Here is a 57,671-nt window from a genome sequence, read left to right on the forward strand (position 1 = left end):
CAATTACAAAGGTGTCGATGTAAAGAAGATCGAGACGGTCGTTTCAGAAGAAGAGGTTGACCAGGAGATCGAAAAGATCAGAGAAATGAACGCACGCCTTGTTTCTATTGAAGATCGCCCGGTTCAGGATGGCGATACTCTGACTATTGATTATGCCGGCACTATTGACGGTGTTGCCTTTGATGGCGGCACTGCTCAGGGCCAGCAGCTTGTCATTGGATCCGGTCAATTTATTCCGGGTTTCGAAGAGCAGCTCATTGGCGCTAACCTTGGTGACCATGTCGAAGTTAAAGTTACCTTCCCGGAAACTTACCACTCAGAAGAGCTTGCAGGAAAAGAAGCTGTTTTCGCAGTAGATGTTCACGGCATTCGTGTGAAAGAGCTCCCTGTGCTGGACGACGAATTCGCTAAAGATGTTTCAGAATTCGACACCCTCGAGGAATTAAGGGCAGACTATAGAGCCAAACTGTCTGAGGCTGCTGAGAAACAAAATGAAATGGCGCTTCGTGACAGTGTCATCGATGCCGTCGTCGCCAAACTTGAAGCGGATATTCCAGACGCCATGGTCGAAAATGAAATCGACTATATGATCCGTGATTTCGACAGCCAGCTTCGCTATCAAGGGCTGGATCTCGACGGATACATGAAGTTTACAGGCAGCAAGCTCGAAGATCTCAAAGAGCAGATGCGCACAGACGCCCTTGCCAGAGTCAGAACGACCCTTGCAATTGAAGAAATATCCAAGCGGGAAGCGATCTCAGTGACTGACGAGGATCTTGAGAATGAATTTGTCCGCATTGCCGAGCGTCAGGGCACAGAGGTGGAAAACGTCAAGAAAGTATTTGCTTCTGACAATTACGAGTATCTTAAGAACAATCTCGTGACTAAGAAAACGGTGGATTTCCTCGTCGAACAAGCTAACTTTGCAGAATAACGGAGGTGCGCTTATGAGCTTGGTGCCTATCGTCGTCGAACAAACCAATCGCGGTGAACGGTCCTATGACATTTATTCAAGACTTCTAAAAGATCGCATCGTCTTCATCAGCGAGGAAATTACAGATCTGACGGCCAACCTTGTCGTCGCTCAGCTGCTGTTTTTGGAAGCGGATGACCCGGACAAAGATATCCACTTGTATATCAACAGTCCTGGTGGCAGCATTACAGCCGGTATGGCCATTTATGACACCATGAACTACATCAAGCCGGATGTGTCAACGATCTGTATCGGTATGGCTGCCAGCATGGGCGCATTTTTGCTGGCATCTGGCGCCAAGAGCAAGCGTTTTGCTCTGCCAAACGCAGAAATCATGATTCACCAGCCGCTCGGCGGCTTTCGCGGTCAAGCTTCGGACATTAAGATCCACGCTGAGCGCATACTGAAAATCAGGGAGCAGATCAACAAGATCTTGTCCGAGAGGACAGGGCAGCCTTTGGAGGTTATTGAACGCGACACGGACAGGGATAATTTTATGTCTTCGGAAGAAGCGGCAAATTATGGCCTGATAGATCGCATTCTGGTCTCCAGGGTGTAAAGAAAGAGGTTTGACATGACGAAATATGAAAATAAAACTCAGCTGCAGTGTTCGTTTTGCGGTAAGACGCAGGACCAGGTCAAAAGACTGATCGCGGGACCAAATGTATACATTTGTGACGAATGCATTACGCTCTGCAATGAAATTATTTCGGATGAAATGGATGATGTCGAGGACCTTGAACTCGAAGATCTTCCAAAACCGGATGCCATTGCGAAGACACTGAATGAGTACGTTATTGGCCAGGAACGCGCTAAGCGGGTACTGTCTGTCGCTGTGTACAACCATTATAAGCGTGTCAGACGCGGGGTGACCGGCAAGCAGGACGTGGAGCTTCAAAAGAGCAATATTTTGATGCTGGGGCCAACCGGTTCCGGTAAGACGCTCCTGGCTCAGACCTTGGCAAAAATCATCAACGTGCCGTTTGCCATGGCAGACGCAACAGCATTGACAGAAGCCGGTTATGTGGGTGAAGACGTCGAAAATATCCTTTTGAAGCTGATTCAGGCAGCAGATTTTGACATTGAACGCGCTCAAAAGGGCATCATCTACATTGATGAGATCGATAAAATTTCAAGACGCTCGGATAATCCGTCCATCACGAGGGATGTCTCTGGCGAAGGCGTTCAGCAGGCGCTTTTGAAAATTATTGAGGGGACGGTTGCCAATGTACCGCCGCAAGGTGGCCGCAAGCATCCGCACCAGGAGTTCATTCAAATCGACACGACCAATATCCTCTATATTTGCGGTGGTGCTTTTGACGGTCTTGATAAGATCATTGAGCGTCGTACGGGTACAAAGACCCTGGGCTTTGGAGCTCAGATCATAAGCAAAGAAGATAAGGAAATTGGCGCGCTGTTAGAAAAGCTCGAAACAGAAGACTTGCTGAAATTCGGTTTGATTCCGGAATTCATTGGCCGTGTTCCGGTCGTAGTCTCTCTGCATGAACTGGATGAGGCAACACTTCTCAGAATTTTGAAAGAACCTAAAAACGCCTTGATTAAACAGTACCAAAAACTGTTTGAACTCGACAACGTCGAAATCAGTTTTGATGAAGAGGCGCTGAAGGCAGTGGCACACATGGCAATTGAAAGAAAAACCGGCGCCCGCGGGCTCAGAAGCATTCTCGAAAATGCCATGCTGGATATCATGTATGAAATTCCTAGCCGGGATGATATTATCTCAGTCCGGATTACGCGAGAATCCATTGTCGATAAGAAGATGCCAGTCATGCTGCTGAAGGATGGGACTTCAGAAAAGAAACCCTCCCAAGACAGACAAAGCGTCTCCTGATTAAATTTATACATTTAAGCGAGTCAGAGGATCAATTGGCTCGCTTTTATTTTTCTGAAACTTGAAGGTTGAGTTTTACCAACAGCATAAAAACTTTTTTCGATTTGTTAGCACTCTTGCTTGATGAGTGATAATTCCTTTGGTATAATTTGAATAACCCTTTAAATGGGTGGAAAGGAGAGAACACCATGGAAACTAACGACAAGATTATGTCAATGCCGTTGATTCCTCTTCGCGGATTATCGGTATTTCCCTATATGGTGCTTCATTTCGATGTTGGTCGAGAGAAGTCAATCAAGGCGCTTGAAGAAGCCATGATTTATGATCAGAAGATATTCCTGACAACGCAGCGTGACATTGATGTCGACCTGCCTTCAACGGAAGATTTCTATGAGATTGGCACCATATGCAAAATCAAACAAATGCTGAAACTCCCTGGAGACGCTATTCGCGTCCTGGTGGAAGGCGTCAGCCGTGGCAAGGTGGAAGCCATCATTTTTGAGGAGCCATACTTCAAAGCGAGGATCCTTAAAATTGAAGAGGACATCAGCCGTGACAGAGAAACAGAAGCTTTGATGCGCTCGTGCCTGACGGCCTTTGAAAAATACATTGCTGTCAGCAACCGCGTCTCACCTGAAGTGATGCTGTCCATGACCACCATAGAAGAGCCCGGCCGCTTTGCTGATGTTCTGGCCTCCAATATGGTTCTCAAAACAGAGCAAAAGCAGGAGATTCTGGAAGCTGTTGAACCAAAGAAGAGACTGACTGCGATTTATGCCATTCTTCTCAGCGAAATTGAAATTATGGAAGTTGAGAAGCAGATCAACGAAAAAGTCAGAAAGCAAATCAACAAAATGCAAAAGGAATATTATCTTCGTGAACAAATGAAAGCAATCAGGGAAGAGCTCGGCGAAGACTTTGATCCGGATGATGAAATTGAGGAACTGTACAAGAAATTGGACAAACTGAAACTCGACAAAAAAATAGCGGACAAAGTTTCCAAAGAAATCGAGCGGCTTTCAAGAATGTCACCGGCATCTGCAGAAAGTACCGTCGTCCGCAGCTATGTGAACTGGATCCTGGATTTGCCGTGGAATAAAAAGACCAAAGATACCCTGGACATTGCAAAAGCGCGTACGATACTGGATGAAGACCATTATGGCCTGAAGAGTGTCAAAGAACGTGTTCTGGAGTATTTGGCCATCCGTGAGCTTACCAAAAGCCTCAAGGGGCCAATTATTTGTCTTGTTGGTCCTCCGGGCGTCGGCAAAACCTCTATTGCGAAATCTATTGCGAGATCTCTGAACAGAAAGTTTGTCCGGATGTCACTGGGCGGCGTTCGCGACGAAGCTGAGATCAGGGGTCACAGAAGGACCTATATAGGCGCTATTCCGGGCAGAATAATCAATGGCATTAAAGAGGCAGGCACAAAGAATCCTGTTTTCCTCTTTGACGAGATTGACAAACTGACCTCGGATTTCAGAGGCGATCCTGCTTCAGCACTGCTTGAGGTGCTGGATCCTGAGCAGAACAAAGACTTTACAGATCACTATCTCGAAGTGCCTTTTGACTTGTCCAGCGTCATGTTCATTACCACTGCAAACTCCCTGGGAACTATACCTAGACCGCTTTTGGACAGAATGGAAATTATCGAGGTATCCGGCTACACCGAATTCGAAAAGCTGAATATCGCGAAAAAATATTTGGTGCCAAAGCAGCTCAAAGCCCACGGACTGACTGAGGACAATTTAAGTTTGAGCGATGATACGCTGAGTGCCATCATCAGTTATTACACCCGTGAATCCGGAGTGCGTGAACTCGAACGTCAGATCGCGACTGTCTGCCGTAAAGTTGCGACGAGAATTGTCGAAGACAAAGTCACGGCGGTCAAAGTCAATCGCAGCAATCTGGACAAATCCCTGGGGGTCAAGAAATACCACTATGATGAGATTCAAAAAGAGAATCAGGTGGGCATAGCGACGGGTCTGGCTTGGACGCCTGTGGGCGGGGACACGCTCTCCATTGAGGTTTCAATCATGAAAGGCAAGGGCAACCTCGTCCTCACCGGGCAAATGGGTGATGTCATGAAGGAATCCGCAAGAGCAGGGCTGAGCTATCTCCGGTCGATCTCTGAGAAATACGAAATCGCGGATGATTTCCATGAAAAAATGGACATTCACATTCATATACCTGAAGGCGCCATTCCTAAAGACGGTCCTTCAGCGGGCATTACCATGGCAACCGCTGTGCTGTCAGCTATAACCGGCATTCCTGTCCGGCATGATCTTGCCATGACCGGCGAAATTACGCTGCGCGGCCGGGTGCTGCCAATTGGCGGCTTGAAGGAGAAATCTCTTGCGGCAAGTCGCGCGGGGGTAAAAACAGTTCTGTTCCCTAAAGAGAATGTCAAGGATCTTGAAGAGATACCGTCCACGGTTCGAAGTAAAATGAAATTTATCCCTGTTGAATCCATGGATGAAGTTCTCGAGCACGCACTCGTAAAGGAGGCTGCAAAGTGAAAATCCAGAATTCTCGTTTCATCATAAGCGCCGTTAAACGGGATCAGTATCCTGAGGATGAACTGCCTGAAATTGCTATGGCGGGGAGATCCAACGTGGGCAAATCCTCTCTCATCAACATGATGATTAACCGTAAGGGACTGGCAAAGACGTCTTCCACACCCGGAAAGACTCAAACCATAAATTTCTATGATCTGGATGGAAAGATGCGGTTGGTCGACTTACCGGGCTATGGATATGCCAGAGTTTCCAAGGATAAGAAGAGCGGCTGGGGAAAAATTATTGAATCTTATCTGGTGAACCGGCCAAATCTGATGGAAGTATTCCTCCTGGTGGATTTACGCCATGATCCCTCTGAAGACGACCGCTTGATGTACGAGTGGATTCGAACTTTTGGCTATAAGGGCGTTGTCATAGCTACGAAAGCAGACAAAATTAAAAATAGTCAGCTTCAAGTCAGGAAAAAAGCACTCAGAGAAAAACTGGGCATGAGCGAGGATGATGTCGTGATCGTGACCTCAGCAGACTCGAGAAAAGGCAAATATGACTTATGGGACTTTATCAATGCGCTGCTGGAGCAAAAGGGCTTCGAGGTTCGTTTCGAACGCCAGCAGCCGGAACCGTCAGACAAATAGCAATGAATGATAAGCCGCTTCAGGGATAATTCCTGAGGCGGCTTTACCAATGTAAATAGGCAGAGCACGTTAGTTGTGTTAAAATGAAAAAAAGTCAGTCGTCGGGAGGTGGATTCATGCTCTTCAGCCGCAGCCGTGTGGTAATGTTTCTGATCTGTATCTTTATTTTCATGGCAGCAATTTTCGTCTACACGGATCAGCTGATAGAAGACCAGATCGACCGCCTTGAAGAGGATCTGCTGCGCCTCCAGGCCTCCATGGTGGCCTGGGTGGCGGGAGAATTCCAGAGCAGCGCGTCTGCCTTTGACGCAGAAATTCAGTCTGCCAGGGATCGCTTCATTGAACAGCAGTTTCAAGTGCTCGTATCACTGATTTCGAACGCATCTACCAATGTCGAGGCGGATGAAACCCTCATTGCGGAATTTTCTGATGGAACATTTGGAAGTCTTAGAGAAGATGGATCACTGGTTTACAAGGGGCCTCTTCCCGAATCCGTCATTTCCTTTGCTTACAGTCTCCAAAAAGACAGTTGGCAGTTCAAGAGAATTGAAAGACTGGAAGTCTCTGATCCGGATCCTATATCAAACAGCGGCGAGAGATATGTGGTCTATTTCTACAAAAGCGAAAAAACCGGAAGCGTGCTGTTTACCGGCGGGTTTATTTCGAACAGCGCTGATGAGATCCGACTCAGCACAAGTCCTTTGGAGGATTATCTCGAAAATTTACATGAGACTCGCGGCTACGAAAGCATTCTGTTGAATAACAGCGGCAGAATTGTCAATTCGTATGATCCTGCCAAGATCGGATTTACGCTGTCCCAGACGGATGCCAGGAGCGGCATCAGCTTATTTCAGAAAATAATTGACACCCCGGATCAGAAATTTGAAGTGGCTCTGGATCAAGTCTACGAAGCGTTTACGCTGCCGTTTGATGAGGGACATATACTCCTGATGAAACCGGCTGTTCCTGAGGAAAGCTTTAACCGCTTCAGCAGAGTGCTTGGCTATGTGTTGATTCTGTTCAATCTGGCCATTGTTACAGCGGTTATGATGTTTCTGAGAAAGAATCACGCATTTGTAATAGAAAAGATCAGTCTGACAGAGATGCAAGTTAAGAGGCGCAGACAGGCAGCCGGATTTATTGTGGTGGTTATTGTCCTTGGATTCACCATGATGATTCTTTTGATCAATGGATTGTTGAACATTCAGATGACGCAGCTTGACTTTGACGAAGAATTGAAGCGCTTTTCGGATGCTATGGCAGGACAGTATACAGAAGCTTACAAATCTCTTGAAGAACAAAACGATTTGTTCAATCTCGAAATGAGAAGCAATAAGACGGAACAGGTTAAAGCGCTGTATACGTCTCTGCGTGCCATTTCATCAGAATCCATAAGAAAATATCCATCCAATGCCAGCAGCAGCGATTATGTCGTAAATTGGATGCGCGTTTCGCAAACGACTCGGGAATTGATCGCCAGCCAGTACGGGATCGACCTTGGTCTGGTGGAGGACTATATCGTCACCGGCCCTAAGGAAGCGGGCTCAGGGGTGACCTTGATTGGCTATGACACCAAAAAGCTGAATGTCTGGGTCGTTCAATCCCTCGTCAGTGGATCATCTCAGGATCAGCCATTTTCATGGGTCCCCCTTGCCACTTCCGGGGCGAATATCAATGGTTTCTTTGCGCATTACACCTTAAAAGGGTTGGAAAGTATGCCGGTTCTGGAGGCTGTGGTGCCGGATTCGGGAAATACGAGAAGTCATGCCGAGGCTGTAGGAATGGCACTTTATCACGATGCGATGGATGAGACCATCGGCATAAGAAAACCAAATGGCCAGTCCTGGATTGTCTATGTCCCGACCTCAGATCCACTGAGTGGGGACTTGAGGCAGGCGGCTTATGACTTTACCAGAGCCATGAGCCTGGCGACGCTGGTCTTGGTTGTGGTGGTTATGGGCGGCTGGTGGCACTATGGCAGGAAGGAGCCTGTGTCATGAAAATGGCGGTTCTTTGTTATGTGACCCACGAAGACTCGGTGCTGATGCTGCACAGAAATAAGAGAAAAACTGATTACCATTTGGGAAAGTGGAACGGCCTGGGCGGCAAATTCCTGCCGGGCGAATCCCCTGAGCAATGCCTGCTCAGAGAAGTTTGGGAGGAATCCGGTCTTCAGCCTGAAACCTATTCGCTGCGAGGGATCATTACTTTTCCCTTGTTTGATGGGGTCGAGGACTGGTATACTTTTGTCTATACTGCCAGTTCTGCAAAGAAAGAGGTCATTGACCCTGAAGAAGGGACGCTGGCCTGGATTCCCAGAAGTGAAGTGCTGAGCCTGAACCTTTGGGAAGGGGACAGGATTTTTCTGGATTGGGTGTTCAACCGGACAGAATTTTTTTCCGCTGTATTCCGGTATCGGGCGGGTGAATTCAAGGATTATGAAGTCGTCTTTTATCCCGCGACTGTGCCAGGCACTGTAAATAATCACGCGGACTGAAAGAAATATAATTTGAAAGGGTGTATACTATTGAATCAAAATCCAGTGGTCACTATTGAACTTGAAAACGGTAAAGTCATCAAAGCAGAATTATTTCCAGAAATTGCGCCTAACACAGTAAACAATTTTATTGATCTCGCACGAAAAGGCTATTATGACGGGCTGATCTTTCACCGCGTCATCAGGGGCTTTATGATTCAGGGCGGCTGTCCTGAAGGCTCAGGTATGGGCGGCCCAGGCTATAAAATCAAAGGTGAGTTCAATCTGAATGGCTTCAGAAATTCACTTGTCCACGAGCCGGGTGTATTGTCCATGGCGCGTTCGCAGTCGCCGGATTCTGCGGGGTCACAGTTCTTCATTATGCACGAGCATTCGCCGCATCTGGATGGCCAATATGCGGCTTTCGGCAAAGTCGTCGAGGGTATGGACGTCGTCAACGACATTGCAGCGACGAAAACTGACTTTAGAGATCGTCCGGTAGAGCCTCAGAAAATCAAGAAAATGACCGTGGAAACTTTTGGCGTCGAGTATCCGGAGCCTGTTAAAATGATGTAATCCGCTGAGGCGGGTTCGAAAGTCGAAGCCGCCCTGGTGATGGCAAGTGACAGCGTGAAATGATTTGAATACAGCAGCAGGGGTTGCATAGCAAAACAGGTGTCCCGGGGATCCGGGACACCTGTTTTGCTTTAAAAAAAGGGAAAATGGCGGCGCCGCCATTTTCCTGACTGTTGCAGCTGTAATTGCTTAAGTAATGACTATGTTGTACTAGAGCTTGCCGTCTGAACCGAGGACGTTGACCAGCTTGTGATGGACCATATTGCGGATGGCATCACGACCGACGCCGAGATATTTGCGAGGGTCAAACTCAGCAGGGTTGTCGTGAAGTGATTTTCTGATGGCTGCAGTCATGGCAAGTCGAAGGTCTGTGTCGATGTTGATTTTGCAGACACCGAGCGCAGCCGCTCTGCGCAGCATATCCTCAGGGACGCCCTGTGCGCCCGGAATGTTGCCACCATAGGCATTGCACATTTCGACGAATTCAGGTATGACTGTAGACGCGCCGTGAAGGACCAGCGGATAATCCGGAAGGAGCTTGGTGATGGTTTCGAGACGCTCGAAATCCAGCTTTGGCTCACCCTTGAACTTATAGGCACCATGGCTTGTGCCAATGGCAATAGCAAGGGAGTCGCAGCCTGACCGCTTCACGAAATCCACCGCTTGGGCAGGGTCCGTATAAGTAGCGTCCTCGGCTTTGACATTGACCTCGTCCTCGACGCCTGCCAATTTTCCGAGCTCTGCTTCAACGACGACGCCCCGAGCATGTGCGTATTCCACGACCTGTTTGACCAAGGCTATGTTTTCCTCATAAGGGAGATGTGAACCGTCAATCATGACAGAGGTAAAGCCATCATCAATACATTGTTTGCAGATTTCAAAGCTGTCGCCGTGATCCAGATGAAGCGCAATATCCAGGTCGGAGTCGATAACGGCAGCTTCGACCAGTTTCTTCAGATAGGCAGGTTTAGCGTATTTTCTTGCGCCTGCGGAGACTTGAAGAATGAGTGGGGATTTGACTTCCTTGGCTGCGTCGACAATGCCCTGCACGATCTCCATGTTGTTGACGTTGAACGCACCGATAGCATAGCCACCTTCATAAGCTTTTCTGAACATTTCCTTGGTTGTCACAAGAGCCATAGAAATTCCTCCTCTATAGTTGTCGTTTTGAGATACCTTTGCCAGATTATACTAATCATAGAAGATCACTTTTCTTTTGTCAAGGCGGCTGCAGTCGGGATATAATGAGTTAACGGGCCTGATCAAGGGAGACCAACTGGGCTCGACATGGGAGTGTGAAGTAATTGAAGTTTCCGGAAAGCTTTTTGGAAGAAATCAGGGCTTTGATTGGCAGTGAAACCGAAGCCTTTTTAGAAAGTTATGATCAACCCAGGCATTTTGGCCTGCGTGTGAACCGTCTGAAAATATCCGTTGAGGAGTTTCTGAAAATCGCACCTTTTAAGCTCACGCCTATACCCTGGACAGCGGATGGTTTCTATTATGAGGAGACTGAGCGTCCTGCGAAGCACCCTTTCTATCATGCCGGGTTGTATTATCTGCAGGAACCATCGGCCATGGCACCTGTCAATGTACTCGATCCTCAGCCCGGACAGACGGTTCTCGATCTGTGTGCATGTCCCGGAGGGAAGACGCTGCAAATCGCCGCCGCGCTTGGGGGTCGCGGCACCATAGTGGCAAACGATATCAGCACCAGCCGCATTAAAGCCCTGGTCCGCAACCTGGAAATGGCAGGCGTGACCAATGCCCTGGTAATCAATGAAAGCCAGGAGAAGCTGGGTGCCCGGTTTCACTCTGTTTTCGACGGTATTCTGATTGACGCGCCTTGCTCGGGTGAAGGCATGTTCAGAAAGGATTCAAAAGCCCTTGAGGCGTGGTCCAATCAGGTTCCGGGCCACTTCAGGTCGATCCAGGACAGCCTGCTTGACCAGGCGGCAAAGATGCTGAAGCCCGGCGGGCGTCTGGCGTACTCGACCTGCACTTTTAATCGCCAGGAGAATGAATGGGCCCTCGACGCCTTCATGTCGCGGCATTCTGAGTTCTCTAAGCTGCAGCCTGATCCCAAGCTGGGGCTGGATACCCGCACAGGCTATGGCCGTCTCTGGCCGCATCTCCACGAAGGTGAGGGCCATTTTGCAGGACTTTTGGAAAGCTCTGCCGATGGTTGTGGTCACAGCAGCCCGCCGGACCATAACAGGTTCCAAAATGAACCGACAGAGGCTTACCGGCAATTCGAAGCAGAGAATCTCACGATAAAGCTGAGTGGCGCTTTTCTGCAGATTGAAGACAAGCTCTATAGACTCCCGGAGGGACTGCCTTCAACGCAAGGCATGCGTGTCATTCGCAGCGGCTGGTACCTGGGTGAAGAGAAAAATGGCAGATTTGTCCCGTCAGGCGCCTTTGCCATGGGTCTTAAATCCGGAGATGCAAAACGCGAGATCCACTTTGAGGCGGATGAGTTTGACGTCGTGCGCTATTTGAAGGGCGAAACACTGAACGTCGCCGGCGAAGACGGGCTCAATTTGATTTGTCTTGGAGATTATCCCCTTGGGTGGGGAAAGTTGAACAAAGGCAGCCTTAAGAACCAGTACCCGGCTGCATGGCGCATGCTCTAAATGAGTTCGAAGCACCGAATCCCGCAAACTGACTTTAATGCATCATACAGGAGGATCATAGAATGGCAAAGACCATGAGACTGGACAAATTACTTTCCCATATGGGCATAGGAACCAGAAGCGAAGTTAGAAAGTACATCCGGCACGGATGGGTTGAGGTGGATGGCGCCAAACCTAAATCAGGCAGCATCCATATCCATCCGGAGACGCAGACGGTCCTGTTCAAAGGGGCTCCGGTTATTTACAAGGAATACGTTTATTATATGATGAATAAACCCCAAGGCGTGGTATCTGCCACGGAGGACGCTCGTGAGTCTACTGTCATAGATCTTCTTGAGCCTGAAGATCAGGTCTTTGATCTGTTTCCGGTAGGCCGACTGGACAAAGACACCGAGGGGCTATTGATCCTGACCAATCACGGTGCCCTGGCCCATGGGCTTTTGGCGCCAAAGCGTCACGTTTTTAAGACCTATGAGGCAGTTGTGGACGGTCCGGTCAATGAGAATGACATTAGTGCCTTTAAGGCAGGGGTGACACTGGATGACGGCTATCAGACCCTGCCTGCAGAGCTTGAGATTCTTTCTGTGGGGGATCATAAGAGCGAAACCAGGCTCACCATTTATGAAGGGAAATTCCACCAGGTCAAGCGGATGTTTGAATCCCGAGGGCGATTTGTGGTCTTTTTAAAGCGCATCAGCATGGGGCCCCTTAAACTGGATGATGCTCTTAGTCCCGGTGAGTACAGAGATCTGACTGAGGATGAGGTTAACCAGCTTTTGGAACAAGCCGGCCTGTCTGAGGAATGATGGGCGGGGTTGAAGGCTGAAGACCATCGGCAGAAACTTTTTTGGGAAGTTTGAGAGAATCGCAGCTGGGAGGGTGAGAAGTTTGAGTTCACAAGCGTGTCAGGATGAGGACAAGATTCTGCTCGAGACAGCAGCAGGGGCGGGAAAACGCTATCTGCTTGCTCTGGACCAGGGGACGACGAGTTCCCGTGCAGTTCTGTTCGACCTCGAGGGGAATATTGTGGGATTGGCACAAAAGGATTTCAGTCAGTACTTTCCGCAACCGGGATGGGTGGAGCATGATCCTTCTGAAATTTGGGGGACTCAGTCAGGGGTTGCGCTGGAAGTGCTTGAGAAAACGGGCGTTTCACCGTCTGAAGTCGCGGCGCTGGGCATTACCAACCAGCGCGAAACGACGCTGGTGTGGGACCGGGAAAACGGAAAACCAGTTTATCCTGCGATTGTCTGGCAGTGCAGGCGGACGGCGGCATTGTGCGAGACCCTGAAGAAAGAGGGTCATGAAGCCTTTATCCGAAAGACGACAGGGCTTGTGGTGGACGCCTATTTTTCAGCTACCAAAATTCAGTGGATTTTAAACAATGTTCCAGGGACGCGGGAAAGGGCGGAACGCGGTGAACTCTGCTTTGGAACTGTGGACACCTGGCTGATCTTTAATTTGACCAGGGGAAAGGTACATGCCACGGATGTCTCCAACGCCAGCCGTACCATGCTGCTTAATCTCGACACCCTGGACTGGGATGAAGGGCTGCTGGAAATCTTCGGGATTCCGAGAAGCATGCTGCCGGAAATCAAGCCTTCTTCAGGCGTCATTGGGTGGACGGATCCAGCCATCTTTGGCGGCGTCCGGCTGCCTATATCAGGTGTCGCCGGCGATCAGCAGGCTGCGCTGTTCGGCCAGCGCTGCTTTGAGCCAGGCGAGGTGAAAAACACCTATGGAACGGGCTGCTTTATACTGATGAATACAGGACATAAGCGTGTGGCTTCAGAGTCCGGGCTGCTGACAACGGTGGCATGGCGCATTGGGGAGGCTGAGGCGGCTTATGCTCTTGAGGGTTCAATTTTTATTGGCGGCGCAGCGGTTCAGTGGCTCAGGGATGAGCTGCAGCTGATCCGGACAGCGCGGGAAAGTGAAGAGATTGCCAAGCGGACTTCGGATACGGGCGGCGTTTATGTCATTCCGGCATTCACCGGTCTCGGCGCGCCCTATTGGGATATGTATGCCAGAGGCGCTATAGTCGGGTTGACCAGAGGCTCAGGCAGAGACCAGATTGTCCGTGCGACGCTGGAAGCTATTGCCTACCAGACCCGGGATGTCGTAGAGGCCATGAGCGGGGACTCTGCCGTCGCCCTGAGTGCTTTGAAGGCCGATGGCGGCGCGACCGAAAACGAATTTCTCATGCAGTTTCAGGCGGACCTCCTCGGTGTGGCGCTGGACCGGCCGGTGGTCATGGAATCGACGGCACTGGGTGCGGCGCTTCTCGCGGGACTGGGTGTCGGGATCTACCCATCCCTCGCGGCGCTTAAAGCCTTGGGGTCGGCAGCGAAGCGATTTGAGCCTCAAATGGAGGAAGGGCAGCGAAGTGCGCTTTACGCCGGCTGGAAAAAGGCGGTCAGCATGGTAAGGGAAAACCACTGATGGAACGGCCGGAGCAGGGCTGACAAGCGGTTAAGTGGAAGGGGGCAATCTGCGTGAGCTGCGGGAAGAGATCTGAAATGCCAGAAACCACTGAAAACAAAGTTGACAGCCTTTACGACGTCGTGATCGTAGGTGCCGGAATTGTAGGCGCATTTCTGGCTTATGAGCTGTCCAAAACCTGCTGGAAGGTCGCGGTTGTCGAAAAGGAGCCGGATGTTGCACTGGGCGCAAGCAAGGCCAACAGCGGCATTATCCATGCCGGGTACGATCCGGAGCCCGGGACGTTAAAAGCAAGTCTGAATGTCGAAGGAAGCCGTCTGTATGAAGGGTTGTCCCGTGAACTGTCCTTTGGCTATAAGAAAACAGGCTCTTTTGTAGTGGCGCTGACAGAACAAGAGGAACATGCACTGACCGGATTGATGGAACGCGGCCGTAAAAACGGCGTTGAGGGCATTGAGCTGCTCAGCGGCTTGGAGGCGCGTTCTCTTGAGCCTAGCTTGACGAATAAGGCGTTGAGAGTCCTGATGGCGAAGTCTACTGCGGTGGTGGATCCCTGGGAAGTGGCGATAGCGGCTTTGGAGAGTGCAGTTGACAATGGGGTCCGGTTGTTGCTGGGCACTTGTGTGACAGGCGTTTCAACGCCCATGCCTGGTTCATCCGAAGCACCCTTTGAACTGGAAACCACGCAAGGGCGACTGTTTGCGAAGGTCGTCGTCAACGCTGCCGGTGTTCACGCTGGGGAAATGTCAGCGCTGCTGTCCGGCGGATCAGCGGAGTTTGAGATTATCCCGAGGCGCGGGCAATATTTTGTCCTGGACAAAGCAGCAGGACCACTTGTCAAACGAGTGATTTATCCTGCGCCGAGCGCTTTGGGAAAAGGCGTCCTGGTTATTCCGACGCTTCATGGGAATATCATGGTTGGACCGGATAATGAAACACTGAGCGCTGAAGAGGCTGAGTCAGTGCAGACTACGGCAGGAGGACTCGCCTATGTCCGGGATAGGGCAGCGCTGATCGTCCCAGGAATTCCCTTTCATCTGGGGATCGCGAATTTTTCAGGCATTAGGGCAGAAACAACGGAAAAAGACTTTATTATCAGAGCGGCAAAGTCTCATTCAAGGTGGATTCACGCCGCGGGGATCAAATCGCCGGGGCTGTCAGCGGCACCTGCCATTGCGGGCAGGCTTCTTTCTCTGATCCGGGAGTGCCTTCCGGCTTACAGTCTTAAACCGGATTTCAGACCGGGCCGTCGTCCGAGACCTGTTCTGGCCGAAATGACATCTGAGAGGCGACGTCAGCTTATAGCTGAAAATCCTATGTTTTCACATATCGTCTGCCGCTGCGAGATGGTCAGTGAGGCAGAAGTTGTGGACTGTATTCATCGCTCGGTTGGGGCAAGAACCCTGAACGGCGTCAAGCGGAGGGTCAGACCGGGTGGCGGGCGCTGCCAGGGCGGTTTCTGCGCGCCGAGAATCCTGGAGATCCTGTCCCGGGAGCTGGGTATTCCGGAAACGGAAATATGCCTGGAACATATTGGCAGCCACGTGGTCTTTGGAAAAAGGGGGACATCCTTGTGACGCCTTCAAATTGGACGACATTAAGTGATGCGCCGCCGAGTCTGCTCGTGATCGGTGCCGGACCGGCGGGGTTATCCGCTGCCATTGAAGCCAAACGCTGCGGTGTGGACCGCGTGCTCGTCGTAGATCGGGAACGGGAGCCGGGTGGCATACTCAATCAGTGCATTCACGCAGGATTTGGACTGTTTCATTATGGCGAAGAGTTGACAGGCCCTGAGTACGCAGAGCGTCTGGTAAATTCGGCTGAGGAATCCGGTGTCGAGATCATGCAGGAAACTTTTGTGGCGACATTAGATCACGATTTAAATGCGGTGCTGTTCAGCAAGTCTCAAGGCTATTTCCAGGTTAAGACCAAAGCTGTTTTATTGGCTATGGGATGCCGCGAGAGAACACGCGCTGCAGTTGCAGTGCCAGGAACCCGACCGGCAGGCGTGTTTTCTGCCGGAACAGCACAGCGGCTGATCAATATTGAGGGGTATGCCCTTGGTCAGAGAGCTGTCATTGTGGGTTCTGGAGACATAGGCCTTATCATGGCCAGGCGGCTGACGCTGGAAGGTGTGGATGTCGCTGCGGTTGTTGAGATTCGAGAGACGCCGTCCGGGCTGCCAAGAAACGTCTCCCAGTGTCTGAAAGCTTTTTCAATTCCGCTGTTGTTAAGTCATAGAGTTGCAGCAATCGAAGGGACATCCAGAGTCACCGGTGTTGTGGTGGAGTCCCTTGCCGGCGGCGCACCTGAACGGATTGCGTGCGACTTGGTTCTGTTTTCAGTTGGACTAATCCCTGAGAACGAGTTGTCCGCCATGACAGGCGCTGAGCTGCTGGGCGGCACCAATGGCCTTCAACTCACCGGGGAAATGCAGACCTCGGTGCCTGGACTGTTTGCCTGTGGCAATACGTATCGTGTTTATGATTTGGTGGATGAGGTTTCACGGGAGGCAGGCATAGCGGGGCGGGCAGCTGCGGCTTATTTGGGGTGTCGGAAGTACAGTGCTCCGGGCGGTGCAGATCATGCCAATTTTGGCAGGACAACTTCGTCAAGTTTCAGGACAAAGACAGTATTGGGACGGGACCGCGACGAAGCTTCGCAGTTTTCGCATTCTGAGAAAGCCCCGCTGCTTTTGGCTGCGGACGTGGATGAGAGTGTGACAGACGAGCCTTTGCGCTGTATTATTTGTCCAAAAGGATGCCGAATGGGGCTGGGACCCGGCGGTGAGATCACAGGCTATAAATGCAGGCGCGGTTATGAATTCGCTCTTCAGGAGCTTCGTGATCCCAGCGCGGTATTGACAGCAACGGTAGCTATAGAGGGTGGCACATGGCCAAGACTGCCTTGCAAGACCACAAAAGCAATACCTCGGGCACTGCTAAGGACAGCGGCGGCTGTGTTGTCAAAACTGTCTGTTTCCGCTCCGGTGACGCTCGGCGACATTCTGTTGCGGGATTTGGGCGGACTGGGTGTTGATGTGGTCGCGACCCGGTCGATGAAGCAGATGCAGCCCTAATGGAAAAATTGAAGAATAATAAAAGGGGAAGCGTGTGCTGTCAGCCCAATGAATGGGCGGTGCACCTGCTTCCCCTATATTTCTCGTGCTGCTTAATCGCTGAAGCTTAAGTCCGGTAATGATGGTCCCGCTCACTGGCTAACCTTTTGCGGGACAAAGTATGGTCGATCTCAAACGCTCTTCTGACAACACGGCTTTGGGAATGGATGCCCGAACCGTCTTTTTTGGATCGACAATCTGACTGATCTTGAGGTCCACATAAAGGCTGGCCAGAAGATAAGCTTCCTCGAAGGTCATATCCAAGCCGTCTTTAATGAGGCTGACCGCCTGCTCCGTGGCTTCGCGAAGGGCTTTATCCACTGTATCCCCCGAGGCGATGACCATAAAGGCATCTGGCGTCTCGAGCATAGGCCATTTCTGGATAGCGCCGGGAATGAGGTCTGTGGTCAACTCAACCAGCGCCTCGACTTCAAGTCCAGTGAAGCACAGTTCCCCGTCACCCATGGCAGCGTGGCAATCCCCAAGGGCCAAGAGCGCGCCGTCCGTGTTGACCGGCAGGTACAAAATGCTTCCGGACGTAATATCACGAGTATCCATGTTCCCGCCGTGGGTCCAGGGTGAAGCAGTGCCCCAGGTTCCGGAATCCGCGGATGGGGCGGTGCCTATGACCCCAATCATGGGATCGATTGGGAATTCGAAGGTATTGAAGCGGCAGATCTTATTCTCGATAGGAAGGACTTTGATAATCCCTTTTTCCACGAGATCACCAAGGACACCTTCGCCCGGTACGACCATAGCGATGCCGCGGTTGGCGACCTGAATGTCATGTATGGTAATTTTCAACAAGTCTCCAGGCTTGGCACCCTCGACAAAGATAGGTCCGGTTGCAGGATTCAGTCGATCATAATCGATTTCAGACAAGGTTTGTTCTTCAGAAAAAATCTGTTCGTGAAAGCAGTCGTGGGTCTTGACTGAAAAGCGTTCGCCTGGAAAAACAGACCCAATGGCCTGCATTTTGGGTGAAAAGGCGTAAAGACATGAGCCGCCGTCGAAATGCTTCACTGGAACACCTCCGAAAGGATTGTGCGTTGGACTCAAATTTAGTTTCCGGTTATGACTTTAATTAATTCATCCAGAGGCATGCCGGAAGTGACTTCAAAAGTGCCTGCCTTGAGTTTGGAACCCAGTTTTAATGCCTCTACCCGTTGAATAAAGGTTTGGGTGTCTTTAACCAGTCCTTTTTCGACGAGGAGCTTGGCAATGGCATACCCGGTTGAACCACTCTTGATCTCGATTGTCATTTTTTCTCCGCTAGGAGCAGGCGTCCCTGTTGAAGGCGGTTGAGTCCCGGAGTTGTTGGAGGTCGAACCGCCCGCCGGCAGTGTGTTTACTGAGGGCTGAACCTCAGAGGCTGAATTGTCCGGCGCGGTGCCTTCTGATGGTGCTTCTCCTTCAGGAAGGCCGTTTTCAGGCGCCTCCCCCAGTGAGATTTCGGGTGGCTGAGCCTTTGCGAGGGCGTTGGAGTATGTCATGGAGTCAGATATTTTCCAAGAGACCGTTCCGATGATTAATACAATGATCACCAGCGTAATCAACGTGTCGCTGAGATCGTAAAGGATGTCTTTAAATTTATCACCCATAGATACCCTCCTGTTTCTGTTTAACTTTGATCTGCTTATCACAAGAATAGCACAAAGTCAGCCTCAAGGAAACTGACCCTGGCTCTTCGTCAGAAGTTTGTCACCAATTTTTAACGCCCGGGTCTTCTCTGAAAGGACTGCAAGTTTGGTGACTTCCACGTTTGGGGAGTGTCATTTCGCCTTTCAGCGTGTTACAATTAAATATGAATGTGTTTTACAGCAGAAGGAGGGGATGACATGCCCGAATTTTTTAAGATGACATCCATTCATTATAAAATGACTGAGACTTTTCTTGAGAACCATGCCCAAGAAGCGGCACCGGTTTATTCCCTGCTGGAATTTCAGGGAACAAAAATCAAAAGCGTTCCTGAAAATGTTGAAGTTTTCCTGTATGGCAATCTCGACGGCATCACTGGTATGATGCTGTTTTTAACACCTGAACATCTCTTTATCCTTTCAGAGGATCGAGGATTGATGGGCAAGTATGACTTTCTGAAGCTTATTCGAAGCAATAGGCCCAAATGGGTCAAAGGCAATCACAGCGCTGTGCTTCAGGTGATTCAGATTTCCAGGCCATTTTCCACACTGATGGCTTCCAATGACATCCTGGTCATGAAGGCGCTGCAGATGCCGGAAGACGACAAAGACAGAAAAGATAACGCCTGTCACCTGCCGGAGGCTCTGGATCTCAAAGCGGCCGCTGCGCTGATGCAGCGCATTGAAAAGGAATTTTCCAGCCACCCGAGCTCAATAAACAGGTTAAAGCAGAGAATTGTCCAGCGTGTCTCGGACGGGGATCAGTTTTTTTGTGAGGCAGAAGGTGAACTGATCGCACATGGTGCCATTGAATATTATACGCCTGATGCTGCTGTGCTGGGAGGCATATACGTTGATCCGGCAATGCGGGGCCGCGGGTGTGGTACTTATGTGACCTGTGAGCTGATGAAGAGGACCTTTGAAAAAAACTTAATTCCAAAGCTATGTGTGTATTCTGACAACCTTGAGGCCTACCGTGTCTATGAGGCCCTCGGATTCAACACTGATGCAAAATTGCTCGAAATCCATTTGGAGTATGATAGGAGCTGAAAAATTGAAACAAATAACCATTGGAACCAATGAACAGGGTCAGAGATTTGACCGCTATCTGCTAAAACTGCTCGGTCGCGCGAATCGATCCACCATTTATAAACTCATGAGAAAAAACACCTTTAAGGTCAACGGAAAAAAGGTAGAGCCTGAATACTTTCTTCAATCCGGGGATCAGGTCAACATCTATCTCAGTGATGAAACGTTCGATTCGCTGGTAACGGAAACCCAGCAGGTCACTCCTGAGAAAGTCTCCCTTGAAATTGTGTACGAGGATGATGAGATTCTGATCGTCAATAAACCGAAGGGGATGCTGACACATCCGGATAAGACAGAATATAAACGCACGTTGTCCTCAAAGGTTCAAATCTATTTGAGCCATCTCTCAACGAGAACCTTCAAGCCGGCTCCTGTACACAGACTGGACAAGAATACGAGCGGCCTTGTTCTTTTTGCCAAGACTTACGATTCGCTGAAGCGCTACAACGCGTTGATGCGAGATCGAAAAATCGGGAAGTACTATCTATGTGTCACGGAGGGCATCATTAACAGGCCTGGAGAAATCAAGGGTTATCTGTTAAAAGATGAGGACCGGAATAAGGTCAGAATCGTCAAGTATGATTCAGATGACACAAAATATTTCCATACACGCTATCAGCCGCTCGAAGTCAGGGGCGGATTCACAGTACTTGAAGTGGAGCTGATGACAGGAAGAAGCCACCAGATCAGAGCATCGCTTGCCTCAATAGGACATCCTATTGTCGGAGACTTGAAATATGGGGCTTCCAGACGTCAGGACGTCATGAATCAAATGCTCCATGCCTATAAACTCGTTATTGAAGATCGTGTCTTTGAAAACCGTTCGCAGGAGCTGGATCAATTTATTGAGTCATTGCCGCCTGCAACACGTTAGGTAAATGCTGCAGCGGTCATAGATAGAATCCTTGCGTAAGGGGTGTGAGTACAAATGCACAGCTTTCAATCCATTTGTAAACTGATCGACCGGTTTGACTATGGCGGAGCGCTTGATATTCTGGAGGAAATTGGGCTCAGAGATACTGACCCCGCAATTTTACTCGATTCCTGCCGTTCAGCAGTGAACTTTGATTTTAAAACAGCTCTGGTAAAGCTGGAGCGTCTGGGCGGCGATTGTGCTAAAGACAAAAGTGTCCTCCGGCTGAAAAAAAATCTTCAGCAGCTGATTTCGGGAACGCCGGAGGCAGTCTTTTCCGAATTGCTTGAAAACACCAGATTTCAGCTGGTCAACGAGGAGTATATAGATTTTCTTGGCCGTGCCTATCGTTTTAAGGAGGCAGTTTTCAAGTATGTTTTTGTGGAGCGTCACTTGCAGCAGCAGAACTTTTCTATGCATATTGAAGCTATGCAAAAGCGAAGTATAATGAAAATTTTGAGGAAAAGATATAAAATTTACAATGCCAACGTTGTCTTTGCGATCACGACCTATATCAACCGCCATTTGGAAGATACCCGCTATGATGAGATTGCCAGAATTCTCAATTCCAAGAGAATGACAGATATGATTGAGCTTCGGAATGATTCCATTGTTGGCCATGGCTTTTCAGGGATCAGCCGCAGTGAGCTGATAAAAGTCTACGGCGATCCCTATACTGCCCTCAAGGAATTCAGAAAATGTTTGGAATTGCTTGGTATGCAGATCAACGGGTCCAAATATGAGGAGGTCAATGACCTTATTGTAGGTCAGCTTAAAGCAATAAATCAGAAGGGCGGTTCGAATCACTCGCCTGACGGGGAAAGGGGATCACGCTGTTGAACCAGGACAAGTTGATAAGGGTCGCGGTTGAAGGACAGGTCCGCTATGTGCCGGAAGGGACCATGGTGAAAACTCTGTCCGATGCGTTTCAAACAGTCGCTCGGCCGCTGATCGTCGCCGCCAAAATCGACAATGCTTTAAGGGAATTGACGACAACTATCGTCGAAAATGTTGAAATCGAATTTATTGACCTTTCACATCAGGACGGCATACGAATATATCAGAGAAGTCTCCTTCTGGTGCTTTTGAGAGCAGCTATAGAGTGTTTTTCGGATATCCACCTAACTGTTGAGCACTCCCTCAACAAAGGTCTTTATATTGAAGTGCATTACAACAGGGCTTTGACAGATGATGATGTCTTTGAAATTCGTCAGCGTATGTCCGCTATCATTGACAGCGGCGAACTGTTCATGAAAAAGAGCGTTTCCAAGCAAGAAGCCGCAGCTATTTTTGAAGACCTGAGAATGGGATCAAAAAAACGACTTCTGGATTACAGAAGCAGTGACACTATCAACGTTTATTCCCTCGGCTGGATGACCAACTATTTCTATGGTTACATGGTGCCGAGCACGCGGTATCTGTCATTGTTCGATTTAAAGCGTTATGCCGATGGTTTAATCCTCCTCCACCCTGACAAGTTCACCCAGACAACGCTTCCCGAGTATGTGGAGCAGGAAAAACTCGCGCAGATTTACAGAGAATCTGAAGCCTGGGCACGCATCCTTGATGTCAGTTATGTCTACAACCTGAATGACATGATCGTCGAGGGAAGACATGCGGAAATGATCCGGATTGCTGAAGCACTGCACGAAAAGAAAATCGCTCAGATCGCAGATCAGATTCTGCAAAGCGGAAAGCGCGTCATATTGATAGCAGGCCCCTCCTCGTCAGGTAAAACCACCTTTGCCCACCGCTTGATGATCCAACTCAGAGTTAACGGTCTCAGGCCGGTGACCCTCGGTACAGATGATTATTTTGTCGATAGAGCACATACGCCTTTGGATGAGAGCGGTGATTATGATTTTGAAGCTCTGGAAGCTGTAGACATTGAAAAATTTAATAATGATGTGAGACGACTCCTTGCAGGTGAAGAAGTGAACTTGCCAAGTTTTAACTTTTTGACCGGCGAAAGGGAATACAATGGACGAAAACTCAAGATAGATGCGGATCAGCCGCTCGTCATTGAAGGCATTCATGGGCTAAACGAAAAAATGACTGAAATGCTTGACAAGAAAACTAAATTTAAAATCTACATCAGTGCATTGACCCAGTTGAATATTGATGAGCACAACCGAATCCCGACTACGGATTCCAGACTGATTAGAAGAATTATAAGGGATCACCGAACCAGAGGACATTCCGCTGAGGCGACTATTCAACGCTGGCCATCTGTGAGGCGTGGAGAAGAGCGCAATATCTTCCCATTCCAGGAAGAGGCAGACATCATGTTCAACAGTTCAATGGTCTACGAATTGGCAATTCTTAAGAAATATGCTGAACCGCTCTTAAGGAGTATTGATGAAAAAAGTTCTGAGAGAATTGAAGCAAAGCGGCTCCTGAAGTTTTTGAGCTATTTTGTTTCCATAGATTCAGACCAGGATGTACCTTCAACCTCAATCCTAAAAGAGTTTATTGGCGGCAGCTGCTTTTGAAATTCAAAATATTCAATTCTTAAAGACTTAGCAGGGGTGATGGTGGATGGAAGTCATTTCAAAGCAGCTGAATCGCGTACAGACCGGATTTCTCAAGCCTCCGCTTTCCTTTATGCTGCTGCTTGGACTGCTGACGCTGTATCAGAGACACTATGACATCCTGGATCAATTTCTGGAAGTGCCATGGCTCAGCGGCCTTGTCATCTTGTTTCATATGACGACCGTTATTGTGCTTATGGCCCTTTATAACATATCCTATTACATGTTTATTCGGGACCATAAGGTTGGAAGCTTGATCTATTCAGTAGGATTTTCAGTCGCTTTGACGGCCTACTTGATCCATCTGCTTATTGACTTTGGGGGGCCGGGACTTTTGGAATTTCCCGTGAATGTTTCCTCTAGTCTGCTTGCCGGTGGGTACCTGGTATTTTTCCTGTCGGCTCTGGCGGCGGAATGGATTCCGTCAGACCGCAAGTTTATTTTGAAACAGGTTAAAATCACAAAACTATTACCGGTTGTTCCTGTCGTTCTGACCCTGCTTGTCGTCCTGTTCCTGTATCAAGATTCAATCAACAACCCCGTGACAGCCGAGATTTCAAAACTTCTTTCACTGACAATGGATTATTTATCAGCGGTCGTTGTGCTGTTATTAATGATGATGGCATTTCGCCATGCCTATATTGATGACGACTATAGATATCTGGGTGTCGTTGTAGGTTATGTCAGCCTGTTTTTTTCGAAAGCGTTTGCTATCCTGGGCTTCAATAATGGGGCAGGTGCGCCTTTCCTTTCCATTTTGCTTAGCTTGACCGGAATCGCGCTGCTGCTTCTTGAGTTCTACCGAAAGGGCATTGGTGATCCGCTTAACGACATTGAAATGAAGGAAAAGCAGATTGCCCTATATGCAAATAATCTGGATCGGGTTATTCAAAAACGAACGAAAGAAATTTTTGACCGCAACAGAAAGTTTGAGACAGAGCTTGAGTACGCCAGGAATATTCAGCAATCTCTCTTGCCTGATCAGCGCTTTGCCATCAAAAATGCGGCCTTTGTGACAGGGTATTTTCCTTGTGAGGACCTGAGCGGCGACTTTTATGATATCTATAGAATCGATGATGATCATGTGGGTATGTATATTTTGGATGTTTCAGGCCATGGGATCTCAGCAGCGCTCATGACCATGTTCTGCAACAATTATATTAAATCTACCGAAAGGCTGATCAAGCGGTATCGTGGATTGAAACCCCATAAGAACCTATCGAATTTTTACGAAGAATTCAATCGCATGAATTTTCCTGACGAAATGCACATGGTCATCTTTTTTGCAGCCTACTGTTTGTCAGACAGAACGTTGACCTATTGCTCCGGTGGCATGAATTGTCAGCCATTTATAATATCCAGGGATGGAGAATTCAAAACTTTGGATGAGAGTTTGGGCTTTCCGATATGCAAGTTCAGCGATTTATATAAACCCGAATATCAAAGTGCCACAGTGGAACTGAAGCCCGGGGATCGAGTTGTCTTTTACACAGATGGTCTGATTGACATGGATAAAAATAGGGTCATGGATCAGGTTGGTCTTGAAGAATTTATGTCAGATCACATTGAACTGTCTCTAAAAGCCCTTAATGAGCGCTTGATAGGTCGTATCTATCCTAAAATGGATAAATTGAAAGATGACATTAGCTATTTTATTATGGAAATTGAATAGTCAGCAATGGCGGTAAACACATGAGTCTTGACGGGCGCTTCGAATGGGGGACAAATTATGGCTATCGATGAAATACTGGTGGTAAAAAGCTTGGAACAGATCAAAGCGTTATCAAGTCCCTATAGGATCAAAATTATTGAAGCCTTTGAAAACAAACCGGCGAGTGCTAAAGATATCTCTAAAAAAATGGGTGAGCCCCACGGCCGTGTTAACTACCACATTAAAACACTCGCCGGTGTAGGGATCCTTAAATTGGTAGAGGTACAGGTCAAGCAAGGCGTCGTCGAAAAATACTATATGCCTGTAGCGGAATCCATCTTGCTGGATGCCTCAGCAATCCACCCGGAAGACACTAAAATGAAAGAAAGCTTTGGAAAAGCAACAGCTGCAATTTTTGAGAAGATCTCAAAAGAATTCTATAAATCAATTAACAGCAAAGGGATCACTCAGCCAAGAAAAATCAATTACGATTATGAATACTATTTGACGCAGGAAGAGGCGGACGAATTGAATCAAAGATTATTGGAGGCCATGAAGACTTTTTTGGCAGACAAAAAAGAGATCCGGCCAGAAACGGCGCCTTATTTTGCAGCGAGCATGATTATTCCGATGGAGCACGATGCTTTCAAAAAAGAGGATGAATTGCCAAAGAAATAGAATTAATCAGCTCTGAAGGCCGGGTATAAAGGAGATGAACTATGTATATTGGTTGCCATTTATCAATCGCGAAAGGCTTTGAGTCAGCGGTTAAAGAAGCAATATCTATTGGTGCAAATACCTTTCAATTTTTTACAAGAAACCCCAGGGGCGGCAGTGCAAGAGCAGCAGATCCCCAAGATTACGAGAAGGCAGCTGAACTTATGCAGACGCACGGGTTTGGCCCATTGCTTGCCCACGCGCCCTATACCATGAATCTGGCTGCAGCTGATCCCAAAGTATTCGATTTTGCCAAGCGTTCTTTCAAGGAAGATCTTGAAAGAATGGAGGCGTTTCCGGCAACACTGTATAATTTTCATCCTGGCTCACACGTGGGACAAGGTGTGGAAAAGGGGATCGAACTGATCTCCGGCATCATTAATGAGACGCTGACAGGCAGCGAAACAACGACATTATTGCTCGAAACTATGTCCGGAAAGGGCTCGGAGGTCGGCTTTACCTTCGAACAGCTCAAAGAAATCATTGACCGCGTGAATTATCAGGAAAAAATGGGCATATGCCTGGATACGTGTCATATTTTTTCTGCAGGATATGATTATATTCATCAGATGGATCAGGTCCTGGAAGAGTTCGATAAAATTATTGGATTGGATCGGCTAAAAGCTATTCATTTCAACGATTCTATGACACCGTTCAACGCAAAAAAGGATCGTCATGAAAAGCTGGGAAAAGGATTGATTGGGCTTGAGCCATTGATTCGGTTTATTGAGCATCCAGTCATTCGCCCGCTTCCAATACTCCTTGAGACACCTAATGAACCGGAGGGCTATGCTGAAGAAATTGCCCTGATCAAGGGACGCATGGGGGTATGATTGCCTGCCATCGGTTAGAACAAGCGGCAAGAGACCTCGGTATTCCCATGGTTGGGGTCGTGGATGCCATTGAAATGCAGGTGCCCCAGGAAGCGCTTTTAAGACGGATAAGAGCTGGCGAACTAAGCGGGTTCGAACCTGAACTGGAAATGGTCGGTATGCCGGAAAAAGTCATGCCGGGCGTCCGGTCTATAGTGGTCATAGGGTTGCCGTACGAGCTCTATAAATCCAGGACGGAAGATCCGGAGGCCGTTTGCGAGATATCTTCTATGGCGTGGGGATATGATTACCATGATCTGGTGAGGGAAAAGCTTATAGCTTTGGGTGAGTGGCTGGCTGGACACGGCAGCGGTGAATGCATGGTGTTTTGCGATACGGGGCCGTTAAACGACCGTTATCTCGCATTTTTGGCCGGGTTAGGCACCTATGGACGTCATCAGCTGCTGATTAATTCGACTTACGGAAGCGCTGTGGTCTTTGGCTATCTGCTCACACGCGGACGGATCGAATCCTCACCGCCTCAGCTGACCCAGCCGTATTCGGAATGCGGGGCGTGCAGAATTTGCCAGGAAGCGTGTCCAACAGGCGCTCTTTGCGGTGAGTTTGAGTTTGTGACCTCTCGTTGTATTTCCAGTCTGACTCAGCAAAAAAGGACATTAACAATGACAGAAGCAGTTTGGATAGGCCCCGCCCTTTATGGATGCGAAAGTTGTCAGAAAGCCTGTCCTAAAAATAGAGTGTCTTCTGACACTGTATTGTTGAGATCCATGTCGCCTAATCAACTGAATCCATTTGAACTTTTGAATTCCAATAAAAAAGATTTTCAACAAAAGTTCCGCCATCATGGTTTTTCGTGGAGAGGCTTAAAAACACTTCAAAGAAATGCCGTGATCAATATTTATAACAGTCAGAATTTGGTGCTCATTGAAAAGCTGAGGCAATGGGCAGTTGAAAGAGCTCTTCCGGACCATCTGAAACAGGTAATTGAAATGATGGAAGGGGACTAGGAAAGCGTTGATCCGAAAAATCCGACAGGTTCAGGTTTGAAGATGCTAAAGTGCGAATAGTCCGCCAACCGTAAACAAAATGTAATTTTCCTCGTTAAGTGTCCGCCCTTGAACTCGCAGGAATCGAGTGATAGACTTAGAGCGTCTTAAACGTTCACTAAACAATGTCACATTGGTGATGATGTTAAACTGACGAAAAGGGGAATTCATATGTCAAACATACACGAATTGAATTATCTCAAAGAAAATCTGGAAGCATTAAAAGCAGACGGCGTTTATCGCAAGCTGCCTGTACTGGAAGGCCCGAACGAAGCTGAAGTCATTTTGAACGGCAAACAGGTCATCAATCTTTCCTCAAACAACTACCTGGGCTTTGCAAATCACCCGCGCCTTAAGGCAGCAGCGATTCAGGCCATTGAAAAATATGGCGTCGGGTCAGGCGCAGTTAGAACCATCATAGGAAATATGGATCTGCATGAGGCTCTCGACAAAAAACTGGCGGAGTTTAAGCGCGAAGAAGCGGTCATGAGCTTCCAATCGGGATTTAACTGTAATGCGGGTGCAATTCAAGCTATTACCGCTGACGGGGATCTTATCGTTTCGGATGAGCTGAACCATGCGTCAATCATCGATGGTACAAGACTTTCCAAAGCGGGAAGAGCAGTTTACAAGCACAGTGACATGAACGATCTGGAGCGGGTTTTGAAGGAACGCCGCGGCTCTTATAAGAACTGTCTTATCATCACAGACGGTGTGTTCAGTATGGACGGCGACATAGCGCCGCTTCCGGACATTGTCAATCTCGCAGAGCGCTATGAGTGCATGACCTATGTGGATGATGCCCATGGCTCAGGCGTTCTCGGTGAAAGCGGCCGCGGTACCGTCGACCACTTTGGACTCCACGGTCGCGTCGATTTCACAATTGGTACGCTGTCAAAAGCGATTGGTGTTATTGGTGGTTATGTCGCCGGCAGTGAAACCATGAGAGATTGGCTCAGCCATCGCGGCAGACCGCTTCTCTTTTCGACTTCGCTTCCTCCTGCAGCAGTCGGTGCCATTCTTGAAGCCCTGAATATGTTGACAACCTCTACGGAGTATACAGACCGACTCTGGGAAAACGCCAAATACTTCAAAAAAGGCATGTCATCACTTGGCTATAACATTGGACACAGCCAGACGCCAATCACGCCTGTCATGATTGGGGACGAAGCTAAAACTATGCAGTTCTCCAAAACGTTGTTTGACCTTGGTGTTTACGTTTCTCCAATCGTATTCCCAACCGTTCCGAAGGGGACAGGCCGCGTGCGGGTTATGGTAACTGCGGCACACACAAAAGAGCAGCTCGACCGCGCTGTTGAGATTTTTGAGAAAGCCGGAAAGCAGCTGAATATTCTCTAAACACTTCACGGAAATAAAGACGCTCAGAACACTATTACAGGGTTCTGAGCGTCTTTTGTATAGTCGGTTATGTCAATCGATCTACTGGAATTTAGTCAGAATCCAGTAGGTGATCCCGCTGACAGAGGCACTCAAGAAGCTGCCCCATACCAGGTCGATGAGTGTTATGGGAAGCGGCCACCCTTTAAGTGTGGCTAAGTTAGTCAAATCATAGGTCGCATAGGTCAGAAAGCCAAAGAAGGCACCTGCACCCAGGGCGTAGCGCAGACTTTCCTTTGCGAGGGCGGGTTCAATGACAAAGAAGACCAGACCGCTTATAAAAACTCCATAAAAAATAAGAGCTGCCGGCCAGTTGACCTTTTCTGCCATAAGTGCGCCCAGATAATGGCGGTATAGTTTTGAAGCGATTACGCCAAGCCAGACCAAGTCGATCGCGAAAAAGACGACAAGTGCAGTAAGATAAGTTTTGATTGGCAAAGTCCATCACGCTCCTGCTGTATTTTAAAGTATTTATACCCATTTTTGAGGTCCGCTGACCACGCTGTAACCAGATCTGAAAATTCGCTGACTGTTAGAACTTGTTTTGAAATGACAACCTGGTTGAAAAATGACGGATAATCAGGTATCATTTTAGTGCCTTGTAAATTCAAAAACTAAAACATTTAATTGAAATTTAATTCAGATGGTACCTGGATTTAATTATTGTTCAGTAGAATTTGTGGAGAAACCAAATCAACAGACTATCGCAGTAAAATTGGAACAACATCAGACGGATGTCTGAAGCGGAGGCAAATACCATGAAGAAAGTCTTAATTTTAACAGCCTCGACAGGTGAAGGCCATAATGCGGCAGCGCGTTCCCTGGAGTTGAAATTCAGGGAGGCAGGTTATGAAACCAGGACTATGGATTTGTTTAAAGAAACCAGCCGCGCCTTGAATGTCGTTGTAGAAGATGGATACAAGGTTCTGGCCAACAGGCTGCCATCCCTTTATGGATTTATGTACAGGGCGCTCAATAGGAAGAGCATTAACCATCGCTTTCTCAGATATAGTATGTTTGTGATCAAACGCAGACTCTATGACAATGTCAAATCATTGAATCCATCTATTATTGTAGGCACACACCCATTTGCGGTGGGGATCATTTCGGATCTCAAAGCCAGAGGCAAGATCAACGCTAAATTCTTTTCTGTTGTGACGGATTTTAAAGCGCATTATGCCTATCTTTCTCCGGAAGTAGATGCCTATATAACAGGCAGCGAGTATACCAAAGATTCGCTGATCGAAATGGGCGTACCGCCTGAAATTATTCATCCTTACGGGATCCCGGTGAAGGATGAATTTCAGACTTATCAGCCTAAATCGCCTGAATTTTTAAAATTGATTGAGGATTTCAAAGTTCTGGTCATGGGCGGAAGCATGGGCTCAAAAGATATAGCGCGTGTCGTTCAATCTCTGACAGAAAGCGAAGCCAGATATCAACTTCTCGTCATTTGCGGCAGAAATGAGACTTTGAAGACTATGCTTGAGAGTAATTACCAGTCTGCAATAGCCTCAGGCAAGCTGAAAGTCTACGGCTTTACAAGAGAAGTGTCCATGCTAATGGATTTTTGCGATGTCATTGTCACAAAGCCAGGCGGGCTGACTACCACAGAGGCGCTCTCAAAACGAATCCCTATGATAATACCTTTTGCTATTCCAGGTCAGGAATTTGAGAACACAGAATTTTTAATTGAAACCGGTGCTGCAATTTATGTTGATAATATTGAGCAAATCGGTGAGGAACTGGAACGTTTAAGAAAAGACAAAACACTTTATTTGTCTATGATCGAGAGTATGGACAATATTTCAAGACATTATTCCACTGAAAAAATTGTTAATCTTGCGGATCAGCTTCTGATTAAAAATGAGTGGATGTCATAGAGATGAGTACCGTTATGTCGGAATGCGATATTCTTGTATTGTCAGCGTCTTTTGGGTGGGGCCACAACAGTGTTGCGGCTGCGATTTGTGAACACTTGAAGTTAGAGGATAACAGTCTGCAGGTGTGTATCAAAGACATTATGGATATTTTCGCACCGAGGATCAAACCCTTCGGTACTGCTTTTTATAATATGTTGACACGGAATAGTCCGAGTCTATACAATGTTTTATACAATATCAAACGGGATCATCCCAATAACTTTCTGGATGAAATTATTTATGACAGATATATAGATCGCTTTGGCGACTATCTGCTTGAAGTTAAGCCTAAACTGATAATTTCAACTTTTCCCCTTGGCTCTGGATTTGTATCTCGCGCAAAGGATAAATTTGATATTCAGATTCCTTTGATTACTGCCATTACAGATGTCGTGGACAGCTGGGAGTGGATTCACAATAATACAGACCTTTATTTTGTTCCATGTAAGGTAGTTGAAAACAGATTAGTTGAAAAGGGAATTAACAGGGAAAAAATTCGAGTCACTGGAATCCCGGTCAGGCATGATTTTCTTGTGAAGGAAAACCACACTTCTGAGATGCGTGATCAACGGCAGATTCTGATTATGGGTGGCGCAATGAAGAAAATTATTTTGACCAAATCCATGCTGATGCATTTTGAAAAAATGGAAAACACAAAAATTGTTGTTGTGACTGGGAATGATACTGAATTATATAAAAAATTGAACAGATATGGCCCTTTTAAAAATATTGAAGTGATAGGATTTTCTAATGAGATCGCGAGTCTAATGGAAGCATCTGATTTGGTTGTGACCAAACCAGGGGGGGCAACTTTGTTTGAAGCAATCAACAAGGGTGTGCCAGTTGTGCTGAAGCGTTCAAAAGTGGGTCAAGAAGAGGAAAATTTAAAATTTATAGAGGATCATGGCTTGGGCGTTTTGATTGAGGATGAAGACAACCTAGAAACCATCATCGCCGGAATGGTTTTTGATGACGAACGACTGGAGCAGGTTGAAAAGAACTTGGAAGAGCTTCGTGCTGAGTTCGATTCGGAGATGATCGGGAAATATATTTTAGAGCTGTTATGACATTGTCCCCAATATTGCTTTAAATGAGCAGTTGAATGGAGGAAAAAAAGTGCAGATTGGCGAAAAGATCAAGACGCTGAGATTAAAGAATGAACTGACTCAAGAGGAATTGGCAAATAGATGTGAATTGTCAAAAGGATTTATCTCGCAATTGGAAAGAGATATGACCTCACCTTCCATTGCGAGTCTGGTAGATATATTGGAATGCCTGGGTACAGATCTGAATGAGTTTTTTAGCGAGAGCATAGAAGAAAAAATTGTCTTCACACAGGCTGATTTTTTTGAGACAGAGGACAAGGACTTGGGGTACTTATTGAGTTGGATCGTTCCTAACGCTCAAAAGAACATGATGGAACCCATTCTGCTTGAAATTGAACCCGGGGGATCTTTTGTTGAGGATGCGCCGCACCAGGGCGAGGAGTTCGGTTTTGTTATTCAAGGCGCTGTGACCGTAGTGGTGGGCGGCAAAAAATACAGAGCAAAAAAAGGTGAGACCTTCTATTATAAAACTCAATTTGAACATACAATCAAGAATCCAGGTAAGCTGCCTGCAAAAATTTTGATGGTGGCAGCGCCTCCTAATTTTTAGCATAGATAGACAGAAGCATTTTACAAAGAGGTAGATCTTCACCTCTTTTTTTTTCATTTTGTAACCCGATGTGAAGAACTGTCGTGTATGATACAATAGGGTCAAAAGATTGACCTGATGCAAAATCGAACTTACTGTACAATAAAAGGAGTTCAAAATCCATGAAGCGTGGAATTCTATTTTTTTTAATAAGTATTATGGCCTTATCAGTGCAAGGCTGTATGTTTGATGTACAGAATGCTGACATCATGCGTCCGCCAAAATTAACCACCGAATTTGAAGAAGTTAAGACAGTGCTTGATGAGTTTTACGGTGGCGGCCTTAAATTGATGAACCCGTCTTCAGGTATACTTAGAGCGGCCATTCAGTTTATCGATTTAGACAATGATCAGCAGGAGGAAGCCGTAGCTTTTTTTAAAGATCAAAATGAGCAGAACGCGCTGAAAGTTGCCATACTTCAGAAAAAAGAAAATGGAGAGGGATGGAGACTATTACCTACCATTGTTGGGATAGGCTATGATGTGGATCAAGTTGGATTCCCGGATCTGGATGGTGACGGAACAAAGGAAATTGTTGTGGGTTGGCTTGGGGGATCCATGCTGAGCAAAGGATTGTCTGTCTATAAGTCGAATTCACAAATGACTGAATCCGATCAAGGTTTGCAACAATTTGAAGAAATTTTCAGGGAAATTTACACTAATTTTCACATAGCTGACTTAGACATGGATGGGACAGATGAGCTCGTGACATTTTTGCTTTCGAGACCTGACAATATGGCTGAAGCCAGTTTATATACCTTAGATCAGGATGGTGTTAAAAAGCAGGATGAAGTCAGCCTTGCAAATGATACCAACAGATATGAACGTATGATTTCAGGCTTGGTTGAGGACGGACGTGTTGGCATTGTCCTTGACGCCTCACTTAGTGGTGGTGCTTCATTCTCTGAAGTTCTGGTCGAAAGAGACGGTCAATTGATTCGCCGTTTCGGCACTGCAGGTGCGTCGAATAAATCACCGACTTATCGTTTTGATTTCAGACTGACTGAAGATGTTGACCGAGATGGATGGGTTGAAATACCAACACTGATCAGCCCTGTTGGCTATGACCGTGTCGCGAAGCGCGATGTGCCGTGGATCACCTTATGGAACCACTGGGACAGTGACGGAAATTTGATGCCGGTTTTCAGAACTTATGATGATCAAAGTCTGGGATTCAGGATTAGGATGCCTCAAAGCTGGGATAATACCGTAACGCTGACTCGAAATGACCAGGGCATTGCCTTTGCTGAAGTCCAGGAGGATGGCGTTGAACGCGTCAAGATTCTGGAAGTGCTCGTGATCAAACGGTCAGATGCTGAACAGGTGGATGCTCAGATGAAATCTCTCGGTTATTTTGAATTGTCCAGAACTATGGATCACTTTTATTATGGGAAGACATTCCCTCGTGATACTTTGTCAAAGTTTGAATTTGGCGTGTCGGAGCAGCAGCTTTCTGACGCCTTTGCTATATTGAATTGATCACCACATCAGAAATAAGATCAATAAGACAGGAGGCGCAATATGGGGAATATTTTAGTATTGGAAGATCAACCGGATATTAGGGAATTTGTGGTCATAAACATAAAAAGATACGGCTATCAGGTGTTTGAAGCTGGGACTGGTGAGGAAGCGCTTGAAATCGTTTCAAAAGTTAAGATTGATATTGCTGTCCTTGATGTCATGCTGCCCGGAATGGATGGATTCGAAGTTTGCAAACGGATCAGAGAAACCAATAAATATATGGGGATCATTATGCTGACTGCAAAATCCATGGAGACGGATAAAATTCAAGGTTTGCTAAATGGCGCGGATGATTATATGGTAAAACCTTTTAGCCCCAAAGAGCTGGTGGCCAGAGTCGACTCACTTTTCAGACGCGTCAAATTATTAAAAGAGGATAATAGCGAACGTTACAATGTGAAGCCTTTTGTCATAGACTTCGAAAATCGGCAGATTTTCAAAAATGATGTCGAAATCGATCTGACTCAGCTGGAATTTGCTATTGTAGCTACATTAGTGAAAAATGAAGGCAAGCCACTGAGCCGTGAATATATTCTGGATCATGTATGGGGTGAGAACTTCTTTGGAAGTTATAAGATTGTGGACGTCAATATCAGAAGGCTAAGACAGAAATTGGAAGAAGACCCTTCGAATCCAGAATTCATAATGACCGTGTGGGGACTTGGATATAAATGGAAGAAGGCGGAGTGATCCATGCAAGGAATCAAGAAGCGCTGGGTCAGAACCTATCTCATAATTGTCATGGGGGTTGCGCTGGTGGTGTTGTTGGCATTTTTGCTGACAGTGCGCAGCTTTTATTACAATTATGTCTATCGAGGGCTCGAAAATTATTTGTCGGTAACGACTGGATTTTACGAAAAATACCTGCAGCAAAATCAATATTCTTTTGATGAAGTTGCTCAGCTGATCGTCAGAGATTTTGAATCAGGTGATCTTGTGGAGCTTCAGGTGCTCGATCTTGAAGGTGTGATCCATTATTCGTCAGCGGGTTATATTCCGGATCGTCCTGTGACAACGGAGGACTACACTGAAGCTTTGAACGGCGAGCCTTCAAAGTGGATTGGAAGGAATCCTGATACTGGCGAGCGCCTCATGGCTATAACGGGTACAATTCGCAAAGATGAAGGCAGTTCGATCGCAGCAATTCGATACGTCTCGTCCTTGACCTACGCAGATGCCATGATCTATAGAGCTGGAGTCTATTCGCTCTTTGCAGTTGTTGTCATTCTGATTCTCATGCTTATAACGTCCGAGAGTTTCAGCCGGTCCATATTAACACCTATTCGAAACATTATCCGGGTTTCAAAGCGAATGGCGGAAGGGGATTTGTCGGAGCGAATCCCCTATCACTATAAAGATGAAATCGGTGAGCTGTGCGAGACTATAAATTATATGGCTGATCAGCTTCAAAAATCCGAGGCTATGAAAAATGAATTTATCTCTTCGATCTCGCATGAAATCCGAACGCCTTTGACTGCCATAACCGGCTGGGGAGAAACAATTCTGACAGGCGGTTTTGAGGACATGTCTCAGGTGGAACGAGGGTTGAACGTCATCATGAGAGAGACGGACCGCCTGTCGGCCATGGTAACGGAGCTGCTTGATTTTTCCAGGATAGAGAGTGGGCGCTTTACACTTTATCTCGAGGTATTCAGACTGGATCAGGAACTCATAGAAATAATTGAAATGTATAAACCGAGAGCGGAAAAAGAAGGCGTTCAGTTGAGCTTCTCACTGAAGTCAGACGAGGTTTATCTTGAGGGCGACAGCAACCGGTTGAGACAGGTTGTCATCAATCTTTTGGATAACGCAATCAAATTTTCATCACCAGGGAAGCAAGTTGAAGTCTCCCTGGAGGAACTCTCTGAAGAAATTGTCATTACCATCGCTGACCAGGGTATTGGGATGACAAAAGAAGAGCTTCGTCATGCCAAAGATAAATTCTATAAAGGCGCGAGCAAAAAATCGGGCAGTGGTCTGGGACTTGCGATCTGTGATGAAATCGTCGAACTGCACGGCGGAAAGATGACACTTGAAAGTACACCTGGCAAGGGCACAACCGTGGAGGTACGACTGAGGCGATGAGGTTCTCCGGTGTTACAGCCTTTTAACTGGGACTGGATCCGGCATAGGCCTCCTGAATGTTAATCATTTTGAAAGACTCTCTTCATGGATTTATTGTATAATGGAACTGACATCCGGTGAAAGGGGGGAGCCTTATGACAACGCGAACTGCAAGACCGTTAAAACGAATTGAAGCGTTTTTACTGGAGCTTTTGACTTGGGGCTCCGTTGTCTACGCCTTTGACCGCATTATGGACCATTCGTTATGGATCTCGGGCTTTTGGCTCGGCGTGTTGGTGATGACTGGGCTCAATCTCTACTTAATGACCAAGGCAACGACGCTGGGCAAGTATATTCTGGATATGAAAATTATCGATCGTCGGACCGGAAAGGATCTTACGTTTGTGAGGATGCTGCTTCGGGAAACCATCGGCAAGACAGCTTCTGCTCTGATCCTGATGATTGGATTTATTTGGATCATCATTGACAACGAAACCGCTGGATGGCACGACAAGCTATTCCATTCGCAGGTGGTGGAAGTGGTGCAAATCAAACGCGCGGCTCGGCGAAGCCCGGATGATGACGAATTTTTTGTTAGGGGATAAAAAATCCGCCTCGCGACAGACTGATTTCTGTCATGCGAAGCGGATTTGTTTTTTTGTTCTAAAGCGAGATATCCAGCAGATCCTCCACCGTGATGTTGGTGAAATAATCGTCTCCTATAGCGAACTGCTCATAGATCTTTCTGAGGGCGGTTAAATCATGAGGCTGACCGATTAGGGCATTTTCTATATCCATGATATCAAGTCGACTGAAAAAATCTCCGAAAATTCGAGCGCTGCGAATGATGCCGTGCTGGACATCCAGGTGGAGTTCCACCAAGCCGCCGGCAAACTTTTTCTCTTTTTGAAAGCTGTAATTTGGTGATTTTCCAAAATTCCATGCCCATGTGCCATACTTTTCTTCCACTAATTTCTGAATGGCGGCAATATCCTCAGCGCTCCAAGGGTGAATAGCCTCCGCGCCAAAGCGCTGCATGACATGAGACTGAATCAGATCTTGAAACTTGTCAAGATCCATAGGCGGATCCAGATGTTTGAGATGTTCCTGGATATTGGTGACGCGGCTGACAACGGACTGGATGCTCTTGCCTTCAAACTTGCTGGCTCGAGGCTTCAACGCTTTCGAGAGGTCAGCTATTTCGGAGGTGAACAGCAGCGTACCATGGTGGAGAGTTCTGTCATGGTATTTGTATTGGGCGTTGCCTGAGAATTTCTTGCCTTCAATGGTCAGATCATTTCGTCCTGAGAACTCGGCATTGACGCCCAGGGATTGTAGGACTTCGAGAATAGGCTCGGTAAAGCCTCTGAAGTCACTGAAACTCTTGCCTGAATCAGTTTTAATAAAAGTAAAATTTAGATTGCCAAAGTCATGGAAGACTGCGCCGCCGCCCGAAAGTCGTCGCACGACAGGAATCTGGTTTGCCTGTACATAATCCACATTTATTTCTGCAATGGTATTCTGATTCTTGCCAACTATGATGGAAGGCCTGTTGCGCCATAACATGAAGCAATCTTCGCGGAATCCATGCATGATGTATTCTTCTGCGGCAAGATTAAAATGCGGATCAGTGAAGGGATTGATAAAGATTAGCATACTTTGAGTCTCCTTTCTGCTTTCGTGAATGAAATCATCATAGCTGTTATTTGACGAGTCGTCAAGGTGAGGCAATTTGGCAAAGTATGACGATTTTGAATCTGAGGTGGTGTGAATCTATAGACCTGATAACTTGAAAATAGCTCGTTGATTTGTAGAAAATTGACAGAATTGAATGAGAAGTAAAATAACAGTTGTCCAAAGTCAGAGGATGATGTATAGTCTTTATAGATTATGAATTCAGTATTAGTTAAATATTTTCTAGATGATTGAAGTCTGAGATCATTCCGCAGCATTTTGCTGGCGGGGTAGCCGAAGGAGAAATGGGATCGTCCGCCAGATGATGTCAAAAACTCTCAGGCAAAAGGAAGGCTTCAGGATAGGTCTCTGAAAAGCCGCAAGAAGCGGCGCCGAAGGAGTAAAGCTCTCAGGCAAATCAACAGAGAACGCAACACGGGCAAACCCTGTCGTTGCGTTCTTTTTTATTGTCATTTTCTTCACAAAAAATGCGACAGGTTATTGTGTTAGTCTTACTTAAATTGGGTACAAATTAGTCAGTCCACGATTAATGGGAGGGATGTAACAATGTCAGAGCTCAAGAGAACCTCGCTGTATGAATCACATCTTAAAGCGGGCGGAAAGATCGTCGAATTTGCCGGCTGGGAGATGCCAATACAGTATGAAGGCCTCGTAGTGGAGCACGAAGCGGTCAGAAACAATGTCGGTATTTTTGATGTATCTCACATGGGCGAAGTTTCCGTCAAAGGGAAGGACGCTGAGAAGTTCGTCAACAACCTGGTCACCAATGATGTCTCGCAGCTCAACCCTAATCAGATCGCTTATGCCATGATGTGCAACGAAAATGGCGGTGTTGTGGATGATCTTCTGAACTACAAATATTCAGAAGACCATTATTTCCTCGTCATCAACGCTTCCAACGTCGACAAAGACTTTGCCTGGATGCAGAAGCAGGCAGCTGGTTTTGACGTAGAGCTTGTGAACTTGTCAGATGGTATGAGTGAAATTGCTGTTCAAGGTCCAAAAGCGCAAGCGCTTCTTCAGCGTTTGACAGACACAAATCTCGATGAAATTGGATTTTTCTACTTTAAAGATGGCGTCAAAGTCTGTGGCTTTGACACAATCGTATCTCGTACCGGTTACACAGGCGAAGATGGTTTCGAAGTCTATCTGAGCCATGATGCTGCTCCGGTTGTCTGGGAAGCGCTTCTCAAAGAAGGTCAGGATCTAGGCGTTAAGCCAGCTGGTCTCGGCTGCCGCGACACACTCCGCTTTGAAGCTGGACTTCCGCTCTATGGCAATGAATTCGACGACAACATCAGCCCGCTTGAGGCAGGCTTAGGATTCTTTGTCAAGCTGGATTCACCTTTTATTGGCAGTGATGTTCTCGTCAAGCAAAAGGCTGAAGGATTGGCTCGCAAAACTGTAGGTCTTGAAATGGTTGACAGAGGCGTTCCGCGCCACGGCTATGAAGTCGCTGTCAACGGCGAAGTCATTGGACATATCGCAACAGGTTATACTTCCCCAACACTTGGAAGAACCATAGCAAATGCTTTAGTCGACGCTAAGTACTCAGAGATGGGCACGGAAGTGGATGTTATCATCCGCGGCAAAGCTGCCAAAGCAAAAGTTGTAAGCAAGCGTTTCTATACTAAACAATATAAAAAATAAAAAAACATAATTAGACGGAGGGATTTTTGATGAATGTTGTAAAAGGACTGTACTATTCTGAAGATCACGAGTGGGTAAAAGTTGAAGGCGGCAAGGCGAAAGTTGGCGTTTCTGATCATGCGGCACACCAATTGGGCGACATTGTTTACCTCGAACTCCCAGAAGTAGGTGCAGAACTCAGCGCAGGTGATGTTTTCGGCGTCATCGAATCCGTTAAAGCGGCTTCTGATTCTTATTCCCCTGTTTCCGGCGTAGTTACGGCTGTCAACGAAGAGCTTGCTGACGGACCGGAAGCAATCAACTCTGATCCATATGAGAGCTGGATTTTTGAACTTGAACTCAGCGACGCGTCTGAGCTCGAAGGCTTGATGACTGCTGAGGCTTACGAAGCGTTTATCGCTGAATAATCGCTGATAACGTCTTAAGCTGCGTTAATTGTGCGAATTAAAAGCGACACGAATTCTTCGGAATTCGTGTCCGCTTGTCTAGTGCGCAAAAAGCGTACTTTAACTTTGATTATAGGAGGTTGGACATGCATAAATTCATTGCCAACACGGAGCAGGATCGCCAGGACATGCTCAAGGTGATCGGTGCACCGTCCATTGAATCGCTGTTTTCTGATATCCCGGAAAACCTGCGCTTCACTGGTGAACTGAACCTCGAACCAGGGTATTCAGAAATTGAAATGATGGATCAGCTTCAGCAGTTATCCTGCCTGAACAAATCCATTGATCAGCTTGTTTGCTTCCGTGGCGCGGGCGCATATGATCATTACATTCCTACAACGATCAAGCATTTGGCTGGCCGTTCGGAATTTTTTACAGCTTACACGCCATATCAGCCTGAAATCAGCCAAGGCACTCTTCAGGTTATCTTTGAGTACCAGTCCATGCTGTGTGAACTCACCGGTATGGATGCTTCAAACGCGTCCATGTATGATGGTCCTACGGCAGCAGTCGAGGCAGCTATTATGGCGGCAACTATCAAGCGCAAAAAGAAAGTCGTCGTTTCAAAGGGCTTGAATCCAGAAGCGAGAAGCGTCATGAAGACCTACTTCCACTTCAGAGACTACGAAATGGTCGAAGTTGAGCTCGAGAACGGCAAAACCAACCCTGAGACTCTCAGAGCAGCTATGTGTCCTGACTGCGCCGGCGTTATCATCCAAAACCCTAACTTCCTGGGTATGGTAGAAGATATGCACGCCCTCGGCGCAGTGGCTAAAGAAACAAAGTCAGTCTACATTGCCTATGTGGATCCAATTTCACTGGCAGTTCTCGAAACACCGGGCAATTATGGTGCGGATATTGTTATTGGTGAAGGCCAAGGTCTCGGCAACGTCATCAACTTTGGCGGTCCTTACCTCGGCTTCCTCGCGACGCGTTCAGAGCACGTCAGAAAGATCCCTGGCAGAATCGTCGGCCAATCTGAAGACGTAGATGGCAAACGCGCCTTCGTTCTGACACTTCAAGCCCGTGAACAGCATATCCGCAGATACAAAGCGACTTCCAACATCTGTTCCAACCAAGGTCTTAACGTTCTGATGGGCTCTATTTACATGGCGACCATGGGCAAAGAGGGCCTCAAGGAAGTTGCAAAACAGTGCTTTGACAAAGCGCAGTACACTTATGATAAGCTGATCGCAACAGGCAAGTTCAAGCCTGCTTTCGAAGGCAGAGGCTTTTTCAAAGAGTTCACTTTAGTCAGTGATATTCCTTTTGAGAAAATTGACCAATATTTGATCGACAATGGCTTCCTTGGCGGGTTCTCTTTAGCTGAGGATTATGGCATCGAGGGCGGCCATCTCTTCTGCGTGACCGAAAAGCGGAGCAAGGCGGAAATCGATCGACTTTGCTCAATGCTGGAGGTGATGTAGATGATGAGAGTTTATGAAAAACTGCTTTTCGAAATTTCCAAAGAAGGTCGTAAGGCATACTCGCTTCCTGCAACTGGGGTTCCATCTGTAGACATGTCATCTGCTATCGCGCCTGAGCTTCTCAGAAAAGAAGACGCTCAGCTTCCTGAGCTGTGTGAAGTGGATGTCGTAAGACATTACACCGGCCTTTCCAACAAGAACTATGGCGTAGACACAGGTTTCTATCCGCTTGGCTCCTGTACTATGAAATATAACCCAAAAATCAATGAAGACGCAGCTTCTGTGCCAGGTATGTCCAGACTTCACCCATATCAGCCGGATTCAACACTTCAGGGTACGCTGCGCATGATGCATGAGCTTTCTGACATGCTGGCTGAAATCGCAGGGATGGACAGCGTCACGCTCCAGCCTGCTGCAGGCGCTCACGGCGAGCTCCTCGGCCTGTTCCTGATCAAAGCCTACCATCAGCACAACAACGATTTCAAGAGAACCAAGATCATTGTCCCTGACTCCGCTCATGGTACAAACCCTGCAACTGCTGCAGTAGCGGGCTTTGATATCGTTGAGATCGAGTCTGAGGCAGATGGCTCCGTCAACGTTGAAGCGTTGAAAGCTGCTTTGAGTGATGAGGTTGCCGGCTTCATGCTGACCAACCCAAGCACCCTAGGCTTGTTCGAGAAGAGCATCAAGGAAATCGCGGAACTCGTTCACGAAGCCGGTGGTCTCCTTTACTATGACGGCGCCAACATGAACGCCATCATGGGCAAGACGCGACCTGGCGACATGGGCTTTGACGTTATGCACTACAACCTGCATAAGACATTCTCCACGCCTCACGGCGGCGGTGGTCCAGGCGCGGGTCCAGTAGGCGTCAAGAAATTCCTCGAGCCATTCCTTCCAAAACCTGTGGTCAGTTTCGCAGACGGCAAGTACTTTATGGATTATGACCGCCCGCTTTCCATCGGCAAAATTAAAGGCTTTTATGGCAACTATGGCATCCTCCTTCGCGCCTATACTTATATCAAGACTATGGGTCGTGAAGGTATTAAGGAAGTCAGTGAAACTGCTGTCTTGAACGCCAACTATATGATGCACCGCCTGAAGAAGGACTTTGACCTTCCTATGGACAGACTTTGCAAGCATGAGTTTGTTCTTGCCGGGGTCAAGGAAAATGGTATGGTTGTCAGTACGCTGGACGTTGCCAAGCGTTTGCTTGACTACGGTTACCATCCGCCAACCATCTACTTCCCATTGATCGTCCACGAAGCGATCATGGTCGAGCCAACAGAAACTGAGAGCAAGGAAACCCTCGACGAGTTCTGCGACGCTATGATCAAGATTGCTCATGAAGCCATTGACTCACCTGAACTTCTCAAGGATGCGCCGCACGGCACGCCGGTCAGAAGAATCAATGAAGCGAAAGCAGCCCGTGACCTGATCCTTACCTACAAGGATTCAATCAAGGGTTAACAAGCGCTTCGGAAAGCAACCTATAAGCAAAACGGAGACGGTGCTGTAAGACTGATCCGTTTTGCTTTCTTTCTATCTTTTGGTCTAAACTTGGAGCCTCTAGCCAGCTTTGAATGGCTGACTTCAGGCCCACGCGACGGGAGGTCATTCAGTAATGCGTTTATTGGAAGGTAAAAAAACCGCTGAAGCAGTTAAAAAGCAAATCCTCGAAAAAGTTGAGTTTCTCAAGAGCAAGGCCATTGATCCAAAACTGGATGTCATCATCATAGGTGAAGATGACGCAGCTATGGCCTATGTGGGCATGATCGCAAGATCCTCTCAAAAATATGGCGTCGCTTCCGAAGTGGTAGCGCTTCCGGCGACGATTACCGAGGCGGAGCTTCTGGACAAGATTCGTGAGATCAACGCGGATAAGTCCGTTCACGGTCTGATAGTTCAAATGCCGCTGCCAAAAGGCATTGATGAGAAACGTGTCATAGAAACCATTGATCCGCTTAAAGATGTTGACGGCTTTCATCCCATGAACGTAGGCAATTTGTCTATTGGCGAGGATGGCTTCGTGCCGTGCACACCATATGGTATCTATAAAATGACGGAAATTGAAGAACTCGACTTTACCGGCAAGAATGTTGTTGTTCTCGGCCGCAGCAACATTGTCGGAAAACCGGCAGCCATGCTGATGCTTAGAAAGAACGCAACGGTGACAATTTGCCACTCAAAGACGAAAAATCTGGCGGAAGTGACCTCTAAAGCGGATGTGTTGATCGCGGCCATAGGCGTGAAGAAATTTGTGAAGCGCGACATGGTCGGCGAGGGCGCTATTGTCATTGATGTCGGGATTCACAGTGAAGACGGCAAGATCGTTGGCGACGTGGACTTTGAGGACGTTAAGGATAAGGTGTCCATGATTACGCCTGTTCCTGGGGGCGTTGGCACAACGACGATCGCGATGCTCATGCACAACGCTGTCAAAGCAGCCCATAAACAAAATGGACTTCAGTTCTAAGCTGAAAGCGGTCTATGCAAGACGGGTATAAAGATGAATCAAGGAGTGTACGTGCCTAGCGGACAAGTGTCGCTATGATGTCGTGCTCTCCTTTTTTTATTTAAAAATTAACTAAAAAAATTTTATAAAAATAAGCAAATGGGCTTGAAAACTTTATTTTATGCTGATATATTGATAGGAACATCTGAAAGCGATATACATATTTATAAATTAATATACAATATTATGATAGGAAAGGTGAGCAAAATGATAACAAAATTCAAGCGGGTCCTCGTTGCAAACCGCGGCGAAATAGCCATCCGGATCTTTAGAGCATGCAATGAGCTCGGCATCCGTACCGTGGCGATTTATTCGAACGAGGATAAAAATGCCTTGTTCAGACTCAAGGCAGATGAGTCCTATCTGATCGGAAAAAATAAAGGCCCGATCGAAGCCTATCTCGACATTGATGAAATTATTAAGCTGGCAGTGAAAAAAGGCGTTGATGCCATTCATCCTGGCTATGGTTTCCTATCCGAAAATCCTGAGTTCGCCCTGAAGTGCGCAGAAGCCGGCATTGCTTTTATTGGACCTACTCCGGAGATGATGCACCGCGTCGGTGATAAGATCAACTCCAAGCACGTTGCGGTTGCAGCAGGTGTTCCTGTCATTCCAGGAAGTGAGAAGCCCATCCGTACGGATGAAGAAGCTATTCATTTCGCAAATGAAGCAGGCTATCCTATCATGCTCAAAGCGGCTGCCGGCGGCGGAGGCAGAGGCATGCGGATTGTCAGGGAAGAATCGAAGCTCATTGAAGAGCTGCATTCTGCCCGGAATGAAGCCAGAAAAGCTTTTGGCGTTGAGGATGTCTTCATCGAGAAGTACCTTGAAGATCCAAAACACATTGAAGTTCAGATTTTAGGAGACGCCTACGGCAATATCGTGCATCTCTTTGAGCGTGACTGCTCCATCCAGCGGCGGCATCAAAAGCTGATCGAGTATACACCGGCGTTCTCCCTGCCGGAAGAGAAGCGCCTCGAAATCTGTCAGGACGCTATTAAGATCGCCGCTTCTGTCGCTTACAAAAATGCGGGGACCTGTGAGTTCTTGGTAGACCAGGACGGCAAGCATTACTTCATTGAAATGAACCCTAGAATTCAGGTTGAGCATACGGTTACTGAGATGGTCACCGGTGTCGATATTGTCCAGGCGCAGATCAGAATTGCAGAGGGGTACCCACTTGGTTCTGTAGAAATCAATCTGCCTAACCAGGACGCCGTTCAGATTCGCGGCTATTCCATTCAGTGCCGGATCACAACAGAAGATCCAGCCCACAACTTTGCGCCGGATACGGGTAAAATGGACGTCTACAGAACCGGCGGCGGCTTTGGTGTCCGGCTTGACGGCGGCAGCGGCTTCACCGGTGCCATCATCAGCCCATATTATGACAGTCTCCTCGTCAAGTCCACGACCTGGGGCAGAACCTTTGATGACGCTATTCGCAAGCAGATCCGCTCGATCCGGGAGATCACCATCCGCGGCGTGAAAACAAACGCAGCCTTCCTGATCAACGTGCTTAACCATGAGACTTTCAAGCGCGGTGCCTGTGATACCAACTTCATCCTCAAGAACAAAGAGCTCTTTGATATTCACGCCAAAAAGGATATTGAGCTCAGAGTCCTCAATTATATTGGCGAGAAAGTTGTCAATGAGACCAAAGGCTTTAAGCGTGAATACGACGTGCCGCTGGTGCCGAAGTTCGAGAAGAAAGTACTCTATGGCACAAAGCAAATCTTAAACGAGCGTGGGGCCGATGGTCTCGTGAACTGGATCCACGACCAGAAGAAACTCCTTCTCACGGACACCACCATGCGGGATGCCCATCAATCACTGATGGCGACTCGTGTCCGGACTCGCGACATGACTCGTATCGCCAAGGCGACCTCACACCTTGCGGAAGATCTTTTCTCACTGGAAATGTGGGGTGGCGCAACCTTTGATGTCGCCTACCGTTTCCTGAAAGAATCGCCATGGGAGCGCCTTGAAATTCTGCGTGAGCGCATCCCGAACATCCTGTTCCAAATGCTTCTGCGCGGCGCTAACGGCGTTGGCTACAAAAACTACCCGGACAACGTGATTCGTGAGCTGATTCAAGTATCGGCAGCCAAAGGCATTGACGTCTTTAGAATCTTTGATTCCCTGAACTGGATCAAAGGCATGGAAGTTGCCATTGACGAAGTCATAAAGACCGGGAAAATCGCAGAAGCCACAATCTGCTACACCGGAGATATCCTCGATACATCCAGAGACAAGTACTCCCTCAAATACTATGTAAATATGGCCAAAGAGCTGGAGCGCATGGGTGCCCATATTCTTGCCATCAAGGACATGTCGGCGCTTCTTAAGCCGTATGCGTCCTTCAAACTGGTCAAAGCCCTCAAGGATGAAATTTCCATTCCAATTCACGTGCACACGCACGATACGACGGGCAACGGCGTCGCGTCCATGCTCCTGGCGGCTGAAGCCGGCGCGGATATTGTCGACACCGCCTTTAACAGCATGTCAGGGGTCACCAGCCAGCCTGCGCTGAACTCTATTGTCGCGGCACTGGAAAACACAGAGCGGGATACAGGTATCAGCCTGAAATCCATTCAACTCCTCAGCGACTACTGGGCGTCTGTCAGACCGGTATACTCTCAGTTTGAGTCGGATCTCAAAGCGGCAAGTACTGAGATTTACCGCTATGAGATTCCAGGCGGGCAATACTCTAACCTGAAGCCTCAGGTGGAAAGCTTTGGCCTCGGCCACCGCTTTACCGAAGTCAAGGAAATGTTCCGAACCGTCAACGACATGTTTGGGGACATTGTCAAGGTCACCCCTTCCTCTAAAGCAGTTGGGGACATGGCGATCTTCATGATTCAGAATGAGCTTACAGAAGAAAACATCTACGATAAAGCTAAAGATATGGCATTCCCGGATTCGGTCGTCGCGTACTTCCAAGGTATGATGGGACAGCCACAAGGCGGGTTCCCTGAAAAGCTTCAAAAGCTGGTATTAAAAGATATCCAGCCAATTACCTGCAGACCGGGCGAATTGCTTGAACCGGAAGATATGGACGGCATCAAGGCTATGCTGGAGACCAAGTACAAGCGTGAATTCTCCGAGGCGGAAGTCATCAGCTATGCGCTTTATCCTAAAGTCTTTGAAGACTATCTCGATTGGGTCGCTAAAAACGGCGATTTCAGCAGAATGGGAAGCGATGTCTTCTTCCATGGTCTCGCCGAGGGTGAAACCTGTGAGGTCGAGCTCGAAGTCGGCAAGACTATGGTCATCAAGCTCATTGAAATAGGAAAGCTGGATGAAAAGGGCAATAGAACAATAGATTTCGAAATCAATGGCAATCGCAGAGAAATCGAAATTAAGGACAAGACGAGCAAAATGACCGTGACAGAGTCTTATTCCGCAATGGCGGATCCCTCCAATCCCTTCGAAATAGGCTCATCTATTCCCGGGACCGTCACTAAGCTTCTGGTGAAGGAAGGGGAAACGGTCAAGGCCGGTCAAACCGTTGCGGTTGTCGAGGCTATGAAGATGGAGACCGCGGTGACATCGCCAGTAGATGGCAAGGTCGCTAAAATCAACGTCAGTCTGACGCAAAGCGTTAAATCGGGCGAGCTATTAATTGAGCTTGTCGGACATTAGAACTTAAAATGCGGGGAATTGGTATCAAAGCCAATTCCCCGTTTTTTTATTATTTTGGCGTGCTTTAGAAGAAAGTTTGAGAAAGGATGATATTCCATATATTGACAATACGTGCTGGTTCGAGTACCCTTAAAGTATTCAATTACTGATCTGATTTGAACTCTCATCTCTTGAAATGGAGTGGTTTCCCTGACTGAAAACGAAGTCAACCCATACAGCTTCAAAGACTTGTCTGCCATGGTCCGGGAAGCCCAAGCCAGCGGCTGCGAAGCGGAATTAATGGAGGGTGTTGTCAGCCGGCGGCTGGATGCCGTCCTCTATTCTAAAGAAACCCAGGAACATATCGCCCGAGTGGCAGCTTGTTCTGCAGAAATCGCGGCCGCTATGGGACTCCCGGACGGAGAAGTTCAATTGATAAAAAAAGCGGCGGTTTATCACGATGTCGGAAAACATGAAGTACCGGATCCGCTGCTGACCAAACCAGGTCCTCTGACGTTGGAAGAGAGAAAAATTATGGAGACCCATGCTGCAAGAGGCTGGTCCTATCTCATGGTGTCCATCTCACCAATTTATCAGGCCGGTGCTGTGATTGCCAAACAGCATCATGAACGCTGGAATGGCTCAGGTTACCCAGAAGGTCTGAGAGACCGCCAAATTCATTTATACGGTCGAATCGTCGCGGTGGCAGATGTCTATGACGCACTCGTCTCAGACCGCGTCTATAAAAAACCCTGGCCTTTGGACCAGGTTCTTCGCCATTTCTCTGAGATGAGTGGCATCTTATACGACCCTGAAGTCATTCAGGCTTTTCTCAGCTTGCATGGCAGGCTTTGAGTATGGCGCTTAAAAACAGGTGAATGCATAGGCCGAACCCGTGATATAATAGACTAAAATCTGCTTAAAGGTGGCGGACGACTATGAAACTGCTAATGACTTATGACTACGGCGTACAGGCAATGGCTGAGATTCGAGCCCTGGGACATGAAGTTTTGTACATCAAGGAGTCCGAGCTTGAAACTTCTAAGCATGATCTTAGCGACATTGAGGTACTGGTATGCTATAACCCGTTCAAAGAATTGGACCTGGATGTCATGCCTGCGCTGAGGTACATCTTATTGTCCTCTATTGGAATTGATCAACTTCCGGCAGAGCGCGTGACGGCTCGAAATCTGGTGGTGACAAACAACCGCGGCGGCTATTCTAAACCAATGGGTGAATGGATTGTCTGGAATCTGCTGAGCGCATTTAAAAACAGCGCCTGGTTTTACAATCAACAGAGAAAGAAAGAGTGGAAAATCACAACCGACGTCTTGGAGCTGGTCGGAAAGACCATCGGCTTTCTCGGCACAGGGACTATTGCTCAGGAGGCAGCTAAACGTCTCAGTGGTTTCGAAGTGCGCCGGATCGGGCTGAATACTCATGGAAAGCCCCATGAAGCATTTGATCAGGTTTACAGCGCGGACGACAAACTTGAGCTTGCCAGGTGCTGTGACGCTGTGGTGATCGCGCTGCCCCAGACCGCGCATACAGAACACTTCGTGGATCAGCAATTTATGGACCACATGAAACCGGATGCTGTTCTCATCAATATTTCCAGAGGTGCGGTGCTGGATGAGGCAGCTCTATTGATGGCACTTGGAAAGGAACGCTTCAGAAGTGTGCATTTGGATGTGTTCGATCAGGAGCCGCTGCCTAAAGACCACCCGCTGTGGGGCATCGACCGCGTGCACATCACACCCCACAATTCATGGATTTCGGAGCAGCGCAACAACAGGCGCTTTGAATTGATCCTGGAAAACCTGAGGCGTTTGGCCGATGGTCGGCAATTACTCAACATCGTGGACGTCAGACGTGGCTATTGAGAAAGGTTGTGGCACAATGAAACTGGTACTGGATTGTCATGTCCATACTTATGCAAGCGGACATGCTTATTCTACAGCGAAAGAGTATATGGATGCGGCAGTCGAAAAAGGACTGGAACTGATTGGATTTTCAGATCATGGACCTGCCATGCCCGGTGGACCGCATCCTTTTCATCATGGGAACCAGCAAGTCATCCCAAGGCACTATAAAGGCGTGACACTTCTTCGGGGAGCTGAGCTGAACATTATTGATTTTGAAGGCCGGATTGACCTTGAGGAAAGAATTCTCAAGCGGCTGGATTACGTCATAGCGGGATTTCACGACGTCTGCCTTGAGCCGGGCAGCCAGGCCCAGAATACAGAGACCCTCATCAAGGTCATGCAGAATCCTTATGTGGACATTCTCGCGCATACGGGGAATCCTCGCTGGCCCATCGACAGGGAGGCCGTTATTGAGGCGGCTGCCGCAGCCGGTAAGATCATTGAAATAAACAATTCCTCATTTACGAACCTGGGGAGAAAGGGCAGCAAGGATAATTGTTATAAAATTGCAGAGCTGGCGTGTCGTCACAATGTCAGGATGATTGCCTCCAGCGACTGCCATATTGCCTTTGATTTGGGGAAATTTGACTATGCGGCCAAACTCTTTAAAGAAGTTGGCGTGCCAGAATCGCTCATCATGAATACCGAGGCATCAAAGTGGCTGGGATACCTGGCTGATAAGGGCAAGGTAAAAGATTTAACAGAGCGGTCTGTATAACGTTGGCAAACTATTAGGGGGGATGACGGTGAAATCAAGTATCAACATTATGACCAAGGATAGGCCTGAGCTGCGCAGGCTGACGCTGCAGGAAACGATTCAATTGACTGAATCCCTTGGAGAAAAGAAATTCAGGGGGAGACAGGTATACGCCTGGGTCCACAGAGGTGTAAAAACCTTTGACGAAATGACGGATTTGTCCCAGAGCTTCAGACAAAAACTTGCGCAGCATACTGTTCTGGATAATATGAAATGTGTGGATGCGTTGACATCAGGCAATGATCAAACCACCAAATATCTCTTCAAGTTGAATGATGGCAATGTCATAGAGTCAGTGCGCATGGTCTATCGGCATGGTGTTTCTGCTTGCTTGTCCACACAGGTGGGATGCCGTATGGGTTGTACCTTCTGCGCTTCTACACTTGACGGCATGGTCAGGAATTTGACCGCCGGAGAAATTTTGGGCCAACTGCTTGAAATTCAAAACCTGGGCGGCGCCAGAGTATCCAGCGTCGTTTTAATGGGAAGCGGTGAACCGCTGGACAATTTTGACGAAGTCACCAGATTCATTGAATTAGCGAGCTCAGAAGAGGGGTTAAAGTTGGGACAGCGTCACATGACGCTTTCGACCTGCGGGATTGTTCCCGGTATCAGGGCGCTTGCAAAGAAGCACTATCAAATCACATTGGCGGTGTCGCTGCACAGCGCAGAGGACGCCAAGCGTTCAGAGCTGATGCCTGTGAACAGAAAATATCCTGTCAGCGAAGTATTTAAAGCTTGTGATGAGTATGCCAGCGAAACCGGCCGGAGGGTCACTTATGAATACGCTTTAATCAAGGGAGAAAATGACCACGAGGAAGAGGCTCTCAAGCTCGCTAAAGCGTTAAAAGGCAAGCTGTGTCATGTTAACCTGATCCCTGTTAATCCCGTGGCAGAACGTGGCTACAAAGCTTCAAGCGACTTGTCGGTCAAACGGTTTTCAGAGGTACTTAAACGCTCCGGGATTGAGACCACAGTAAGAAGAGAGCTTGGCAGCGATATCAATGCTGCTTGTGGACAACTCAGAAAATCCTATCTGGACGAACCGAATGAGTAGTGTTCAGTAATCATCACTCAATTAAGCGAATGAAATTGTCAGAAAATATTTTTTCGTTCATGAAGGACATACTTTGAAGGAAATCGAATATTATGGGTATACTTACGTTAAACCATCCACCCAAATTAAGAGGAGGAGATTGACATGTTTTCATTAATCGTAGGGAACCGTGGCAGTGGAAAAACAAAGATGTTAATTGATATGGCAAACGAAAGGGCAAAAACTTCCAGCGGCTCCAGCATTTTTATTGACGCCGACAAGAGTCACATGTATGATCTGCCCCACAATGTCCGTTACATCAGCACCATAGAGTTGCCTTTGCAGTCAGCCCAAGAATTCTTCGGATTCATTTGTGGTTTGATGGCGAGTGATTATGATCTGGAGAATTTATACATTGATGGTCTAAAAAAGACCATGAAGGGCAGCATGGATGAAATTGCAGAAAACATTAAACGCGTGGAAGCTTTCGCAGAGGTCAGCAATGTTAAGGTTGTGGCAACGGTGACCTGTGAAATGGAAGAAATTCCAGAAGAACTTAAAAAGTACATTAAGGAATAATTTAAAATTGAATGTTACCGCCTTTGGTTCAACGTCAGATCATTTAGTTGAACAGTCAAAAACGGTTAAAACGCCCCTGAAGACGCTTTATGAGGTCGCTTCAGGGGCGTTTTTTATTGAGCTGATTGACTTTCAGGGGGTGCAAGCGGTTGTCAGACATCCGCTTGCATCCGTCTTTGCATGCCTTAAATAAAGGCTTTGCCGAGGAATTTACGGATCAGGTCAGGATCGCTGAAGTCATCCAGTTCAATTTCGCGGCCATCCTCTTCAAAATAGACAATGACCTTGGTATTGCCTTCTTTAAATTTTTTTGCGACGGTTTCTTCGCTGATTTCTCTGACCTTGTTGTCATGATGTCTGATCTTGACGAATTCTTTTACGAAATGGCTTCCGGTGAGCCCGATCACTTTTGTATAGGTTTGCATACGTTCCCTCCCGATTGATTGAAAAGCGCAGACTTTCTCGCCTAAATCTATTATATGACAAAACTGAGGGGAGTGGAAAAAATTCAGAAAAGTAAAACAGATTAAATAATAATTAAAAGGTAAGAATCGAGGTCAAAGTTTGGTATAATAAGTATGAAAATGTGTACAAAACGGTGACCATCGGCAAATTTTTTAACAACTGCCTTTTAAGTCGATTGGGAATGGACAAGCAATAGATCACATAGAGCACCAGACGACATTTGGAAGGGGTTAGACATGGTAAACAGAAGGAAAATCATGGTCTGCGTCACCCAGCAGAAATCATGCGAGCGTCTCATCAAGCGAGGGGCGGAACTCTGTAAGCCGCAGGATGAATTGCTGGTCGTTCATGTTGTAAAAGAAAACTGGCGCTATTTCGGAAAGTTAAAAGAAGCTGATGCGCTTGAATATCTTTTTGACATATCAAAGGCATATGATGCGGCCCTGTCGGTCATCAAGGATATGGATATTGAAGGCGCGCTCACTAAGTTCGCCTATGAAGAGCAGGTGGATATCATTGTGATGGGCGAGTCCCTTGAAACCACCAAGCAGCAGAATATGATCAACAGACTGGAAAATAAATTGAACAGAGATGTCACCATTGAAATTGTACCACTTGAATTTACCGCAGAACAAGGTGTCGCTCTGACGGCGTCTATATAAGCATTTCACGTCAAAAGCCCTCTATAGAGGGCTTTTTTAATAGATAGTTTTAGTTCGTTTGGCGGGCGATTGGGAAATAAAAACAAGTGTGATGTTTTGTTCATCCAAATTGTGGTATGAATAGGATGCCGGTAATTTAGTCTGTCTGATTAAAAGGAGGGAACTGAATGAAACGCAATCTGAGTATGCTGCTGATTTTAATTCTCGTATTTTCAATGACGGGATTTAATTTTGCAGCTGAGAATGAATCTGTCGAAATTACGATCTTCCACACCAACGACGCCCATGCCAGAGTGGAATCCAGCGCTACAATTGTTGGATATGCAAAAATTGCCTCACTGGTAAATAAGGCGAAAGCTGAAAATCCCAATGTAATGCTTTTGGATGCAGGTGACGCGACCCATGGGCAGACCATTGCCACCCTTGTAAAAGGTAAAAGCATTGTAGATATTTACAATGCAGTTGGCTATGATGCCATGACACTGGGCAATCACGATTTCAACTATGGCAAAGAACGGTTGCTTGAGCTTGAAGACATGGCAAACTATCCTTTCCTTGCAGCAAACGTGATCAATGAAGATGGCACGCCTTTTGTGGACCGTTATATCATCAAAGAAATGGAAGGCGTCAAAGTGGGTGTTTTCGGTCTTGCAACCCCTGAAACCTATTACAAATCCCATCCGGATAATACCAAGGGACTGAAGATCGAAAATCCAATAGAAGTCGCCAAAGCAATGGTTGCTGAGCTTGAGGACAAGACAGATATTATTATAGTCTTGTCACACCTCGGACTCGAGCCTGCGTCAGAATTCACAGACCGTATGATCGCCTATCAGGTACCAGGTGTGGATGTCATTATTGGCGGACATAGCCACACGCGTTTTTCAACCGGCATCATCAACAATGGCGTCAATATCGTCCAAACCGGCGGGTACAATGAAAGCCTGGGAAGAATTGATATTACTTGGAGCGCCGGTGAAATTGCTTCCGTTAAACCTTATCTGATTCCTGCGGCGTCAGTCGTTGACCTGGGTGAAGACGAAACAGTTAAAACTCTGATCACAACGCTCAAAGGTGAGCAGGATGTCGTGACTTCGGTCGTTGTAGGGAACACTCCGGTAGAACTTGTAGGCACTAGGGAATTGGTCAGAACCGGCGAAACCAACTTGGGCAATCTGATTACTCAGGCCATGATTCACGCGACGGGCGCAGAGGTTGCCATAACCAACGGAGGAGGCATCCGGGCGTCAATTGATGTCGGAGACATTACCGTAGGAGAAATTTCTACAGTCTTGCCGTTTGGCAACTACATTGTAACAAAATCCATTTCCGGAGAAGATCTTTTGAAAGCCATTGAACATGGTTTGACGGATTATCCTAACCAGATGGGTGCTTTCCCGCACATCGCAGGGATCAGAGTACAGTTTGATCCATCGAAAGAAGTGGGCAAGAGGATTGTAACCGCAACCGTGGACGGAAAAGCGGTGGACCCGGCCCGCATGTATTTGACAGCTACAAACGATTTTATGGCAGCTGGCGGTGACGATTATCAAATGTTCAAAAAATACCCAGAGGCAGGTCTGTTTGTAGCACTGGACGAAGCACTCGTGAAGTACATTAAGGAAGTCGGCGTCGGAAATGCCTCAGTCGACGGCAGAATTAAAGTCTATGACGGCCCGGCAATAGTGACACCAGCGCCTGCACCCGCACCTGTGACACCTGCACCTGGAACACCGGGAACAGAAAGTCACTACACTGTCGTCTCGGGAGATTCTTTGTACCATATTGCTTTAAAATACAACACAACGTGGCAAAAATTAGCTGAGTACAATAAACTCAGCAATCCTAATTTGATCCTGCCAGGCCAGATTATTCACATTCCGACCATGTAGCGAATAGTAAAGAGAGTCTATTTATCAGTCAAGCCCTTAATGAGAGTCGGTTTATACCCAACCGGCTCTCATTTTTTTCTTGAAGTGTGAGGCATTTGTGTGGTGGTTGTTTATTCGGGGTATCAACTTATTGAAACCTTGAAAGGGGATGCCCTTATGAAAAAAGAATGGAACAAGATTTTACCGCCAATTTTGGGCGCGGTGCTGTTGCTGCTTGTTTTCGGTGATCAGATTTTAGCTTTTGCAGCGGACTATCAATGGTTTAAAATGTTGGGTTACACTGAAACCTTCTTTGTTGAAATCAAGACAAAAATGATGATTTGGATCCCGCTTTCACTGATCCTCTCAGTGGCTCTCAGTCTGTATTTCATCAAATTATTCGACAAGTATATAAAATTAGGACAAATCTTTATTTCCAAGCCGGAGCTGACTAAGTCAAAAAGATTACTGGTAATGATATCTGTCGGATTGGGCATATTTTTGTCGTGGGTAGCGACCGGTGAGCTTTGGTTGAAAATATTATTCTATTTGAACAGAAATTCATTTGGCGTCGCGGACCCAATCTTTGGAAACGATGCCTCCTTCTATATTTTCTCAAAGCCTATGATTGAGAATCTGATGAGCCTCGGCATTTTCACAACCCTTGTGATTATTGTGGCGACACTCGTCTTTTATTCTCTTGTATTTAAGCAATATCCGCCTTCAGAAGGTACGGTTTATTATTTGGACAGAACTGCGGGCATTCCAAACGTTATTGGTTTTTTCAAACGGGATATTTTACGAAACGCTGTGAAGCGACTCGCTACTTTGGGTGCTCTCTTTTTTGTATTGCTGGGAAGCTTCTTCCTGCTGATGACTTATGACCTCGTCTATTCTCCACGTGGGGCGGCTTTCGGTGCAAGCTACACGGATGTCGCGGTTACGCTGAAAGGGTATATCGCGCTGGCTATCGTTTCTTTTATCTCAGCTGTACTGTTTTTTGTAGGAATGATGAAAGAGAAAAAGCGTTTAATTGCAGCGGGTCCGGTCGCAATCGTGCTGATTGGCATTATCACTTCGGTCATCGCTTTTGGCGTTCAAAGATTAATTGTAGAACCGGATGAAATTTCAAAAGAGCAGCCCTATATTGAATACAACATAGCCTTTACTCAAAAAAGCTTTAATCTTGACCAGGTTGAGTCGAGGGAATTTCCTGTCAATCAGGAGCTTACTGCAAAAGATCTGGAAGAAAATGAAGCAACCATTCGAAACATCCGCATTAATGACGAAACGCCGCTATTGCAGACATTTAATCAGCTTCAAAGTTTGAGGCTGTATTACCAGTTCAGCAATATCAGTATGGACAGATATGTCATTGACGGGCAGTACAGACAAATCTTTCTGGCTCCAAGAGAGCTCAACGTCGAAAAATTGACGGATAAAGCAAAGACCTGGATTAATTTGCACCTGAAATACACGCATGGTTACGGGGTGGTCGCAGCGCCGGTCAATGAAGTTACGCCTGAAGGCCAGCCAAAGCTGATGGTAAAAAATATTCCGCCAACCACAGAGACAGATTTAAAGCTGTCAAGACCGGAGATTTATTTTGGTCTTCTGACCGATCAATATATTATTACGGGTACGGATGAGGATGAGTTTGATTATCCGAGCGGCTCAGATAATACAGAAACCCGTTATGAAGGGACTGATGGCATTACCCTGAGCGGGGCTAACAGATTGCTTTACGCGATAACTCAGCGCAGCTTGAGGCTGCTTTTTTCGGACAACATTACGGCAGACAGCCGAATCCATCACACAAGAGACATCATTGACCGCGCTTCCAAAATAGCGCCATTCCTAATCTATGAGAATGATCCCTATATGGTCATGAATCAGGAAGACGGCAAGCTCTACTGGATTGTGGACGCTTACACTGCCACGGCGGATTACCCCTATTCTCAAAGATACGGGTTTAAGGGCTATATTGTGAATTACGTTCGAAACTCGGTTAAAATTGTCGTAGACGCCTATAATGGCACAATTGATTATTATGTCTTTGATGAAAGTGACCCTATGATCCAGACCTACAATAATATTTACAAGGATTTGTTTAAACCTGCGTCTGAGCTTCCTGAAGGTTTGCAGAAGCATATCAAATATCCGCGGGACTTATTCGATCTGCAGGCAGAGGTATATCGTCTTTACCATATCAGCAATCCGGTCGTCTTTTATAACGGTGAGGATGCCTGGGATATTGCCAACGAAAAATATCTGGACCAGATTGAGCAAGCGAAGTCAAACTATGTCATGTTTAAGCTTCCTGAGGAAGAAAATGAAGAGTTCGCTTTGATTTTACCGTATACACCGCGTGAAAAGGCAAACATGACCAGCTTGCTTGTCGCGAGAAATGATGACGAGCACTATGGGAAACTTTATGTTTACCGTTTTCCAAAAGACAGAACCATTGATGGCCCTATGATGATTGAATCCAGAATAGATCAGGATTCAACTATTTCACCTCAGTTCACCTTGTGGGGCCAGGAAGGCTCAAATGTTCTGAGGGGTAATGTCATAGTGGTTCCGGTCAATAATTCGCTGCTTTATATTGAACCAATTTTCATTCAGGCAGACAATGTCAACAGTCTGCCGGAAACGAAGCGGGTAATCGTTGGGTATCGCGATAAGGTAGTGATGGAACAGACACTGGACCTGGCTTTGGAACGGATTTTTGGCACTGTCTCAGAAACAGGTCCACAGTTGCCGTCTGAAGGCGGTTTGCCAC

Annotated in this window: 49 protein-coding genes and 1 riboswitch (2 of these 50 running past the window's edge); of the genes, 43 read left to right on the forward strand and 6 right to left on the reverse strand. The window is 47.2% G+C overall.

Going from position 1 to position 57,671, the window contains the following annotated elements:
* The 8 genes from tig to AC4PHM_RS16010 all read left to right on the forward strand — a co-directional run.
* A protein-coding gene (gene tig, locus AC4PHM_RS15975; RefSeq protein ID WP_492018713.1) for a trigger factor crosses the window boundary here: on the forward strand, positions 1–934 show its 3' portion. The gene continues 356 nt to the left of window position 1, outside the view; 934 of the gene's 1,290 nt are visible here — the last part of the coding sequence; the start codon falls outside the window, past its left edge; its stop codon occupies positions 932–934.
* A gap of 13 nt (positions 935–947) precedes the next feature.
* Entirely contained in the window at positions 948–1,532 is a 585-nt protein-coding gene (clpP, locus tag AC4PHM_RS15980; RefSeq protein ID WP_492018714.1) for an ATP-dependent Clp endopeptidase proteolytic subunit ClpP, read from the forward strand.
* 15 nt (positions 1,533–1,547) lie between these two features.
* Positions 1,548–2,825 carry an ATP-dependent Clp protease ATP-binding subunit ClpX gene (gene clpX / locus AC4PHM_RS15985; RefSeq protein WP_492018715.1) on the forward strand — a complete coding sequence of 426 codons (1,278 nt, stop codon included), beginning with the start codon at positions 1,548–1,550 and terminating at the stop codon, positions 2,823–2,825.
* 188 nt (positions 2,826–3,013) lie between these two features.
* Positions 3,014–5,344: an endopeptidase La gene (lon, locus tag AC4PHM_RS15990; RefSeq protein WP_492018716.1), complete on the forward strand. Its 2,331-nt coding sequence runs from the start codon at positions 3,014–3,016 to the stop codon at positions 5,342–5,344.
* Positions 5,341–5,979, forward strand: coding sequence for a ribosome biogenesis GTP-binding protein YihA/YsxC (gene yihA, locus AC4PHM_RS15995; protein ID WP_492018717.1), 639 nt, complete (start codon positions 5,341–5,343; stop codon positions 5,977–5,979). The genes lon and yihA overlap by 4 nt, the downstream gene beginning before the upstream one ends.
* A 116-nt stretch (positions 5,980–6,095) precedes the next feature.
* Positions 6,096–7,979: a hypothetical protein gene (locus AC4PHM_RS16000; RefSeq protein WP_492018718.1), complete on the forward strand. Its 1,884-nt coding sequence runs from the start codon at positions 6,096–6,098 to the stop codon at positions 7,977–7,979.
* A complete protein-coding gene (locus AC4PHM_RS16005; protein ID WP_492018719.1) occupies positions 7,976–8,476 on the forward strand; it encodes an NUDIX hydrolase in 501 nt (166 codons plus the stop codon). Before AC4PHM_RS16000 ends, AC4PHM_RS16005 begins: the two co-directional genes overlap by 4 nt.
* Before the next feature lie 30 nt (positions 8,477–8,506).
* Positions 8,507–9,031 carry a peptidylprolyl isomerase gene (locus AC4PHM_RS16010; protein ID WP_492018720.1) on the forward strand — a complete coding sequence of 175 codons (525 nt, stop codon included), beginning with the start codon at positions 8,507–8,509 and terminating at the stop codon, positions 9,029–9,031.
* Positions 9,032–9,241: 210 nt separating this feature from the next.
* On the opposite strand, the gene fba is transcribed toward AC4PHM_RS16010, so the two are convergent.
* Positions 9,242–10,171, reverse strand: coding sequence for a class II fructose-1,6-bisphosphate aldolase (fba, locus tag AC4PHM_RS16015; protein WP_492018721.1), 930 nt, complete (start codon positions 10,169–10,171; stop codon positions 9,242–9,244).
* A 164-nt stretch (positions 10,172–10,335) separates the two neighbouring features.
* On the opposite strand from fba, the gene AC4PHM_RS16020 reads away from it, so the two are divergent.
* From AC4PHM_RS16020 to AC4PHM_RS16040, 5 genes are all read left to right on the forward strand, one after another.
* The gene (locus tag AC4PHM_RS16020) at positions 10,336–11,664 is read left to right on the forward strand and encodes an RsmB/NOP family class I SAM-dependent RNA methyltransferase (RefSeq protein ID WP_492018722.1); all 1,329 of its coding nucleotides are present in this window, start codon (positions 10,336–10,338) and stop codon (positions 11,662–11,664) included.
* Between the two features lie 62 nt (positions 11,665–11,726).
* On the forward strand, positions 11,727–12,470 hold the full coding sequence (locus AC4PHM_RS16025; protein ID WP_492018723.1) for a pseudouridine synthase: 744 nt from the start codon (positions 11,727–11,729) through the stop codon (positions 12,468–12,470).
* Between the two features lie 118 nt (positions 12,471–12,588).
* The gene (gene glpK, locus AC4PHM_RS16030) at positions 12,589–14,106 is read left to right on the forward strand and encodes a glycerol kinase GlpK (protein WP_492020528.1); all 1,518 of its coding nucleotides are present in this window, start codon (positions 12,589–12,591) and stop codon (positions 14,104–14,106) included.
* Between the two features lie 53 nt (positions 14,107–14,159).
* Positions 14,160–15,683, forward strand: a complete 1,524-nt coding sequence (locus AC4PHM_RS16035) for an NAD(P)/FAD-dependent oxidoreductase (protein ID WP_492018724.1) — start codon at positions 14,160–14,162, stop codon at positions 15,681–15,683.
* Positions 15,680–17,185, forward strand: coding sequence for an FAD-dependent oxidoreductase (locus AC4PHM_RS16040; RefSeq protein ID WP_492018725.1), 1,506 nt, complete (start codon positions 15,680–15,682; stop codon positions 17,183–17,185). The genes AC4PHM_RS16035 and AC4PHM_RS16040 overlap by 4 nt, the downstream gene beginning before the upstream one ends.
* Before the next feature lie 138 nt (positions 17,186–17,323).
* Here AC4PHM_RS16040 and AC4PHM_RS16045 read toward each other — a convergent pair whose 3' ends face one another.
* Both AC4PHM_RS16045 and AC4PHM_RS16050 read right to left on the reverse strand, forming a co-directional pair.
* Entirely contained in the window at positions 17,324–18,247 is a 924-nt protein-coding gene (locus tag AC4PHM_RS16045) for an acetamidase/formamidase family protein (protein ID WP_492018726.1), read from the reverse strand.
* A 38-nt stretch (positions 18,248–18,285) separates the two neighbouring features.
* Positions 18,286–18,825, reverse strand: coding sequence for a hypothetical protein (locus tag AC4PHM_RS16050; protein ID WP_492018727.1), 540 nt, complete (start codon positions 18,823–18,825; stop codon positions 18,286–18,288).
* A gap of 237 nt (positions 18,826–19,062) precedes the next feature.
* Between AC4PHM_RS16050 and AC4PHM_RS16055 the strand changes: the two genes are divergently transcribed.
* The 9 genes from AC4PHM_RS16055 (at position 19,063) to AC4PHM_RS16095 (ending at position 29,000) form a co-directional block, all read left to right on the forward strand.
* A complete protein-coding gene (locus tag AC4PHM_RS16055) occupies positions 19,063–19,911 on the forward strand; it encodes a GNAT family N-acetyltransferase (RefSeq protein WP_492018728.1) in 849 nt (282 codons plus the stop codon).
* 4 nt (positions 19,912–19,915) lie between these two features.
* A complete protein-coding gene (locus AC4PHM_RS16060; protein ID WP_492018729.1) occupies positions 19,916–20,824 on the forward strand; it encodes an RluA family pseudouridine synthase in 909 nt (302 codons plus the stop codon).
* Positions 20,825–20,878: 54 nt separating this feature from the next.
* The gene (locus tag AC4PHM_RS16065; RefSeq protein WP_492018730.1) at positions 20,879–21,703 is read left to right on the forward strand and encodes a hypothetical protein; all 825 of its coding nucleotides are present in this window, start codon (positions 20,879–20,881) and stop codon (positions 21,701–21,703) included.
* The gene (locus tag AC4PHM_RS16070; protein WP_492018731.1) at positions 21,700–23,355 is read left to right on the forward strand and encodes a uridine kinase family protein; all 1,656 of its coding nucleotides are present in this window, start codon (positions 21,700–21,702) and stop codon (positions 23,353–23,355) included. The genes AC4PHM_RS16065 and AC4PHM_RS16070 overlap by 4 nt, the downstream gene beginning before the upstream one ends.
* 46 nt (positions 23,356–23,401) lie before the next feature.
* On the forward strand, positions 23,402–25,066 hold the full coding sequence (locus AC4PHM_RS16075; protein ID WP_492018732.1) for a PP2C family protein-serine/threonine phosphatase: 1,665 nt from the start codon (positions 23,402–23,404) through the stop codon (positions 25,064–25,066).
* A gap of 57 nt (positions 25,067–25,123) precedes the next feature.
* Complete coding sequence (locus AC4PHM_RS16080) at positions 25,124–25,723, forward strand: ArsR/SmtB family transcription factor (RefSeq protein WP_492018733.1); 600 nt, start codon at positions 25,124–25,126, stop codon at positions 25,721–25,723.
* Positions 25,724–25,764: 41 nt separating this feature from the next.
* The gene (locus AC4PHM_RS16085; protein ID WP_492018734.1) at positions 25,765–26,595 is read left to right on the forward strand and encodes a deoxyribonuclease IV; all 831 of its coding nucleotides are present in this window, start codon (positions 25,765–25,767) and stop codon (positions 26,593–26,595) included.
* Positions 26,592–27,602: an epoxyqueuosine reductase gene (locus AC4PHM_RS16090; RefSeq protein WP_492018735.1), complete on the forward strand. Its 1,011-nt coding sequence runs from the start codon at positions 26,592–26,594 to the stop codon at positions 27,600–27,602. The genes AC4PHM_RS16085 and AC4PHM_RS16090 overlap by 4 nt, the downstream gene beginning before the upstream one ends.
* Positions 27,603–27,812: 210 nt before the next feature.
* The gene (locus AC4PHM_RS16095; RefSeq protein WP_492018736.1) at positions 27,813–29,000 is read left to right on the forward strand and encodes a glycine C-acetyltransferase; all 1,188 of its coding nucleotides are present in this window, start codon (positions 27,813–27,815) and stop codon (positions 28,998–29,000) included.
* An 81-nt stretch (positions 29,001–29,081) separates the two neighbouring features.
* Here AC4PHM_RS16095 and AC4PHM_RS16100 read toward each other — a convergent pair whose 3' ends face one another.
* The gene (locus tag AC4PHM_RS16100; protein ID WP_291401870.1) at positions 29,082–29,477 is read right to left on the reverse strand and encodes a DUF2177 family protein; all 396 of its coding nucleotides are present in this window, start codon (positions 29,475–29,477) and stop codon (positions 29,082–29,084) included.
* Positions 29,478–29,797: 320 nt separating this feature from the next.
* Here AC4PHM_RS16100 and AC4PHM_RS16105 point away from each other — a divergent pair, with 320 nt between their 5' ends.
* The 7 genes from AC4PHM_RS16105 (at position 29,798) to AC4PHM_RS16135 (ending at position 36,845) form a co-directional block, all read left to right on the forward strand.
* Positions 29,798–30,922, forward strand: coding sequence for an MGDG synthase family glycosyltransferase (locus AC4PHM_RS16105; protein ID WP_492018737.1), 1,125 nt, complete (start codon positions 29,798–29,800; stop codon positions 30,920–30,922).
* 2 nt (positions 30,923–30,924) lie between these two features.
* Positions 30,925–32,028 carry an MGDG synthase family glycosyltransferase gene (locus AC4PHM_RS16110; RefSeq protein WP_492018738.1) on the forward strand — a complete coding sequence of 368 codons (1,104 nt, stop codon included), beginning with the start codon at positions 30,925–30,927 and terminating at the stop codon, positions 32,026–32,028.
* Between the two features lie 49 nt (positions 32,029–32,077).
* A complete protein-coding gene (locus tag AC4PHM_RS16115) occupies positions 32,078–32,617 on the forward strand; it encodes a helix-turn-helix domain-containing protein (RefSeq protein ID WP_291401875.1) in 540 nt (179 codons plus the stop codon).
* A gap of 161 nt (positions 32,618–32,778) precedes the next feature.
* Positions 32,779–34,134, forward strand: a complete 1,356-nt coding sequence (locus tag AC4PHM_RS16120; protein ID WP_492018739.1) for a hypothetical protein — start codon at positions 32,779–32,781, stop codon at positions 34,132–34,134.
* A 42-nt stretch (positions 34,135–34,176) separates the two neighbouring features.
* A complete protein-coding gene (locus AC4PHM_RS16125; protein ID WP_492018740.1) occupies positions 34,177–34,866 on the forward strand; it encodes a response regulator transcription factor in 690 nt (229 codons plus the stop codon).
* 3 nt (positions 34,867–34,869) lie between these two features.
* A complete protein-coding gene (locus tag AC4PHM_RS16130; RefSeq protein WP_492018741.1) occupies positions 34,870–36,261 on the forward strand; it encodes a sensor histidine kinase in 1,392 nt (463 codons plus the stop codon).
* Positions 36,262–36,395: 134 nt separating this feature from the next.
* Positions 36,396–36,845 carry an RDD family protein gene (locus AC4PHM_RS16135; RefSeq protein ID WP_492018742.1) on the forward strand — a complete coding sequence of 150 codons (450 nt, stop codon included), beginning with the start codon at positions 36,396–36,398 and terminating at the stop codon, positions 36,843–36,845.
* Positions 36,846–36,903: 58 nt separating this feature from the next.
* Here AC4PHM_RS16135 and lplA read toward each other — a convergent pair whose 3' ends face one another.
* Positions 36,904–37,896 carry a lipoate--protein ligase gene (gene lplA, locus AC4PHM_RS16140; protein WP_492018743.1) on the reverse strand — a complete coding sequence of 331 codons (993 nt, stop codon included), beginning with the start codon at positions 37,894–37,896 and terminating at the stop codon, positions 36,904–36,906.
* Between the two features lie 265 nt (positions 37,897–38,161).
* Positions 38,162–38,278: riboswitch (glycine riboswitch) on the forward strand.
* A gap of 203 nt (positions 38,279–38,481) precedes the next feature.
* Here lplA and gcvT point away from each other — a divergent pair.
* The 11 genes from gcvT (at position 38,482) to AC4PHM_RS16195 (ending at position 51,891) form a co-directional block, all read left to right on the forward strand.
* Positions 38,482–39,585 carry a glycine cleavage system aminomethyltransferase GcvT gene (gene gcvT / locus AC4PHM_RS16145; RefSeq protein WP_492018744.1) on the forward strand — a complete coding sequence of 368 codons (1,104 nt, stop codon included), beginning with the start codon at positions 38,482–38,484 and terminating at the stop codon, positions 39,583–39,585.
* Positions 39,586–39,614: 29 nt separating this feature from the next.
* The gene (gcvH, locus tag AC4PHM_RS16150; protein WP_291404656.1) at positions 39,615–39,992 is read left to right on the forward strand and encodes a glycine cleavage system protein GcvH; all 378 of its coding nucleotides are present in this window, start codon (positions 39,615–39,617) and stop codon (positions 39,990–39,992) included.
* A 125-nt stretch (positions 39,993–40,117) separates the two neighbouring features.
* On the forward strand, positions 40,118–41,458 hold the full coding sequence (gcvPA, locus tag AC4PHM_RS16155; RefSeq protein ID WP_492018745.1) for an aminomethyl-transferring glycine dehydrogenase subunit GcvPA: 1,341 nt from the start codon (positions 40,118–40,120) through the stop codon (positions 41,456–41,458).
* A 3-nt stretch (positions 41,459–41,461) separates the two neighbouring features.
* Entirely contained in the window at positions 41,462–42,928 is a 1,467-nt protein-coding gene (gcvPB, locus tag AC4PHM_RS16160; protein ID WP_492020529.1) for an aminomethyl-transferring glycine dehydrogenase subunit GcvPB, read from the forward strand.
* Positions 42,929–43,082: 154 nt separating this feature from the next.
* Positions 43,083–43,934, forward strand: a complete 852-nt coding sequence (locus AC4PHM_RS16165) for a bifunctional 5,10-methylenetetrahydrofolate dehydrogenase/5,10-methenyltetrahydrofolate cyclohydrolase (RefSeq protein ID WP_492018746.1) — start codon at positions 43,083–43,085, stop codon at positions 43,932–43,934.
* 246 nt (positions 43,935–44,180) lie between these two features.
* Positions 44,181–47,615: a pyruvate carboxylase gene (locus AC4PHM_RS16170; RefSeq protein WP_492018747.1), complete on the forward strand. Its 3,435-nt coding sequence runs from the start codon at positions 44,181–44,183 to the stop codon at positions 47,613–47,615.
* Positions 47,616–47,795: 180 nt separating this feature from the next.
* Positions 47,796–48,449: an HD-GYP domain-containing protein gene (locus AC4PHM_RS16175; protein ID WP_492018748.1), complete on the forward strand. Its 654-nt coding sequence runs from the start codon at positions 47,796–47,798 to the stop codon at positions 48,447–48,449.
* Positions 48,450–48,532: 83 nt separating this feature from the next.
* Positions 48,533–49,477 carry a phosphoglycerate dehydrogenase gene (locus AC4PHM_RS16180; protein WP_492018749.1) on the forward strand — a complete coding sequence of 315 codons (945 nt, stop codon included), beginning with the start codon at positions 48,533–48,535 and terminating at the stop codon, positions 49,475–49,477.
* Between the two features lie 16 nt (positions 49,478–49,493).
* On the forward strand, positions 49,494–50,237 hold the full coding sequence (locus AC4PHM_RS16185) for a phosphatase (RefSeq protein WP_492018751.1): 744 nt from the start codon (positions 49,494–49,496) through the stop codon (positions 50,235–50,237).
* 28 nt (positions 50,238–50,265) lie between these two features.
* The gene (gene rlmN, locus AC4PHM_RS16190; protein WP_492018752.1) at positions 50,266–51,333 is read left to right on the forward strand and encodes a dual-specificity RNA methyltransferase RlmN; all 1,068 of its coding nucleotides are present in this window, start codon (positions 50,266–50,268) and stop codon (positions 51,331–51,333) included.
* A gap of 144 nt (positions 51,334–51,477) precedes the next feature.
* On the forward strand, positions 51,478–51,891 hold the full coding sequence (locus AC4PHM_RS16195; RefSeq protein WP_492018753.1) for an ATP-binding protein: 414 nt from the start codon (positions 51,478–51,480) through the stop codon (positions 51,889–51,891).
* 185 nt (positions 51,892–52,076) lie between these two features.
* On the opposite strand, the gene AC4PHM_RS16200 is transcribed toward AC4PHM_RS16195, so the two are convergent.
* On the reverse strand, positions 52,077–52,316 hold the full coding sequence (locus tag AC4PHM_RS16200) for a hypothetical protein (RefSeq protein ID WP_492018754.1): 240 nt from the start codon (positions 52,314–52,316) through the stop codon (positions 52,077–52,079).
* A gap of 276 nt (positions 52,317–52,592) precedes the next feature.
* On the opposite strand from AC4PHM_RS16200, the gene AC4PHM_RS16205 reads away from it, so the two are divergent.
* From AC4PHM_RS16205 to AC4PHM_RS16215, 3 genes are all read left to right on the forward strand, one after another.
* Complete coding sequence (locus AC4PHM_RS16205) at positions 52,593–53,018, forward strand: universal stress protein (protein WP_492018755.1); 426 nt, start codon at positions 52,593–52,595, stop codon at positions 53,016–53,018.
* A 167-nt stretch (positions 53,019–53,185) separates the two neighbouring features.
* Positions 53,186–54,910, forward strand: a complete 1,725-nt coding sequence (locus tag AC4PHM_RS16210; RefSeq protein WP_492018756.1) for a 5'-nucleotidase C-terminal domain-containing protein — start codon at positions 53,186–53,188, stop codon at positions 54,908–54,910.
* A gap of 156 nt (positions 54,911–55,066) precedes the next feature.
* On the forward strand, positions 55,067–57,671 hold the 5' portion of the coding sequence (locus AC4PHM_RS16215) for a UPF0182 family membrane protein (protein WP_492018757.1). 176 nt of this gene lie beyond the right edge of the window; only the first 2,605 of its 2,781 coding nucleotides appear in the window; it begins with the start codon at positions 55,067–55,069; its stop codon lies off the right edge, out of view.

It is taken from the genome of Acidaminobacter sp. QWL-03 (genome assembly GCF_058683855.1).

Excerpts from the sequence above, each read along its gene's own strand:
- AC4PHM_RS16135 (WP_492018742.1), top strand. The coding sequence starts at position 36,396 with ATGACAACGCGAACTGCAAGACCGTTAAAACGAATTGAAGCGTTTTTA.
- AC4PHM_RS16065 (WP_492018730.1), top strand. The coding sequence starts at position 20,879 with ATGCACAGCTTTCAATCCATTTGTAAACTGATCGACCGGTTTGACTAT.
- AC4PHM_RS16120 (WP_492018739.1), top strand. The coding sequence starts at position 32,779 with ATGAAGCGTGGAATTCTATTTTTTTTAATAAGTATTATGGCCTTATCA.
- AC4PHM_RS16210 (WP_492018756.1), top strand. The coding sequence starts at position 53,186 with ATGAAACGCAATCTGAGTATGCTGCTGATTTTAATTCTCGTATTTTCA.
- gcvT (WP_492018744.1), top strand. The coding sequence starts at position 38,482 with ATGTCAGAGCTCAAGAGAACCTCGCTGTATGAATCACATCTTAAAGCG.
- AC4PHM_RS16205 (WP_492018755.1), top strand. The coding sequence starts at position 52,593 with ATGGTAAACAGAAGGAAAATCATGGTCTGCGTCACCCAGCAGAAATCA.
- clpX (WP_492018715.1), top strand. The coding sequence starts at position 1,548 with ATGACGAAATATGAAAATAAAACTCAGCTGCAGTGTTCGTTTTGCGGT.
- AC4PHM_RS16180 (WP_492018749.1), top strand. The coding sequence starts at position 48,533 with ATGAAACTGCTAATGACTTATGACTACGGCGTACAGGCAATGGCTGAG.
- AC4PHM_RS16005 (WP_492018719.1), top strand. The coding sequence starts at position 7,976 with ATGAAAATGGCGGTTCTTTGTTATGTGACCCACGAAGACTCGGTGCTG.
- AC4PHM_RS16075 (WP_492018732.1), top strand. The coding sequence starts at position 23,402 with ATGGAAGTCATTTCAAAGCAGCTGAATCGCGTACAGACCGGATTTCTC.
- AC4PHM_RS16080 (WP_492018733.1), top strand. The coding sequence starts at position 25,124 with ATGGCTATCGATGAAATACTGGTGGTAAAAAGCTTGGAACAGATCAAA.
- lplA (WP_492018743.1), bottom strand. The coding sequence starts at position 37,896 with ATGCTAATCTTTATCAATCCCTTCACTGATCCGCATTTTAATCTTGCC.
- fba (WP_492018721.1), bottom strand. The coding sequence starts at position 10,171 with ATGGCTCTTGTGACAACCAAGGAAATGTTCAGAAAAGCTTATGAAGGT.
- gcvPB (WP_492020529.1), top strand. The coding sequence starts at position 41,462 with ATGAGAGTTTATGAAAAACTGCTTTTCGAAATTTCCAAAGAAGGTCGT.
- AC4PHM_RS16195 (WP_492018753.1), top strand. The coding sequence starts at position 51,478 with ATGTTTTCATTAATCGTAGGGAACCGTGGCAGTGGAAAAACAAAGATG.
- AC4PHM_RS16185 (WP_492018751.1), top strand. The coding sequence starts at position 49,494 with ATGAAACTGGTACTGGATTGTCATGTCCATACTTATGCAAGCGGACAT.
- AC4PHM_RS16085 (WP_492018734.1), top strand. The coding sequence starts at position 25,765 with ATGTATATTGGTTGCCATTTATCAATCGCGAAAGGCTTTGAGTCAGCG.
- AC4PHM_RS16055 (WP_492018728.1), top strand. The coding sequence starts at position 19,063 with ATGCCCGAATTTTTTAAGATGACATCCATTCATTATAAAATGACTGAG.
- AC4PHM_RS16105 (WP_492018737.1), top strand. The coding sequence starts at position 29,798 with ATGAAGAAAGTCTTAATTTTAACAGCCTCGACAGGTGAAGGCCATAAT.
- gcvPA (WP_492018745.1), top strand. The coding sequence starts at position 40,118 with ATGCATAAATTCATTGCCAACACGGAGCAGGATCGCCAGGACATGCTC.
- clpP (WP_492018714.1), top strand. The coding sequence starts at position 948 with ATGAGCTTGGTGCCTATCGTCGTCGAACAAACCAATCGCGGTGAACGG.
- AC4PHM_RS16050 (WP_492018727.1), bottom strand. The coding sequence starts at position 18,825 with ATGGGTGATAAATTTAAAGACATCCTTTACGATCTCAGCGACACGTTG.
- AC4PHM_RS16170 (WP_492018747.1), top strand. The coding sequence starts at position 44,181 with ATGATAACAAAATTCAAGCGGGTCCTCGTTGCAAACCGCGGCGAAATA.
- lon (WP_492018716.1), top strand. The coding sequence starts at position 3,014 with ATGGAAACTAACGACAAGATTATGTCAATGCCGTTGATTCCTCTTCGC.
- AC4PHM_RS16090 (WP_492018735.1), top strand. The coding sequence starts at position 26,592 with ATGATTGCCTGCCATCGGTTAGAACAAGCGGCAAGAGACCTCGGTATT.
- AC4PHM_RS16165 (WP_492018746.1), top strand. The coding sequence starts at position 43,083 with ATGCGTTTATTGGAAGGTAAAAAAACCGCTGAAGCAGTTAAAAAGCAA.
- AC4PHM_RS16130 (WP_492018741.1), top strand. The coding sequence starts at position 34,870 with ATGCAAGGAATCAAGAAGCGCTGGGTCAGAACCTATCTCATAATTGTC.
- AC4PHM_RS16200 (WP_492018754.1), bottom strand. The coding sequence starts at position 52,316 with ATGCAAACCTATACAAAAGTGATCGGGCTCACCGGAAGCCATTTCGTA.
- AC4PHM_RS16025 (WP_492018723.1), top strand. The coding sequence starts at position 11,727 with ATGGCAAAGACCATGAGACTGGACAAATTACTTTCCCATATGGGCATA.
- AC4PHM_RS16125 (WP_492018740.1), top strand. The coding sequence starts at position 34,177 with ATGGGGAATATTTTAGTATTGGAAGATCAACCGGATATTAGGGAATTT.
- AC4PHM_RS16095 (WP_492018736.1), top strand. The coding sequence starts at position 27,813 with ATGTCAAACATACACGAATTGAATTATCTCAAAGAAAATCTGGAAGCA.
- AC4PHM_RS16110 (WP_492018738.1), top strand. The coding sequence starts at position 30,925 with ATGAGTACCGTTATGTCGGAATGCGATATTCTTGTATTGTCAGCGTCT.
- AC4PHM_RS16000 (WP_492018718.1), top strand. The coding sequence starts at position 6,096 with ATGCTCTTCAGCCGCAGCCGTGTGGTAATGTTTCTGATCTGTATCTTT.
- gcvH (WP_291404656.1), top strand. The coding sequence starts at position 39,615 with ATGAATGTTGTAAAAGGACTGTACTATTCTGAAGATCACGAGTGGGTA.